The sequence below is a fragment of the Arcicella sp. genome, from assembly GCF_964672035.1.
In genome coordinates this window covers 1-42,784 of record NZ_CBABQS010000035.1, presented here as the reverse complement: position 1 = coordinate 42,784, position 42,784 = coordinate 1, and the positions used below count along the sequence as shown (strand labels likewise).

Here is a 42,784-nt window from a genome sequence, read left to right as displayed (position 1 = left end):
ACTAAGTTGCAGAATATATCGTTAAAACGTCATATCATTATTAAAAATTTAAAATTTTCAAGGCAATGAAATTCAACACCAGCACATTGACACAGTTTTTATCACGGAATTTTTATATAAATCCAAGGTTGATAGCTCCCCAAAAACGCTTTTATGCTGACTTGGGAATGAACTCATTGGAGTTTTTGGAGGTAGTAGTTTATTTAGAAAATACGTACGGAATCACATTACCAGATAATGAAATCGACAAAGTTCAGACCATTAGACAATTATCTGAATTGATGGAAATAAATTTGGAAATGGTAAATGCATAAGTAAGATTTTATTGTGGTTAAAGGGGTTAAGGCTTGGACGATTTCGTTCAAGCCTTTTTTATTTTTCCACTGTAACCTGCATCGTAATACTAACTTTAAAAGATAATGCCTATCTGAGTTTCAACGGAAGTCGTCGTTCAAAACGACGACTTCCATAAAATACGCATCAAATCTTTAAAATTGGTATAAATATATGCCAAAGAGGGTTTGTAGGCGTATTACTTTTTTCAGACTTTTTATCATGGATAATTTTAGTAAATTTAGGGAATAATTATATTTTGCTTTTAAATCCTTTATTCCCATGTATAAAACTGTCATTTTACTCAGAATTTTACTAATCTGTGCTGTCTTTAACAGTGCTTTTGGGCAAGTGAAAAAGAAGCCTCTGGTAGTATTTGTTACGGGCGACCACGAATACAGTGGCGAAGAAACACTACCATTAATTGCCGCAGAATTAGAGAAAAATTATGGCTTAAACACCAAAGTTTTGAAGGCTTTTCCCAACCAAAATGCGGAGAAAAATATCCCAGGTTTAGAAATCTTAGAGAAAGCCGACTTGGTTATTTTCTATTTGCGCTGGCGACAATTACCGCCCGAACAACTCGAATTTATTGATAAATACTTAAAATCGGGAAAACCCGTGATGGGATTCCGAACATCAACCCACGCCTTCAATTTTCCCAAAGGACATGAATCTGAAAAATGGAATGCCTTTGGTGAATTTGCCCTCAATGCGCCTCCGGGTTGGGGAAAAGCGGGTCACACCCATTACGGACATAAAAGTACCACTGACGTTTCTGTCATTGAGACCGCCAAAAAACATCCCATTCTCCAAGGAATTAATCCGAACTTTCATGTGAGTTCGTGGCTTTATCATGTGCTACCCGACTATCCAACCAAAGGTTCAGAATGGCTATTGATGGGAAAATCGGTAAATCCCGATAAAGCAGCCATTGAAAACCCCGTCGCTTGGACGGGAACAAATTCATTCGGAGCAAAAATATTTATGACCACTTTAGGGCATCCAGAAGATTTTCAAGTAGAAGATTTTCAGCACCTTATTTTCAATGCCATTTTATGGGAATTAGGCAAAAAAGTACCTACCAAATGGAAAGGAAAAATAGCCCTTGACGTACCGTATAGAGGCATGGTTAAGTAAATACGAAACTTACTATAAAATAGAATTATACCACAGATGTAACAGATTTACACGGATTATTTCTTAATATTTATCTGCGTAAATCTGTAAAATCCGTGGTCTAATTTGGCTTCGGCAATTTTTCTAATTTAGAATCAAAACCAAAAAACTCATGAAATTTCCTTATAAATTTTTATTACTATTAGTCTTACTATTCGTGGTAATTACGGCCTTTCAGCTAATTCAGCCTAAAGTTTTACCAATTAAAAAAGGTGCGCATATTGCCTTAATCGGTGGAAATTTAGGTTCAAGAATGATGAATTACGGGCATTTTGAAACTGAAATGCACCTTCGTTATCCTGAAAATAACCTCTTCATTCGCAATATGTGCGATGGTGGTGATACGCCCGGTTTTCGACCTCATGCCAGTAGAAACTTGCCTTGGGCATTTCCGGGAGCAGAAAAATTTCAGACTGAATATGCCAATTATTCCAATAGCGAGGGTCATTTTGAAACGCCCGACCAATGGCTTACCAGACTAAAATCGGATGTAATTATTAGCTTTTTTGGGTATAGCGAATCATTCCAAGGAATCGCTGGATTAGCAAATTATAAGGCTGAGTTGCAGGCTTTTATCAAACATACAAAAAGTCAAAAATATAATGGAAATAAAGCGCCACAATTGGCAATTGTTTCGCCCATTGCCTTTGAAGATTTGTCTGGCATTTACGATTTACCGAATGGAAAAAAGGAAAATGAAAATATTTTGCTTTACACAAACGCTATGCGGGAAATTGCTCAAAAAAACGAAATATTATTTGTAGATGCTTTTACACCCTCAAAACAATGGTACGCTTCCACGAAAGAACCCCTCACGATTGATGGCTCGCAACTGAATGAAGCGGGTTATAAAAAGTTGGCTCTTTTATTATCTGACGTAGTTTTTGGTAAAAAATCTCCCCAAGAAACAAACAGAAATTTGGTTCATGAGGCAGTAATTGAAAAAAACTGGATATGGCATAATGATTATAAAATTCCGAATGGGGTACATGCTTATGGTCGTCGTTATAATCCATTTGGCTCCGATAATTATCCTGCTGAAATACAAAAGATTCGAGAAATGACCGCCATTCGAGATACTGCCATTTGGTTAGCGGCATCAAAAGGAGAAAAAATGGACGTGACAACGGCTGATAAAAGAACCATAGTATTACCACCCGTTACCACCAATTTTAATCCTGCCCAAAATGGTAGTTTATCCTATCTTTATGGGCAAGAAGCACTCGACAAACTCAAAGTTCCAGCGGGTTATAAAATTGAACTTTTTGCCTCGGAAAGTAAATTTACTGACTTAGCAAATCCCGTTCAGATGACTTTTGATAATAAAGGCAGGCTTTGGGTCGCTACCATGCCAAGTTATCCACATTATAAGCCTGGTGATGCCAAACCCAACGATAAAATTTTGATTTTGGAAGATACCAATCACGACGGCAAAGCGGATAAACAGACTGTTTTTGCCGATGGTTTGCACTTGCCATTAGGATTTGAAATCGCTCCCGAGGGCGTTTATATTTCACAAGGAACAAACTTAAAATTATACACCGATACCAATGGTGATGATAAAGCCGATAAAAAAGAAATTATCTTGAGTGGTTATGACGACCACGATACGCACCACAATAGTCACGCTTTTTGTGCCGACCCATCGGGCGCAATTTATTCGGGCGAAGGGGTATTTTTACACACAAATATTGAAACGTCTTACGGAACTATTCGAGCAACCAATGGCGGTTTTTATAGATATAGTCCACAATTACACAAGTTGGAACGGACCGCTCAATTATCCATTCCAAATCCATGGGGCATTGCTTTTGACCATTGGGGACAAGCATTTTTTGCCGAAACCTCAAGTCCTGATGTGCGATGGATGATACCCGGAACCGTTTTGCCAAGATACGGCGAAATGACTCATAAAGGAGTTCAACTTATCGAAAAAGAACAAATGGTGCGACCAACCTCTGGTTTAGAATTTCTTTGGAGTCGTCATTTTCCCGACGAAGTGCAGGGCGATATGCTCATCAATAATACCATTGGATTTTTAGGGACAAAGCAACACGCTGTCACGGACGATGGAACGGGTTATAAAACCAAATTCCGACAAGATTTGGTGGTTAGTGAAGATCGAAATTTCCGCCCCGTGGATATGGAAATTGCTCCCGATGGCTCGCTTTATATCGTAGATTGGCACAACATTTTGATTGGGCACATGCAACATAATGCCCGTGACCCCTTGCGTGACCACGTCCACGGACGCATTTACCGAGTTACTTACCCATCAAGACCTTTAGTAACACCCGCCAAAATTGATGGAGCAAGCGTAGAAACACTCTTGGATAATTTAAAACTGCCCGAATATCGTACTCGCTACCGCACTCGTCGTGAATTGCGAGGAAGAAATGCGGCGGAGGTTTTACCCAAAATCACGAAATGGGTAGCGGATTTAGACAAAAATGATTCCAAATACGAGCATCATGTATTGGAAGCTTTATGGGCAACTTGGGGTTTGAATAAAGTTGACCAAACTTTATTGCGTCAAATGCTCAAAGCCAAAGATTACCACGCAAGAGCCGCTGCGGTGGAAGTTTTACGCTTTACGGGACATCAAGTAAAAGACCAAGCGGCATTGTTGATGCATGCCGCTAAGGACGAAAATAGCCGAGTTCGCTTAGATGCCATCGTGGCTGCTTCGTGGATTGGCAAAGAAAAAGGCTTGCCTATTTTGGCAGAGGCAAAGAAAAAAACCTTAGACGATTGGATGGTTCATGCTCACGAAACTGCCGTTGCTCATCTCAGTGGCAAATCAGTCAGAAAGGAAAAAGAAGAAGCCATTGTATCCGTACTGAAAGGTCAGGAACTTGAACTTTATAAAATGGGAAAAACAATTTATGCTAAAGAAGGCTACTGCATGACTTGCCATCAAGCCGATGGCGGAGGACTTTCAGCTTCGGGTTTTCCACCCATTGTGGGCAATAAATGGATATTGGGCAATGAAGAAAGGTTGATTAAAATTGTGTTGAGAGGACTGCTTGGTCCCATAGAAATAAATGGCAAAAAATATGCTGGACAAGTACCCATGACTCCATTCGGTGGACTCCTCAAAGACAAAGAAGTTGCCGCAGTACTGACCTATGTAAGAAATTCATTTGGCAACAAAGCCTCAGCCATTACTCCCGAAAAAGTAAAAGCCGTAAGAGCCTCCACCGCTAACCAAAAAGACATTTATACTTCCGAAAAAATATTATCGGAACATCCTTTGGAGAGGTGAGATTATTGGAGAAATGAAGTATGATTATCATTTAATTTCCTTTGCTGTTGGCTACGAGAAAGATTATGAGGTATATATTAGAGAAGGAATAGGATTTTATAATGATAACATAAAACAAAAAAGAGTGTAATTTGCTAAAAATCAGCTAATTACACTCTTTTTGTTTGATCAATAGTTGCCACCCGAGTACCGGGGACGGGAATCGAACCCGTACGAACTTACGTTCACAGGATTTTAAGTCCTGCGTGTCTACCAGTTCCACCACCCTGGCATGATTCCGAGATTTCTCTCTTCCTCTTAAACTTAAAAAGCACCTTGCGGTGCCTAAAATAAGCTGAGCGAAAGACCGGGTTCGAACCGGCGACCTCAACCTTGGCAAGGTTGCGCTCTACCAGCTGAGCTACTTTCGCATAATGTTCTGGTGAATCGTGATGCAAAATTAGTCTTTTCAGATTTTGTATGCAAATATTTAATGAAAAAAATATAATTAAATTATGTAACTATACTCATAATTGTCTGATTTTCTAAGGTTTACGATAACAAATAGACTGATGAAAATATTCCATATAAATGAGTAGAGATAGGATTTAAAGGGGTTTTAGAATAGTTTTGTATTAATTTTGTTTATAATCCAATGAAAAAGAATCTAATTACAGTCATTATTTTACTATTTGCCATCAGCATTGGTCATGCTCAACATTACGAACATTTTACGTCATGGAATAGAATAGCCCTACAAAAAAAAATAAACGAACATTGGGAAATTATAGGCGATGTTCATTGGCGACGACAAAGTAATTTCACCTCGCCAAGCATTAATCCGCTGGCTTTGAAGCTAATGGAAGGAGTAAGAATTACGACCACTTATCGAATCAAATATCTGGCCTTTTCTTTTGCTCCTTTTTTTATGCACAGCTCCCAACTTTATAGTAAAAATCTTGATTTAACTAAGCCCGATAGACTTGAGTTTAGACCCACTTTTTTTACAGAATGGACAAAAACATTGAGCTCCAAATGGAGTATTCGTTCACGATTAGGATACGAATATCGCATATTTAAACGTATTGATGATGTATGGGGAGATGAACAGGCACGATTAAGACTTCGATTGCAATTACGATATGCTTGGGATAGTCAAAACACAATTATTGTTAGTGAAGAACCCCTTTACAACATTCCACCTAATATGCCAGCAAATTCTTTCAATCAAAATCAATTGTATTTTGCTTACAATCATGCTTTTTCACCGCATTTTTCAACTGAGATTGGCTACATTTGGAATCATCGACAAAGAGCGTCGTTAATAGAATTTGATGAAGAGAATGTTTTACAAACACATTTTATTTTTAGATTATAAAATCTAAGCTAAAAAAGGCCTCACATTCATCATGCGAAGCTTTTTTTAGCTTAGAGTTCATAACTTTATTCAATTACAACTCTCTTGGAAGTTCCATCTTCACCCTGCGTAACGGTGACAAATACGGTTCCTTTTACGTTTTTCTTCAAATCCACCTGTCCCATAAAGTCTCCTTGAAAATCTTTAAATTTCTGTGAACCAACTTCTTTCCCGTTGATATCCGTAACGACTACGTTTACATCACCTTTTTCTGGAGCATGAAATTTAAGATTCAATTTATTGTCGAAAGGTTTGTTTGGATAGATTTTAAGGGCTTTTACCGTTTTTGATTCGTTCATAAAATCAAAATCTTTCATATCAATGTTAAAATTTCTCTTGAATTCTTCAACTCGTGGCTCAATAGAACTGAATATCTCTTTATGGTCAAAATCTTTAAAATTTCGCTTCATATCATCACCGAAATCTTTAAAGAAGATGGTCAAATCATCGTCGCCATCGCCATCCAAATCTTTCTCAATTCGTTTGCCATCTTTATAAATTTCCACTTTTTGTCTCTTTTTCCCTTGTGGAGAATTTAAAGATAATCTGCGGTCTGAATTATCATTTAAGTTTAAATGTCTATCTTCATTTCTATCAATTTTAATCTTAAATTGCTTGCGTTCGCCATCGCCCGAAGCCGTCCAAAGTGAGTCTGTAACTCTGCTAATGAGTTTTTCTTTCTCACTATCACTCATCCCTTCAACGTTATAAGATTTATCGAAAACCTCTTTTTTGCCTTTTTCCGAAGACTCAATATGGATGGTCATTCTACCATCTTTGTCTTCGATATTTTGAGAAATACTTTTTTGTGCCATTGCCGACATTCCTAAAGTCAGCATTAAGGCGGTTGTGATGATATTTTTCATTGGGTATATTGATTTTTATATTTAATTCGATATAATGATTACAAACTTAATAAAACCGCTCAATATCAAAACTTTACCTTCTGTTAAAAGATGTTAAAGCGAATACAGCGAACAAGTTTTACGTTAATTTTGCTAACGAAATAAAGAAACAGAAAATTTTAAAATGTTGCACGAAAGGTTTTATTTTTGGGATTTTAGGGATTAGGTTGATGGACATTTCGTCAAAATACTAATCTCTAAAACCCAACCCCTAATCCCTAATGATAAAATGACTAAGCGTAAAATACAATATATCATTGCCCTAATGGCTTTTGCGTTGTTGGGGTTAATAGCCTTCCAGATGTACTGGTTGGGCTTTACGGTGCGTTCTAAAAATGACCAATTTGGCAGCGATGTGCGTGATGCGATGCAACAAGTTGTCAGAAAGTTATCGCAACAGGAGATGTATTATTTTATGCAACGAAAAATCACTTCCGACGAAAATCAAAAGCAATTATTGGCCATTGCAAAACCCTTGGAACAAGAAGCAAAAATCAATCAGAAAAAAACGCAACCAATTGTACATAATAATCCATCATTAGCGATGAATTTGGACAAAATGAAGGAGCGCCAATTTCCTTCCGATATTTTAGTTTCTAAGGGTGTTGAAATTATGCCAAATGGTGAAATTAGAGAACATCAAGAATTTTCGATTGACTTAAAAGATGAAGATTATATCAGTTTAATGAACGGTCAGAAGCAAATTGATGATATTTTTGGAGAAGCTATCCAACGGCTTAATGCCATGAATCAAGATTCAGCAAATAAAATTAAACCTCTGGTTACAAAGAAGACAAAAACGAAGAAACCTCATATTGAGCGCAAAATTCAATACGCCGAAACCGACCAAAAAGTGAAAAATAAAACGGAAATGGCGAAAGAGGTTTTTAATGATTTAATGTTTACAAAGCGAAGCATTTACGACAGAATCAATTACCAAATTTTGGATTCATTGTTGCGATACGAAATCAAGATGAAAGGAATTGAAATTCCGTTTGAATACGGAATTAACAGTTTAGAAAATCCTCGTTATCTGCATTATGCCTCATCAATGAATTATAAGATGATGGGTCTGAAAAACGATAAAGATACGTATTCCGTTAATCTTTTCCCGAACGATTACAGTAATTCCGAGAGTTATTTACGAGTATATTTTCCGAACCAAGACCGCTATATTATTCGTAATATCTGGATGATGTACGCCACTTCCCTCCTACTAATTTTGGTGGTTTTGGGTTGCTTTTACGTGGCGGTAAACACTATTGTGAAACAAAAACAATTGGCCGATATCAAAAACGATTTCATCAATAATATGACGCATGAGTTTAAAACGCCAATTTCAACGATTTCATTGGCCACGCAAATGCTTGGCGATGAAGCCGTTACGGCCAGTCCTTCGATGTTCAAACGTTATTTAGGAATTATTCGAGATGAAAATAAACGCCTCGGTTCGCAGGTGGAAAAAGTGCTACAAACTGCCCAAATGGAACGTGGAGAAGTTCAGTTGAAATTGGGAACGGTGAATGTGCATCATATTATTGAACAAGTTTTGGAGAATATCAGTCCACAAATTGAGTTACGTCAGGGAATTATTGAGATGGATTTACAGGCAGAAAACCCTGAAATTCAGGCCGATGAAGTACATTTGACTAATATTATTTTCAATCTTTTGGACAATGCCAATAAATATTCTCCCGAAAAACCAATCATCAAAATCATGACAGAAGACACCGAAAAGGGACTTTCTATCAAAGTAATTGACCAAGGAATCGGCATGACGAAGGAATCAATCAAGCAAATTTTCGAGAAATTCTACCGTGTGCCTACGGGTAATGTCCACGACGTAAAAGGCTTTGGCTTGGGATTGAGTTATGTAAAAAAGATGGTAGAAGAACATCACGGAAAAATCAATGTGCAGAGTAAATTAGGCGAAGGGAGTGAGTTTGAGGTGGTATTACCTTAGTATTTTTAGATTATCCATGCAATTTGTCCTAAAAAATACTAAATTGCATGGATAATTAAAGAAACCATGATTGAAAGAAGTCAAAAAACTCAAATAGAAAAACTCATTAAACATTTCCCTGCCGTAGGAATTGTGGGGGCGAGACAAGTAGGAAAGACTACTTTGGTCAAAAACTTAGAGCCTGTTTTGGATAAACCTTGCGTTTATTTTGACCTCGAATCTCCCAAAGTGATGGCTCAACTGAGAGAGAATCCAGAATGGTTTTTGTCTCAATATCAAGACAAAACCGTTATCATTGACGAAGTGCAATTGATGCTTGAATTATTTCCGATGCTTCGTTCTCTGATTGATGATAATCGTGTGGCGGGTCGGTTCATTTTATTGGGTTCAGCTTCTCCTACTTTTTTAGCAAATAGTGCTGAAACTTTAGCAGGTAGAATTGCTTATTTAGAGTTACCACCCTTACAATTTTCGGAGGTAATTTCACCAGCCATTGACCTTAAAAAACATTGGTTCAGAGGTGGTTTTCCAGATGCTTTATTAGCCCCTAACGATGATATTTGGGCTTTGTGGCAAGAGAATTTTATCAAAACTTATGTCACGAGAGATTTGGTAAATCTCGGACTGACGGGTAATCCGACGTTACTTTATAATCTCTTGCAAATGCTTACGGGAATTCATGGTTCGACCTTGACTTACAGCGACTTAGCAAATTCATTGAATGTAAATGTGAAAATAATCACCCAAACGATTGACGTTTTAGAGCAAGCATTTTTGATTCGCAGATTACAACCTTGGTTCGTAAATATTAGTAAAAGAGTCATTAAAAGTCCTAAAATCTATTATCGTGATTCGGGAAATTTGCATTACTTATCCAACGTTTTTGATTATGATTCTTTGTTGAGAAATAAACTCATCGGACACTCGTGGGAAGGATATGCAATTGAGCAAATTTGTAACGCCTTGCATAGTTCCATAAAACCCTATTTTTACAGAACTTCCAACGGAGCTGAAACGGATTTAGTATTGGTGAATGGCATTACGCCAATGGTAGCGATTGAGATAAAATTATCTTCTACTAATTCATTGACAAAAGGTTCAACCGAAGCAATCAACGACTTGAAAACGGAACATAATTTTATCATAACTACTGAAGGCGGAAACTATTTCACTCGTCCAGAATGGAAAGTATGTAACTTAAAAGAAATTATGATGAATTTAGCCGATTTAGGACTTTTAAATAAAATTTAAAAATCAAACCAAATTTAACAAAATGACCAAGATTCTACTCGCCGAAGACGACCCAAATTTGGGAACATTATTACAGGAATATCTGACCATTAAAGGCTATGAAACCACTTTGGCAAAAGATGGTGACGAAGCACTCACGAAGTTTGTCCAACAACCTTACGACCTGTGTATTTTTGATGTAATGATGCCTAAAAAAGATGGTTTCACGCTCGCAAAAGAAGTGCGAATGTCGGATAAAGATACGCCTATCATCTTCTTGACGGCAAAATCTATGAAAGAGGATACGCTACAAGGTTTCAAATTGGGAGCGGATGATTATATGACAAAACCGTTTTCGATGGAAGAATTATTGGCCCGTTTGCAGGCAGTCTTGCGTAGAAGTCAAAAAGTTGAAGAACAAAATGAAAAGGTTACAAGCTTCAATATTAAAGATTTTATTTTTGATTCTGAGAAACAAACGCTCATTTTGAACGGTGAACCCCAAAAACTCACCGTCAAAGAATCAGAATTATTAAAACTCCTTTGCGAAAATATTGGCAAACCCGTAAGCCGCAGTATTGCCTTAAAAATGGTGTGGGGAGACGATACTTATTTCAACGCCCGAAGCATGGATGTTTACATTACAAAATTGCGTAAATTTTTGAAAGAAGATTCTGGTATTCAGATAGTTAATGTGCATGGGGAGGGTTTTAAATTGGTAGTTTGAAAGAATACCTGAATTTGGATTCGTTGAATTAAGAGATTAATTGGATTGATTAAAATCCAGCAATCCTATAATCTGAAACGGTGCGATGTTTAACAATCCAAATTCAGACGGGGTTGTCCCAACATTTTTTATCATAATTCCACGAAATTTTTGAATCAAAAACTGAACCTTGAAAATTAAATTCTTTGAATCCATTTTTCTACTACCTTTGTTACACAATCACAAAAAGGGGTGCCTCATAAAAACAGGCTGAGATTATACCCATTGAACCTGATGCGGGGTAATTCCGTCGAAGGGAATTTTGTTCAATCGCAAAATTAATGGATTTTTGTATGTTAAATCTGACTGGATTTGACTCCTTTGCCTGTCTTGAACTCAAATTCAAGCATGAAAACTTTACGTTTATTCCTGATTTTTTTACTCATCGCTCATTGCTCATTGCTCAAAGCTCAATTTTCTATCACTGGAAAAATTACCGATACCGAAACTGGTAAACCACTTGTTTCTGCAAACGTAACTTTAGAAAATTCTTCGAGAGGAACTGCAACCAATCAACAAGGAAATTATACTTTAAAAAATCTCAAAAAAGGTAGTTATATTCTAAAAATTAGCTACTTGGGATTTACTAAAATCTTAAAAGCGATTGATTTACAAAAAAACGAAACCTTTGATTTTTCACTTCAAAAATCAACTTTCGAGGCTGATGAAGTCGTTGTGAGTGCCACTCGTGCCAATGCCAATTCTGCAATGGCTTACTCGAATATTGGCAAAGAATATCTCCAAAAACAAAATTTAGGGCAAGATATTCCGCAATTGTTAAATTTTACACCGTCGTTGGTAACAACTTCTGATGCAGGTGCTGGTGTGGGTTACACAGGAATCCGCATACGTGGCACGGACGCAACTCGTATCAATGTGACCATCAATGGCATTCCCATCAATGACTCGGAAGACCAAGGTGTTTATTGGGTAAATATGCCCGATATGGCGAGTTCAACCAATTCGGTACAAATTCAGCGTGGCGTGGGTACTTCTACCAACGGAGCGGGTGCTTTTGGAGCAACGGTAAATCTTTCGACTAACGAATTCAGAAAAGACCCTTACGCAGAAATCAATAACTCGATTGGCTCTTTCAAAACTCGCAAAAGCACCGTTATGGTCGGTTCTGGTTTATTGAACGGAAAATTTACGATTGATGCTCGTTTATCTAAATTGGTTTCTGATGGTTATATCGACCGTGCTTCTTCCGATTTGAAATCATTTTATCTTTCGGGAGCGTATTTTGGCAAAAAATCTTTTGTTCGTTTGAATATATTTTCGGGCAAAGAAAAAACGTATCAATCTTGGTATGGTTTATCGGAAGACCAATTATTAACCAACCGCACCGCCAATTATTATACTTATCCAAACCAAACGGATAATTATCAGCAAGACCATTATCAGTTGCTTTCTTCGCACATTTTATCATCAAATTGGACGTTTAATTTTAACCTACATTACACCAAAGGTTCGGGATATTACGAAGAATATAAGAAAAATAGCGACTTTTCAGCTTATGGATTGCCTAACATTATTGCGGGAAAGGATACCATTACCACAACTGATAATATCCGCAGAAAATGGTTGGATAATGATTTTTACGGAACAACTTTCTCTTTAAGTTATCAAGGTAATCATAAACTTTCAGCCAATTTTGGCGGTGGTTGGAATGAATATGATGGTAAACATTTTGGGGAAATAATCTGGGCAAAATACGCTCAGAATGCTCCTTTAGGTTATCGTTGGTATGAGAATAATGCAAAAAAGACCGATTTTAATTTGTACGGAAAAATATATTATCAATTATCTGATAAATTGAATGCCTTTGCCGATTTACAAGTTAGAATGGTTAATTACAACATCAACGGAATTGCCGATAGAAGACAAGATGTTACCTTAAAAACAAATTACAGTTTCTTCAACCCAAAATTAGGTTTAACCTATCAAGTAACTGACAATTCAACGATTTATGGTTCATACAGCGTCGGCAATAAAGAACCTTCTCGTCAGGATTTTGTGGACAATGCGCCAAAATTCCCTTTGGCCGAAACTTTGAATGACTTTGAAGTAGGCTATAAAACTCAAAAATCAAATGTCGCTTTTTCTGTAAATGGCTACATGATGAACTATAAAAATCAGTTGGTGCTTACGGGCAGAATCAACAGTGTAGGCGATGCAATTCGTACCAATGTGGCTGATAGCTACCGCATGGGAATAGAATTTGAAGCGAGCGTAAAAATTGCCAAAGAACTAAAAATCAACGCAAATCTTACTTTATCAAACAATAAAATTAAGAATTTCACAGAGACTGTTCCCAATTATGACGGCGATGCCGATGGTATAAATCAATTTGCGGAAACCAATATTGCCTTCTCTCCGAGTACAATTATGGGTTCTCAAATTTTATACACACCCCTTAAAAATTTAGAATTGGGCTTTTTGTCAAAATTCGTAGGAAAACAGTATTTGGATAATACTTCCAACGAAAAACGTAAATTGAATTCCTACTTTACCAACGATTTGAGAGCAATTTACACCGTAAAGGGAAAATTATTGAAAGAAGTAAACTTTAGTCTTTTGGTCAATAACCTTTTCAACACTTTGTACGAATCTAATGGCTATTCTTACAGCTACGTGTATGATAAACAAGTAGTTACGGAAAATTATTATTATCCACAAGCTGGTACCAATGTCATGTTTGGGGTGAATTTGAAGTTTTAAAAACAATTTTTTATTGATCGCTATACTTTGGGTGTAGCCATCAATAAATCATGCATTAAATTTACCTAACTCGTTTAATACAACCTGTGAAATCTTTATGATTTTGCAGGTTTTTTTATGAAAGACGCAACCAAAATTCTGTTTTTTGGGTATTTACCTAAGAATCTTAATATTGTATAATTCTAAGAATTTTAAATTTTAATACTTATTATTTATATCAATTCTAAATTACAGATTTTCATTAAAAATTACTCCGATCCGAAGACAAAAATAATCGTTCCTGTTGTAATTTTGTTGTCCGATTAAATGATATGAGTTTAGGACTTTCTAATGACGTAATCATTTAATTTTCAACTACTTAACAAAACTTTTCAACAAAGCGTTTTGTTAATATTGAATAGGACTCGTAAGGAACCATGCAAAATACATTTAAAGCGTTTAGTTTATCACACAAATCTGCCCCTCTGGCGGTACGTGAACAGGTAGCCCTGACTGAAAACGAAGTAAAAGATTTTTCGATTAAAATTAAGGACTTATTTGGCATTAAAGAGTGCTTGGTGGTTTCTACTTGCAATCGAACGGAGATTTATTACGCTTCCGAAGGTGATTTTACCAGTAATTTAATTAAAACACTTTTAGCCCAAAAAGGTATTATTGATACGGATTCGTATTTTGTACATTTCCAACAATTTAATGTTCAGGAGGAAGCCGTAAAACATCTTTTTCGAGTAGCAACAGGTTTAGATTCAAAAGTGGTTGGCGATTTACAAATTCCTAATCAGATTAAACAATCTTACCAAATTGCGGCAGATTTGAACATGGCGGGTCCATTCCTTCACCGTTTAATGCACACCATTTTCTTCTCGAATAAAAGAGTAGCCCAAGAAACTTCTTTCCGTGATGGTGCTGCTTCAACTTCGTATGCGGCAGTGGCTTTGACGGAAGGATTAACCCAAAATATCAACAATCCTAAAGTGTTGATTTTGGGTTTAGGAGAAATCGGAATTGATGTTTGTAAGAATATAGCAGACAAAGAATTTGCCGAAATTACAGTCATGAATCGTAGCCGTGAAAAAGCCGAAAAAATTGCTGCGGGACGAAATTTCAGAGTTGCTGATTTCTCAGATTTAACCCGAGAAATAAAACGTTCGGATGTAATTATCTCTTCGGTAATGATTGACAAACCATTGATTACCAAAGAATTAATTGAAAACATTGGCATTTTAACGTACAAATATTTTATTGATTTATCCGTTCCCAGAAGTGTTGAAGACAACGTTGAAGACATTGCGGGAGCCTTGGTTTATAACATTGATTCCCTCCGTGAACGTGCCGACGAAGCTCTACGCATACGTATGGCAGCCATTCCACAAGTTGAACAAATTATTGAAGAAACCATTGTAGGATTTAATGATTGGTCGAGAGAAATGGTGGTTTCGCCAACCATAAATAAATTAAAAAATGCCTTAGAACAAATTAGAAAAGAGGAAATTGCGAGACATTTGAAAAATCTTTCAGCCGAAGAATCTGAACGCATTGAAAAAATTACGATGGGCATTGTTCAAAAAATCATGAAATCGCCTGTGCTTAATCTCAAAGCGGCTTGCAAACGGGGTGATGCCAACCAATTGGTAGAAGTAATCAACGAATTATTCGATTTAGAAAAACAGAATGTTGGCTATATCCATTGATAAATCCAACCCCAAAAAAGGGAGTAAATATCAGATTATTTGATATTTACTCCCTTTTTTTTAATTAATTTCAAAAGAATGGCATCGTTTTAAACGATGCCATTCTTAAAATAATAATACAATAATACACTCTCCTACCCTCTTGTCAATTCAAATACCGTAATTTCTGGAGGCATTCCCACTCTACCAGGATAGCCAATGTAGCCGTATCCACGATTTACGTACAATTTTTGGTCGCCTTCTTCGTATAATCCTCCCCACTGTTTATAGGCATATTGCGCAGGAGACCACGTTTTTCCGCCAACGGTTATCCCAAATTGCGTTCCATGCGTGTGTCCCGAAAACATTACATCAATGTCTTTATATTTTGTGTTTACTTCCTTGTCCCAATGCGTTGGATCATGCGAAAGAAGGAGTTTCACCGGTGCTTCTTCAGTGCCTTGATAGGCTTTATGAAGATTTCCGTAGGTATGAAAACGTCCTTGTCCGCTGATATTTTGTACGCCAATAATCGCTAACTTCTCACCCCCTTGCTCAATAAAACGATTTTCATCCATCAATAAATCATAACCTAATACTTTATGAGCGGAAATTACGTCTTTGAGGTTTTGCTGTTTGCCTTTTAGGTTGCCTTCCCAGTTCACATAATCGGCATAATCGTGGTTTCCGAGCGTACTAAAAACGCCTAAGGGAGCTTTTATTTTATTGAAAATATCAATGTATTCGTTTACTTCGGTTGCCAAATTATTCACTAAATCACCCGTAAAAAACACCATATCAGGCTTTTCTTTCATCAACATTTCTACGCCACCTTTTACCGCCACTTTATTGAAAAACGAACCTGAATGAATATCCGAAATTTGCGCAATGGTCATGCCTTCAAAAGCTTTTGGTAGGTTTTTCAAGGCTAATTTCACTCTTCGGATTCTGTAATCGTGAGCTCCAGAAATGATTCCCCAAGTGAAAGCAACGGCTGGAACTGCTCCTGCTACTATGGCAGTTTTCATCAAAAATTCAGAACGAGTAATGTTTCCAGAACCGCCAATGGGAGCGCTTGAGGTAACGGTATGTCCCGTAAATTTTGAAGAAATCCATTGAATTAATCGGATTAAATCATCAATTAATAGAAACAAAACCACAAAAATTTTGGAAATATAATTGATAAACACCCCTACCATAATGATTGTACGCAGGTTTTTACCTAATAAATCTGGATTAACGAAATTGTAAACCCACATACCCGTAATTGTAAAGGCAGTTACGCCCCAGAAAATATACTTTGTAATATTTTGGGCATTTTGCGAAAGGTTCTGAGTAGAAACTTTTACCGCTTGCCAAACGTACCAATCTATCAATAAAAATACGATGGTGACAATGGGAATAATAATTAACTTGTTCATTGAATGAGTATATTGTTGGTTATCTTAACAAAACTCAAATACGACAAGGGAGGTTCAATGATGGAGATTTTTGTGATGAATGGCGGATGATAATTGAAAATGGAAAATTGATAATTAACAGTATAAGATATTGAAAACCCAAAAGAGGCTTGCACCACATCGTTCAAGCCTCCTTTGGGTTTTGAGCGTAATTTAAGAAACAAAATCTCCTAATTTCCTTTCTAAAAAAACCGAAATCTTGATAAATTCTGGTAGTGTAGGAACTGCTTTACCATTTTCAATTTTCGATAAATGAGATTGGGAAATGCCCGTTAGTTGGGCGAAAAAATACTGTTTGTGTCCTTGCTCTTCACGTGTTTTTTTGACAATAGAACCTTTGAACTCCATAGTGTTAGAATGTTTAAAGTTTGAAAGAAAATAAGTGTTAAGAAATTAGTGGAAGCTTACTAACTCAAATACACGGACGAAATACGGAATTATGCGTAAGTGCGGTAAGTGCGGTAAGTGCGGTAAATGCGGTAAATATAATAGACATACTTTAAAAAAACAAGTGAATAGCTTCGTATTTTAAAGTAAAGCAAATTATTCTGTACGGAATATAGATTTATAGATTTTTCTTTGAAATAAGATAAGAACCGTAAACCTTTACAAAAGTTAAGCCCCAATCTAAGTTTGGACGACCAGATGGGGCTTAAAGGTCAAATTTCTAACAATTAAACCCAATGCAAAGGTAATGAAAAAAACATTACAACGTTTGGGCATAGTGACAGTGGGACTGTCACTATGCCTGTGGTCTTGTAAAGAGCAAGATGGATTAGTAAAGCCAAATGAGGCAACTGCCTCCGTTGCCCCCAGAATCAAGGAAAAAATTGATTTTTCTGTGGTGGAGGGCAGATTGAAGTTTGAGACAATGGAGGATTTTAATTCAGCTATTGGAAAATCCATTAGTGAGCAAGAAATGAAAAATTGGGAATCCGTAGTTGGATTCAAGTCTTTAAATGAGACTTTTAAAGAATTTCTAAATACGGACTCAAAAGGCGTAATTACTGAAGAATACGATGATGTGGTAATAATTGTAATTGATGATAAAGGCAAAAAAGGCTTTGATAGAGCATTATCAATGCCTGCTTTAGCTACTTTAGTTAATCAAAATGGGCTTGTTCAAGTCGCTGATAAAGTCTTAAAGTTTTCTGATATCGAAGTCAAAATTACAGATGTAAAATACAAAGATGAATTAGCATTAGATTTTAAGGGTAGCCATGTTGTAGTTAATAAAGTTATACAGGTTGAGAAAGAATTAAAAACTGAAAAATCTTCAAAAGTTGCAGATTATACCTACGAAGTATATAATTGGTGGCATTATCCTGGTGTTCCTTCTTCAGCGTCCGATAGACGAATTAGAACTCGTTTATTAGCAACACTTTACAACAATGGGCAAAATTATATCTGGGATGTTGGAGTACAACTACTTCATGAACGGTGTGATTTTTGGGGTTGGGCTGCGTGTAACATTGATGGATGGAAATGGGGACCAGGGTATGTGACAATAGTACCATCTGGACTTGATAGTAAAGTTACTTCAAACAATATCCTACCGTATGGTTCACTCACTTGGACGAGCGGTACGTATCCTGGAACTGCCGATTATTTTAGACATTGTCAAGGTGTTGCTTATCCTACCATACCAGATAGCTATTTTAAACTTGGTATGAAAGCGAGTTTCCGCCCTGGTATAATAACTGCTCAAACCTACGGAGACCAAGATATAACTTTCCTATCATACGATGTAGATTTGTAAGTAATATTGAAATCAACAAAGTCTTGTGAACTCATAATTTATAGTTCACAAGGCTATTTTTCTAAACATACATTAAAATGTTTGACAAAAAAAAAGAAACATCATTGCTACAAGGTTTATGGTTATTCTTTTGGGCAAGCCTATCTATTAGTTGTGATAATACCCTCAATAATTTTGAAATAAATACAGTGGCTAAGCCTTTAATTGTTCTGAATGCCCGCTTAGTAGCTCGACAAACACCAAGAGTTTATGTTGGAAAAATTTGGGGTGCTACTGCACAATTTCCAGTAGAAACATTTTATCGTAATGCAGACGTTGAACTTTTTGCAGATGAAAAATCAGTTGGGAAACTATTTTTAAAGGATACACTGTATATAAATCCAAATTATACTATCAAATCAAGTGTAAAGTATTCAATAAAAGTTACTGTTCCCAATATAGGATTCGTAGAATCTGAACCTGTACTTATTCCGCCTGACGGACTTTTAATAAGTGCTACTTATGATACTAAAATTACCGTAGAATCAACGGGAAATACCGTAAGAAATCCATGTCTTGTAACTGCCGTTTTCAAAAAATTAAGTGATGTTGCCGCTTATAGTGTTGATTTGATAGGATATAACGATGAAGGTCAATTAATTTGTGGGTATAATAATTTAGAAATTGGCGGAAGAACAATTGTCAAATCGCCTTGTTTTTTTGAGACAGAGACACCTTACATTGATTTGTTGGGAAATATTGGCTCGTTTAAATTTGGCAAACAGGCTTTTGTGAGTAAATGTATAGATACCCCTGAAAAAGAAGTAAAATTAATGGCTGATTTAAATTCCTACGGCTTCACAGTTCCAAGTCTCGACCCCATTAAACGATTTGAAATTCCAAATCCTATCAATAAAATTATTGTAAGTGTAGTTACTATCTCCAAAGAAGAATTAGAATTAGCAAAATCAATTCAATTAGTCGAAGGCTTTACGTCTGCTTTATCAGAGCCTTATCCTACTTATAGCAATATAAAGGGCGGTCTTGGTATTGTAACTGGTTATAATGTTTCCTACAAAATTCTGTATATCAAATAAATTTTACCTTTCTAAATCTTCTTAAAAATGCTACGTATTATCTATATTCTTGCTTTTTTATCTCTCCCAGTATTTTCTTTTGCTCAAAAAGTAACCCTGTATGGGCGTGTAACGGATGAAGACAATGACGAATCATTAATTAATGCTAATGTTTTTTTAGTAAATGAAAATAAAGGCGTTCAAACAAATCAATATGGATATTTTTCTATAACGTTTTATTCGGGTAAGCACGAAATAAAATGTTCTTATTCAGGCTATAAACCCTTCATACTAAAAAAAGATTTTTTAAAAGATAGTATTTTCACTATTGCCTTAGAATCAATTCAATTGAATGAAGTTATCGTAAAAAATGAAAGTATAAAAGACGATAAACCTGTAGGTTTTACCAATGTACCAATCCAACAACTCAAAAAAATTCCAATGGTTTTGGGAGAGGCAGATTTATTAAAAGCCTTAACTATGACCCCAGGCATTTCGGCAGGGCAGGAAGGAAGTGCGGGTTTAAATGTAAGAGGAAGTAATCCCGATCAAAATTTAGTATTATTAGATGAAGCAACAGTTTATAATACTTCACACGCCTTTGGCTACCTCTCAGTTTTCAATCCTGATGCTATCAAAAATATTGATGTTTATAAAGGGGCATTTCCTTCTCGTTTTGGTGGTCGCTTAGCATCAGTATTGGATATAACGATGAAAGAAGGAAACAATCAAGCATCAAGAGCAGAATTATCATTAGGTATATTAAGTTCAAGATTTTTGAAGGAAGGTCCCATTGGAGATAAAACCTCATATTTGGTTGCAGGGCGATTGATGAATACCCTATTACTTCAGTTACCCACGCACATAAAAACCCTTACTGGTGGAAGTGTAGATGGCGTTCCGAGTTTATGGTTTTATGATATTAACGCAAAAATCAATCACAAATTTGATGATAATAGTCAGCTATTTTTTAGTATTTACTCTAACTATGATTATTATAAAAACGTTACTCAGGCATCGGGAAACTCAAATAACGTGGGGTTGAATTGGGGAAGTATTACATCTTCATTACGTTATAATAAAATTTTTAGCAATAAATTATTTGGTAAGGCAAGTGTTGTATATAGTAATTTCAAATATCAACTTGCCAGCGAAAGTACCTATACAAAGATTAATGAAAAAATCACTAATTCTTATGATTTGACTAACACCATTCGAGACATTGGCATAAAAACATCGTTAGAATACGCTCATTCTCCATCATTTACGCAAAGAATTGGTTTGGAACATACCTTTCATTTAATTGCTCCTGGGCAATTAGAAATCACGAAGGATAATGTAAAACAAGATGTTTCCATTAACCAAAACGTCAGGATATTTTCACAAGAAAGTGCCTTGTTTCTTGAAAATGAAATAGCCCCTTTATCTTTTTTGAAATTGAATATTGGTGGTCGAGTTTCGAGTTTATCCGTTAATAATACAACTTATACAAACTTTGAGCCACGGTTAGCAACAAAAATTACCCTTAATTCCAAACACGGTTTAAAATTCGGTTATGCCCAAATGCAACAATATTTGCATCAATTAACCTCAAACGGAATTGGTATTCCAAATGATATTTGGGTAACAGCTACCGAGAAAGTGCCACCATCAAGAGCTATACAAATTGATGCAGGTTATTATTTATCATTTGGAAAAGATAGTCAATGGGAGTTATCCGTAGAAACGTATCGGAAAAAATTCACACAACTCATTGATTACCAGCAAGGTTCGGATGTAGTTACGGAGTTTAATGCAAACTGGCAGGATATTATCGTAAAAAATGTGCAGGGACTTGCCTACGGTGCGGAGTTTATGCTACAAAAAAAATATGGAAAATTAAATGGTTGGTTGTCATACACTAATGCCGTGAGCCAACGCCAAAGCCCCGAGATTAATAAAGGGGAATGGTATTATGCCCGATACGACAGACGGCATAATGTTGCGGTTGTTTTGAACTACCAATTAACCCCAAAATGGTCTTTTACGAGTAGTTTTGTGTATCAAACGGGCTATCCTGTAACTTTGCCAGAAGCAGCCTATAAAGACAGCGACGGTTATGTGAGGTTGTATTATTCAGGCAGAAATAATTTTAGAATCTCAGATTTTCACCGTTTGGATATTGGAGCAACGTATAATTTTAAAACAAAAAAGCGACAAAGAGATGCCGCTTGGAATTTGGGGATTTATAACGTCTATAATCGTAAAAACCCTAATTATTTGGAAATAGACGGGTTTTATAATTCAAGTCAATTGAGTATAAAACAACAAAGTTTATTGCCAATTTTACCTTATTTTTCGTATCAAGTAAAATTCTAAAAAATGCCTTCTGAAATTGCTCAGAGGGCATTTTTATTTCCTCTTCATTTCCCGCTCAATACTCTCTTTATACGGATGAAAATCAACTTGCAAGGTATGTCTCGGCGATTCTTTGTATCGTTTTGCCATGGCCTGTTTATCTGCTTGGATAGATTTCAGCATTTCGTCTTTGCTTGGCAATCTGGTTTCTCCTTTCAAAATTTTGGCAATCCATTTGCTTTGTACTTCCGCTAAAGGCATAATTGCGCCCAAAGGTTGAATCAACGCCAAGAAAAAGAGTCCTTGAAAATCGGGATGGACTACTTTTTTATACAACCTAAAATCATTGGTTTTCGAAACATTAAAGGATTGGTCTTTCAAGAACGGAAATGTTACTTTATAACCCGTGGCATAAACAATCATGTCAAAATCTTGTTCCGTTCCGTCTTCAAAAACAACGGTTTTTCCTCTGAATTCCTTGATATTGGGTTTGAATTTTACTAAACCTCTGCCTGATAAATTCAATAAATCTTGTGAAAGAGTTGGGTGTTCGCTCAACAAAGGACGTTTGGGTTTCGGAACGCCAAAATCTTCTTGTTTTCCTCGGGCCAAACGAAGCGCTGAACTTAAAAATAATCGCTGAATGACCATTGGTAATTTTGAAGTAAGTGAACTCGCTAAACTATCAAAGGGAATACTCCAAAGCCAATTCGGAACAATATTTGCACCACTACGGGTTGAAATTACAACCTTTCCCGAGTAGGTACGAGCCGCTTCACAGGCAATATCCACGGCAGAATTACCAATACCCACCACCAAAATATCTTTATCTTTCAGCTGTTCAACTTCCTTATAAAAATGTGAATGCAAGATTTCTCCCGTAAAATTTCCCTTAAAAGCAGGTTCTGGAAAACGGGGATTCCAATGGTGACCATTCGCTACAATTACGTTGTCGTATATATATGAGCCGTTATCCGTTTCAACGGTATAAGTACCTTCGTTATTATGGGTTACCGATTTCACTTCGGTATTGAATTGAATGTCTTCACGAATGCCAAAATGATTGACATAATCATCAAAATAGTTGATAATATGACTGTGATGGGGAAACATCGGATATTCTGCGGGCATTGGAAAATCAGAATACGCCATGATTAATCGGTTGGTATTGATATGCAAAGACCGATACGCCGACGACATACCATTATCATTATTAAACCGCCAATTTCCTCCTATTTGAGAGCCTTTTTCAAAGCAATCAAAGCTAATTCCATTTTCTTTAAGTGTCTTTGCAGCGGCAATTCCAGATGAACCTGCACCAATGAGGCAAACTGTTTTTTTTACGTTCATAAGGTTAAAGTCTTAGCTTGTGAAATACTTAATAAAATTAAATTATTATCATTTGTCAATTAGTGTATATGCATATAACTTTGAGGTAATAAATAGCTAATCACAGTTTAATGTTTGGTTTTTTGTGGCGGCTTAGAGCCAGACAAAAAAGTTTAAACTGAAAAGAAGTTTGTAAACTCCTAATACTTTTTAATCGTTTTAAAATCTTTTAATCATTGTGGCGGCTTTGGTTTTCGGATACAGATTCAGCATTAGGAGTTTATTTTTATTCTTTCGTTCCAATTAATTCTTGCCCTTGTACCGCTACTTTTATTCCCGCTACTTTTCCATCCAAACGAGTAAAAATAATCACAGCCCCAAAGCTACTTTCTTCAAATTCATCATCTTTTTTACGGATTAATTTTGTCGGTGGATAGCCTAATGCTTCTCCGAGCAACTCTCCGTCTTTGAAAAATATTTTCATTTTTTCGACCATCGGATTGTCCACCATTTTATAGTTTCCAAAATACTCTTTGAATTCAGTTGAATCGGCAACTACCGCTTTGTTGATGGCTACATTTGTTGATACATTCACCGTTTTTGCAAAAGAAGAAACGGCAAAAAATGAAGCAAGAATAGTGATAAAAAGTATTTTTTTCATTTGATTTTTGTTAGATTATTTTGATAAAAAATTTAATATTGCAAAGATTCAGCAAAGTTAAAACTAAATTATTTTAGCATGAAATATGTCCTTAAAAAATACCGTGGACTTATTTGATAAATACTAAAAAAACCTTTTCTAATTAGATTTGAAAAGGCTTTTTTAAAGACTATTTGAGTTTTAAAATTGACGTTTATTGAAACACACGAATATAATCCACCACTAAATGCTGAGGCAAAACCGTAGTACCATCAGGTTTTCCCGGCCAATCACCCCCAACGGCTAAATTGATAATGAAAAAATATTCTTCCTGAAACTCACTGAGGCCAGCGGGCGTGGTGTCAATTATATGAAATTGTACATCGTCCAAATACCAAACGATTTTCTTGGCATCCCATACAATCGAGAACACATGAAACTCATCATTGAAGGCTCCCGAAGCCAGTTTTGTATTGCCCCCATATTGAGCGTGTTGTCCATTATTATCCCAATGTGCCGTTCCGTAAGTAGTTTTATCGCTTCCGTTGCCTAAACTTCCCCCAACCATTTCCATAATATCAATTTCGCCACATTTTGGCCAACTTACGGTCGTGATATTTTTTCCTAACATCCACAAAGCAGGCCAGATTCCTTGTCCTTTCGGTAGTGCCGCCCGAATATCAACTCTGCCATATTTGAGGTTGAATTTGTTTTGCGTAGTTAATCTTGAAGAAGTATAAATTTGATTTCCCGCCGATTCATTTTTGGCTTGAATGATTAAATAACCATCTTTAACGCTGGCATTTTCTTTTTTATAATACTCCAATTCATTATTTCCCCAACCGTTATTATTACCAATTTCAAAATTCCAATTGGCTTCATTTAAACTTGTTCCGTCAAACTCATCCGCCCAAACCGATTTTAAATTTGCGTAAGATGTTGGGGTAGTATATCCTTTGGCAGGTATAATTGAAACGGGTGTTTTAACTGGATTATCATTATCATCATCTGAATTTGCTACGTAGCCAATGGGTTGTTCGCAGGCATCATAAGATACTGCTTTATTACCTTTTCCATCACCGTCGGCATCTTGGTACCACGTTTTTTTCACGCAAGGTTCTTCACCTTTACTACAAGAAATAGTTAACACTGTGAGTAAAAATAAGCCAATGAGTAAATTAAGAGCAATACGCATATTTTTCATGTTATTTTTGGATAAAAGTTTTGTTGATAAGAAACCGTTGTATAGAAATGTTTATAAAATATCGTTATTTTAACATTTTATCTAAAGATTCTTTAATTCTTTCGGTTTCACTTGGTCTTGGGGCGTTATCATCCACTACATTTCCATTAGTATCGATCAAAATATATCTTGGAATTGAACTGATATTAAACTTCGTGGGAATCTCCGAACCAGCAGGATTTGGCAGCACAAAACTATGACCATCGGGCAAAGCAAAATTCTTATTTGCCGAAGCCCAAGCATCTTTATCCTCATCCAGTGAGATATATACAAAATTTACTCCCTTTGCAGCGTATTCCTCTCTCAAAGCCTGTGAAGAAGGCATTTCACCTTTGCAGGGTCCGCACCAACTCGCCCAAAAATCAATGTAAGTTACTTTGCTTTTAGTAGTAACATCCTTAAAATCAACCACTTTACTACTCGCATCCGCCAAAGAAGTGGGCGTTAAAGCAACGGCTTGGACTGTTGAGACATTATTCGTTAAAGCCGTTTCAGTTGGCTTTTTTGAGGTACATTTTGAGAAAAGGATTATTGAAGTAAGAGCGAATAGGAAAAGGTATTTTTTCATGATTTTTGATTTGGGATGATTTTGAGTTTAAAATTACTGATAAATCAAAACATATTCTAAAAAAATTTATAAATTGTTATGCAAGCATACTATTTTTATTTACTTTCGTGTTCTAATTTGAAAATTAAAAAACTCATTCTCAAAATGAACGTAGCATATATTTATGATGCCGTCCGCACACCAAGAGGTCGTGGAAAATCGGATGGTTCGCTCCACGACATTCAACCTGTGTCGTTGGCTCAACAAGTTTTGGAACAACTCCGTGACCGTAACCATCTGGATACCAGTTTAATAGATGATGTAATTATGGGTTGCGTTACGCCCATTGGTGAACAAGGGGCAGATATTGCTCGTACGGCTGTGATTGGTGCTGGTTACGACCAACGGGTTGCGGGTGTGCAAGTAAACCGTTTTTGTTCGTCTGGTTTAGAGGCGGTAAATATGGCGGCAGCATACGTTATGTCAGGTCAGCAAGAATTGATGATTGCGGGTGGAATTGAGTCGATGTCACGGGTAGCGATGGGGTCGGATGGTGGTGCCATGATGATGAATCCGCAATTGATTGCGGCTCATAAATTCGTTCCACAAGGAATTTCTGCCGATTTGATTGCCACAAAATATGGCTATACTCGTGAAATGGTAGATTCGTATGCCGTTGAATCGCAAAGAAGAGCGGGTTTAGCTCAAAAAGCTAATCGTTTTGAGAAATCTATGTTTGCCGTAAAAGATGACATTGGTATTGATGTTTTGACATACGATGAAGGTATGAGACCCGAAACGACCGTTGAATCATTGTCAAGATTAAAGCCTTCTTTCGAGATGATGGGACAAATGGGTTTGGATAATTTGGCTTTGATGAAATACCCAGAATTCAACGAAATTCGTCACGTACATCATGCCGGAAATTCATCACAAATTGTGGACGGCTCCGCTGGCATTTTGATTGGAAGCAAAGAAATGGGCGAAAAATTGGGCTTGAAACCAAGAGCAAAAATCACGGCTTTTGGGGTTTGCGGCTCAGAACCAACGATTATGTTAACTGGACCAGTACCCGCAACGCAAAAGGTTTTGAAGCGTAACGGTATGAATATCAACGACATAGATTTATTTGAAATCAACGAAGCCTTTGCGGCAGTACCAATGTTGTTCATGGATATTTTGGGCGTTGACCCTTCAAAAGTAAACGTAAACGGCGGGGCAATTGCCCTCGGACATCCGCTTGGAGCAACGGGTGCAATTATCCTGATGACGCTTTTGGACGAATTGGAAAGAACAGGAAAATCAACGGGATTAGCCAGTTTGTGCATCGGTGGCGGAATGGGAATTGCTACGGTGATTGAAAGGGTGTAATTTTCGGTGAACGGCACACGGTAAACGGTTCACCGAAAACTTCGCCGAGAACCTTTTACCATTTACCGTTCACCGTGTACAGAAATTTAAACAAAGAAAAATGTGAAAGCTGAATCTTTTGAGGACTTGGAGGTTTGGAAGGAAGGCATGCGATTGAATGTAGAGGTATATAATTTACTGAAAGAATGTAGAGATTATGTACTTCGAGACCAGATGCAAAGAGCAGCCGTTTCTGTTCCTTCTAGTATTGCAGAAGGTTTCGAACGACAAACTAATAAAGAATTCGCTCAATTTCTTTACATCGCCAGAGGGTCAGCAGCCGAATTAAGAACTCAGATCTATTTAGCTATTCAGTTAAATGTTATTGATAAAAAAGTGGGTATGGAATTAGTCAATAAAACAAAGAAGATTGCTTCAATGCTCTACAGGTTAATTCAAGCTCGAAAGACAAGTACATTTTAATACACAAACAATGTGGTTTTCTCCCCGTTTACCGTTCACCATGAACCGTTTACCAAAATGAAAACCGTTTACCTTTATTTAAAATGATTTCATATAATATAAAAAATAACGTAGCTATCCTCAGCATCAATGTGGCGAATCAGCCGATGAATGTTTTGAATAGCGAATCAATTACTGCTTTGGGCGAGGCTTTGGAAAAAGCATATACTGACACTGAAGTAAAAGGAATTATCATCACCTCAGAACGTCCAGAATTTATTGCTGGGGCAGATTTGAGGATGATTTTAGAAAATAATGGCAAAGCTCCTGCCGAATTATTGAAACTTTCGATGGGCTTAAATAACCTTTTCCGCAAAATGGAAACCAACGGAAAACCCGTAGTTGCCGCCATGAATGGAACGGCTTTGGGCGGCGGTTATGAAGTCTGTTTGGCCTGTCATTATCGGGTGGCGCTGAATGCTCCAAAGTCCGTAATTGGTTTGCCAGAAGTAACCATTGGCTTGTTGCCAGGTGGCGGCGGAACGCAACGTTTGCCCCGCATGATTGGGATGGAAATGGCGGCTCCGATGTTATTGGAAGGTAAAAAAATCTCTCCAAAAGAAGCATTCGGCATGGGAATGGTGGACGCTTTGGCAGAAACTCCCGAAGAAATGATGGAAAAAGCGTTTGCATTTATCAACACAAATCCAAATGCTATTCAGCCTTGGGATGAGGTGAATAAGAAAACGGGGAAAATTCAAGCAAGAGAAAATTTCAAAGTTCCAGGCGGTAATATTCTGACTCCCAAAGGATTACAATTAATGATGGGTGGAACAGCCATGATCATGGGGAAATCGCAGGGAAATTATCCTGCACCTATCGAAATCATGTCGTGTGTGTATGAAGGGCTTTTGGTAAATATTGATAGAGCTTTGGTGATTGAAGCTCGCCATTTTGTAAAAGTTGCGAATTCGTCTGTTGCCAAAAACTTGATTCGTACTATGTTTTTCGGTTTGAATGAAGTGAATAAAGGTGTTGGTCGTCCGAAAGGAATTGATAAAACGGATGTCAAAAAATTAGGCATTTTGGGTGCGGGCATGATGGGTGCGGGTATTGCTTACGTATCGGCAATGGCGGGAATTCAAGTTGTCTTGAAAGACGTTTCGATGGAAGCCGCCGAGAAAGGAAAAGCCTATTCAAAAGCAATTTTAGACAAAGCGATTTCGAGAGGAAAAATGGATTCTTTGAAAGCAGAAGGCATTTTGAACTTGATTACCCCAACGGATAATTACGCCGAAATCGAAGGGGCAGATTTAATCATCGAAGCCGTTTTTGAAAATTGGGAATTGAAAGCCACCGTAACCAAAGATTCTGAGCCATTATTGGCAGCAGGAGGGGTTTTTGGCTCAAATACCTCTACTTTACCGATTTCAAAATTGGCGAATGCTTCCGCAAAACCAGCAAATTTTATCGGAATTCACTTCTTCTCGCCCGTTGATAAAATGCAATTGGTTGAAATAATTATGGGTAAAGAAACCTCTGATTATGCTTTGAGCTTAGCAATGGATTACGTGAAAAAAATCCGCAAAACGCCAATTGTGGTGAATGATTCGAGAGGATTTTATACCTCACGAGTGTTCGGAACTTATACTTCGGAAGGCATCGAATTATTGAAAGATGGTGTAAATCCGGTAGTTATTGAGAACATCGCCAAGCAAATCGGAATGCCCGTTGGGCCTTTGGCAGTTTCGGATGAAGTGGCTTTAGATTTAGCGTATAAAATTTCTGGAAGTGCAGTCAAAGACGGTCTTTTATCCGAAAATGATTCGACTTATCAAGTCAGCAAAAAGTTTACCGAAATGGGACGTTTGGGCAAAAAAGCCAAAGCAGGTTTCTACGAATATCCAGAAGGCGGTAAAAAATATTTGTGGGAAGGTTTAGCAGAAATGTTCCCTGTAAAAGCCGAACAAATCTCAACGGACGATATCAAAACGAGATTATTATATCGTCAGGTTTTAGAAACGGTAAAATGCGTAGAAGAAGGCGTAATTCGCACCAATTTAGATGCAGATTTAGGTTCAATTTTCGCATGGGGATTTCCTCCATACTTAGGCGGAACGCTCTCATTTGTGGATACAGTCGGCATAAAAACCTTCGTTTCAGAATGTGATAGATTGGCTGCCACGTATGGAGAACGATTTAAACCAACGGCAAAATTGCGAGAAATGGCGGAAGCTGGGATTGGGTTTTATGAGTAGAGGTTGAAAGTAAAAGGCGAGTCGTGAGGCTCGCCTTTTTTTTGTGGGGATATATACGGATTTGTATATATGCAAGATTGTATATATGTACTCACATCTGGCTTGAATCATAGATTTTGAGTAAATTAGAAGGTAAGTTCGTGAGGCTTGCCTTTTTTGTGAAATTATGCAAACAATAGATAATATACCTCTTAAAAATTTTGATGGATTATTTGAGATAATACACTTATTTGAAGATACAAATAAAATAACTTGTAAGTTGCTTAATGCCAAGCCTTTGGGTTTTTATAGTAGAGTTGTTATTAGAAAAATAGAAAAGAATAATGATTTTAGAATTGTTTTAACCATTTCTAAAACGACAAATAGTGTTCGTTTTTGGGGAATGGAAACTGAAAAAATAGAATATCTTATAATAGAGATTAAGGGAAATCATTTTAAAATAGAAAATGCCTTTATATGCAATATCGAAGAGTCGTTTGGTACTAACTTTAAAAATGCAAAAGTAACGGCACAATTTAACGAACTTATTAAAATTCAAAATAATGTAGATTTTCATTTTCAGCGCTTAATAATACCATGTGAAAAAGATATATTCTTTCCTTTTTATTTTGAAGATGCAAGAGGATACAAGACAGAGGAAAAAGTGATAATGGGTTTAATTCCTCTTTTAATTGATTCTCAAAATTTTGAAACATTCAAGCATATTAAAGAAATATCTTCAATAAAAAGGAGTTATTTGATAATTGATTCAATCAATGAAATGACACTTGAAGTCTTCCAAAATTATGTTTACTCCATTTTAATTGGATTTGGATATATAACAGGTTGTTTTCTTCAGAATCTCGGCTTCTACTTTTCTTATGATAAATATAAAAAATTGCAAGGAATTCAAATTCAAGGTAAGCGGAAATCGGTTTACACATTTCTATCTCCTATTTATAAAAATCCTTATGGTGTATTCCAAAACAAGGATTATCACGACAAATATTGTAATATTATTAGGGGAGTTAAATCATCTGAAATATCAAAATTATGTCATTTAATTAATTCTTCACAAGATTTTATGGTGATAATTCTTCTGATATTAGAATCTTGTGCAGTAACACAAATTATACAACCTGCAGGGTTTGCAGTGGCATTAGAAGGCTTTTCTGCATTTATAAAGAAAGAGCTTGAAAAGGAAACAGAAAAAAAATCCCCTAAACTTTCATCAAAAATTTTAGGGGATTTGAAAAAGATTTTGAAAGATAATGAAGAAGAATTAGGAGAAGCATTTGCCCTTTTTTATAAAAAAATAGAACAAATCAATCAACCTACAAATAAAGATACTCTTCTAAAACCATTTGAATATCTTAAAATTCCCATCAGCGATACCGATAAAGAGACAATTGCTCATAGAAATGATTTATTGCATGGGAGATACGATTTAAAAAGTACATTTGAAAGCGAAAGTAATCAAAATTATAGATTTTTAATTTCCACAAGGCTTTATACTTTGTTATCTGCATTGATTATGAAATATATTGGATTTGATAACATGATTATAAATTATCCAAAAAAGTACGAGTATTTGCTTAATATTACCTCAGATGAAGAACCATTTAGACAAATATAGATTTCCCAACCCCATGAAAAAAACACTACTAACCCTCCTAACAACTGCCCTGATTTTCAGTATAAAAGCTCAACAACTTTCGGTTGAGCAAATTATGCAGGATCCAAAATTTACCATTGGCGCTTTGCCTTCAAATATCTTTTGGGCGGAAGATTCTAAGACCATTTATTTTAACTGGAATCCAGATAAAAACAAGGCTGATTCGCTCTATGGAGCTTCATTGGCTGAGAAAAAACCGTTTAAAATTGCTCCGCAGGTGCGTCGAGCATTACCTTCAAATAATGGAAATTATTCTACTGATTTTGGCAGAAAAATTTATTCCAAAAATGGTGATTTATTCTTGATGGATTGCCGAACGATGGCGATTCGGCAAATTACAAATACCGTTGAATCGGAGTCTAATCCAAGCTTTAATGGTAAAGATGATAAAATCGTTTTCACGAAGGGCAACAACCTTTTTAGCTTCAATATCAGCAATGGAGAAATTGACCAATTGACCAATTTTCAGTTGGGAACTAAGAAAGCTGAGCCTAAGTTGAGCGAGCAGGAAAAATGGCAAAAACAAGACCAATTAAGTCTATTCGGCATTTTAAAAGAACGTTCCGATAAGAAAAAAGAAGGCGATAAAATCCAAAAAGCGGATTTACCAAAACGTGCCAAAGAGATTTTTGTGGAGGATAAAAACGTTTTAGAACCACAATTGAGTCCCGATGAAAAATATATCACTTATCGTTTGACAAAATCGGCAACGGGAGCCAAATCGGCTTTTGTGCCAAGTTATGTAACCGAATCTGGTTTTACCGAGGATTTACCCGCCCGCACGAAAGTGGGAGCCGCCCAAACATCGTATGAATTTTGGGTTTATGACATCAAAAAAGATACTGCTTTGCAGGTTTTAACGAAAACAATTGAAGGAATTTTCGACGAGCCTGATTATTTGAAAGATTACGTAAAAAAATCACTTGTCGTTAAAAAAGATACCGCCAAAAAGAAACCTGAACCCAGAAAAGTAATTTTCAGTAACGTTATTTGGTCAGAAGATGGGAAATATTGCGTTTTAGTCGTAAAAAGTCAGGACAATAAAGACCGTTGGATTATGCGTCTCGACCCTGCTACGCAACAATTACAAACCATTGACCGTCAGCGTGATGAAGCTTGGATTGGTGGACCTGGCATTGGTGCTGGGGGAAATGCAGGAACGATGGGTTTTTTGGCCGATAATCAAACGCTTTACTTTCAGTCGGAAGCTGATGGATATTCGCATCTTTATGCCGTGAATTTATTAACTTCCGTTCGCAAGCAACTCACAAAAGGAAAATTTGAAGTTCAATCGGTGCAATTATCTCGTGATAAACAAAATTTTTATCTCACCACAAATGAGGTGAATCCTGGAGAGCAGCATTTTTATCGCATGGTAGCAACGGGTGGCGTTCGGACTCGTTTGACGAAAATGACGGGTTCCAATCAAGTGGTTTTATCGCCAGACGAAACAAAATTGGTCTACTTAAACTCCTTTTCAAATCGCCCTTGGGAAGTATTTTTACAGGAGAATGAAGTGAATAATGCTCCTTCGCAAATCACAAAATCGCAGAGTCGTCAATTTAAAGAATACAAATGGCGTGAACCCGAAATTGTCACTTTCAAAGCCGAAGATGGTCAGGATGTTTACGCTCGTTTATACGAATCCAAAACTGGTGAGCAAGGCAAAAAACCAGCCGTGATTTTCGTTCATGGAGCGGGTTATTTACAAAATGTTCACAAGTGGTGGAGTCAGTATTTCAGAGAATATATGTTCCATAATATGTTGGTGGATAATGGTTATACCGTGCTGGATATTGATTACCGTGGTTCGGCGGGTTATGGGCGAGATTGGCGGACTGGAATTTACCGTTTTATGGGTGGAAAAGACCTTTCTGACCACGTGGATGCTGCTAAATACTTAGTTGAACAACAGGGAATTGACTACAAGAAAATTGGTATTTACGGTGGTTCGTACGGAGGATTTATTACTTTGATGGCGATGTTTACCAAACCCGATGTTTTTGCGGTGGGTGCAGCTTTACGTCCCGTAACGGATTGGGCGGCTTACAATCATCCTTATACCGCTAATATTTTGAATGAACCACAAGCGGATTCAATTGCTTATCAGCGAAGTTCTCCCATTTATCACGCTGAGGGTTTGAAGGGAAATCTATTAATTTGTCACGGAATGGTGGATGTCAATGTGCATTATCAAGATGCCGTTCGACTTTCGCAACGACTCATTGAACTCAGAAAGGAACACTGGGAGTTAGCATCTTATCCCATGGAAGACCACGGTTTTGTAGAACCAACGTCTTGGATGGATGAATATAAGCGGATTTTTAAATTGTTTGAGACGACTTTGAAGCAGTAGATTGTAAAACAAAATAGATTGTATGAAGCATCTACTTCATACAATCTATTCTTGCCATTTAGATTTTCGATATTGGTTTGTAATAAAATTTATGATAAAATTGTACGCAGTAGATAGAAAATTGTTGCTGATAATAATATAGTTACTGGCAGCGTAAGTACCCAAGCCATCACAATATTTTTAATTGTTCCACCTTGTAAATTCTTGATTCCTTTTGAAGCAACCATTGAACCGGCAATACCCGAAGATAATACGTGCGTAGTTGAAACAGGCCACTTATAAGCCGTTGATAAACCAATCGTAATTGCGGCAACTAATTCTGCCGCACCACCTTGGGCATAAGTAAGATGTTGTTTTCCGATTTTCTCCCCGACTGTTACAACGATACGTTTCCAGCCAATCATTGTTCCTAAACCTAATGACACGGCAATCATCCACATTACCCACTGTGGCGCAAAGTCAGTTAAGGATGATAATCCATTATTAGAATTTCCGAAAGTAAAGAAAGGTGCTTTTTTACCAGAGGTTGCATTTTTTAAGGCGTTTTTGTCATCTGCACTTAAAGTAACAGCATCACTTTCCATTAATTTTTTTGAATACTTATTGATATTCAAAACGTCTTTCCGTATTTCTAATTTCGTCTCAACGGTTAAATTTTTGGCATTAAGCGTTTTATTACCAAAAATCACACTGAGGCTTTTCGCTCCTTTCAAAACAGTTGCATAACTCTCTTTTTCAGTTGAAGAAAGCTTGTTCGTGTCAATTTTAGCAATTATTATCTGAACTATCGATACTTCTTTTTTTAATTTAAAAGGGTCAACGTCTGTATTTATCGCAAAAAAATGTGGTAAAAAAGCAATTAGGACCAACATTACCAAGCCTATACCTTTTTGTCCATCATTGCGCCCATGGAAAAAACTTACCAAGGTACAAGTCATGACTAATAAACCTCGAATCCATAGCGGAGGCGGTGTATCTTTTTTGGGTTCTTTAAAAATATCTTTATTACTGATTGATTTTCTTAAAATATACATAAACACAATAGCTACTGCAAAACCAAATAGTGGCGATAATAAAAGTGCTTGACCAATTTCAACAGCTTTGTCCCAGTTTACCGTTGACATCCCTTTATTATTTTCTGGCAATAATGCGTATCCTATTCCAATACCAATAATTGAACCAATTAGTGTGTGAGAGGATGAGGCTGGAATACCAAAATACCAAGTTGCCAAGTTCCAAATGATGGCAGAAATCAACATTGAGAATGCCAAAGCCATGGCATGGTAAACATTGGGGTCAATGAGCAGTTCCGTGGGCAACAATCCAATAATTGACATAGTTACTCCTACTCCACCAGTAAGTAATCCTAAGAAATTCATCATTCCAGACCAAACTACTGCTTGTGTAGGTTTCAACGTGTTTGTATAAATAACAGTTGCAACTGCATTGGCTGTGTCATGAAACCCATTCACGAATTCAAAAGCACACGCTAAAAATAAACAAAGAAATAGAAGAATAAACAGAGATGTTTCGAGTCCGAACATTGTGGTTTTGGTTTGAAAATTTGAAAATGAATTTATGTAATACATTGAAAATAAGCATCTAAGATTTACCATTAGTCTTTTTCAAAGTATTACAATTTCAAATCGGAGTTATTCATATTGGTATTTAGTCATAAAGGTAGGTCGCTTGTGTTTCTCTAATGTTAAGGAATTGTTAAATTTGGTTTTTCTTAAAACATATAGAGATTAAGCAGAAATAAAAAAAAGCCCTCCAAATCATATTAAAAGGGCATTTTTGCTTGGCATTTTGTATTTATTTTTCTACAAAATATTATGTAACTTTTAATAAATGTACGGTTACAGACTCGTTATCAATCTATCAAAATCTTCTTCTTTATCAAACACTCCTCTTCTTTTATTTTGATTCATTTCCAACATTTTAATAAAATATTCGGGTGGATAAAAACCTTTTAATCGCCCCAAAACCTTCCCATTATAATCTAAAAATAAGGTTGTTGGCAATTGTGTTACTTTATATTTTTCCCCAATTTCTAATCCATCAGTATCATCGGCATCAACTTTATACGCAAAATATTTCAAACTAATAATCGAAGCAATCAACTCATCTGAATAGGTTTCTCGTTCCATTTTCTTACAAGGTCCACACCAAGAGGCCGAAAAATCTAAGATAATTGGTTTTTTCAAGCGTTTGGCTTCCTGCAATAAATCCTGATAACTTCCTGTAAAAAATGAGGCTGAAATAATATCTTGGGCTTCTATCTTTGCGGAAATCAATAAAAAGGCTATGATTAACAATTTCTTTATCATATCATATTTGATGAGGTAGTATTAGAAATAGCGTATTTCAATAATCAAGCCAAAAATTTTCTATTTGCAATTTTAACCCTATAAAATACTGATTATCAGAATTTTAACCGCAAAAAAAGTCCTAAGAAATTTTCTTAGGACTTTTTTTGCAGAAAAATTAAAAGTCTTAAAGAATTACTCCTAATGCTTTCAACGTTTCAATACTTCTATAATTACCAGTTGATAAGTTTTTATCTTTTTGGAATTGTAAAATAGCAGCCTTAGTTCTTACGCCAATGATGTCATCAATTGGACCTGGATCATATCCTTTGGCTTTCAATGCTTTCTGGATTTGAATAATCATGGCAGTAGTCAAGTTTTGGTCACAAAGAACTTCCGTCCACTCAGCATACGAATTACCCGATGTTTGAGCAGTAGTCGTATAAGAACCATATTCAGCAGGAATAGTTGTTTCAGTAGTTTTTGCCGCAGCTTTAACAACAGTCTTAGTAATCGTTTTGTATTCCGCAGGAATTTCAACTTCACGAGTCGCAGCAGCACTACCTACAACCTGACGAGTACGTGTTCCGTATTGTGCAGGTGTTTCGATTACTTTAGTCGTTGCCGGAGAAATTAATACTTGTTTAGAACGAATTGCATATTGCGCCGGTACTACGATTTCACGAGTGGCAGCAGCAGTAGCTACCACTTGCTTCGTAATCGTTTGATAGCAACTTCCACCAACAGCTAATTTACCAGTACCCGTTGTAGTTGCAACAGCACTGCTCTCACTTGGAGTTGCACATGGTGTAGTAACATCTAATAAACGAACTGTTGCAGGAGAAACCACTACTTGCTTAGTGCGAGTTGCGTATTGAGCCGCAATTGGTTGCTCTTTCACTTCAGCATCTTTCACTAATACTTGTTTCGTAATCGTAGCATATTCAGCAGGAATAGCAGTTTCACGAGAAGAAGCAGCTTTTGCTAATATTGTTCTTGTAATCGTTTTGTATTCAGCAGGAACTTCTTTTTCCGTAACACGAGCAGCTTGGTCAACAACTTCACGAGTGATGGTCTCATATTGAGCAGCAATCGCAGTTGAAGTAGCAAACATAGCATTTACGTTAGTTCCAGTAGCAGTAGGCGCAACAATAACTTGTTTAGTAAATGTGGCATATTCAGCAGGAATTACAACTTCACGAGTTGATGCTGGAGTAGCTAAAACTTGCTTAGTAATCGTTTGATACTGAGCAGGTGTTGTTACTTCTTTTGTTCCAGCAGGAACTTTCAATACTTGTTTTGTGATTGTTTTATATTCAGCAGGAACAGTTACTAAACAAAGAATACGGCAATCTTCTGGATTAGCAGACAAACATCCTGGGTCAGCTTTACCTCTTTCGTATTTAGTATATTCGTCACGAATTTTAATTTTTTCTGTGACAGTTTCATACACTGGTAGCGTTGTTACTAAAGCAGTTGATGCTTCTTTCAATAAGATTTGCTCAGTTACCGTTTTGTAAGTGGCAGGAACAACTTCTAAGCGTTTAGAGACCTCTTTCACCAAAATTTGCTCGGACATTGATTTATAACCAAATTGTTGAGCCGCTAAAACAGTTGAAGCATCTTTTATCAAACGCTGCTCAGTTACTCTTTTGAAAGTACCTGGAATAACCGTCAATACTTTTGAGGCTTCTTTTACTAACACTTGCTCAGAAGCAGTTTTGTATTCAGCAGGGATAGTCTCCACCCGTGAGTATGCAGGTTTCACCATGTATTGCTCAGTTTCTGTTTTGTAAACCGCAGGAATAACTGTATAAGTTTTCGATGCTGGTTTAGAAACATACTGCTCAGTTTCTGATTTCAATACTGCTGGCACAACTTCTTGTTTTTTACAAGGACTTCCTGTTACAACTGCTCCGTCCATTCCGATGAATGATTTACGAGCATTGTCCCAAGAACCTGCTAAGAAAGAACCTGTTGGACAACCACCCACGAAGATATTTTCGGTAATTGTTTTGTAAGTTGCAGGAATTACTTCCAAACGCTTAGAAGCCTCTTTCACTAAATAACTTTCTGTTTCTGTTTTGTAAACTGCAGGAACAACTGTTACTGTTTTACCAGCTTCTTTTACCAATACTTGCTCTGAAACCGTCTTGTAAGTCGCAGGAATTACTTCCAAACGCTTAGAAGCCTCTTTCACGAGGATTGATTGGGTTTCCGTACCCATTGCCGCAGGTACAACCGCAAGGGTCTTTCCAGCTTCTTTGGCTATGTACTGCTCAGTTTTAGTGGTAAACTGTGCAGGCTTCAAACATTTCGCATAACACTTACCGTTTACGGCGTTAGGCGGTAGGTCATTTTGGGCAATTGCCACAGTACTGACCAAACTGAAGGTTACTGCTGTATAAAGCAGTGAAAAGTTGAGTTTCTTCATGTTGTTGTTAGAAAAAATAAATCAGGTGTTAATGGGGATTTGATTTAATGGACAAATATATACGGGGTTTTGGTAAAATGCAAAGCAATCAATATCTATGTATATATCGCATATATTCACTTTGTCTTAGAACGAATAAAACGAAATAAAGTAACCAATATCACATATAATACTTAATGTTTATAGCTCCATTTTATGGCGGGAAGCTTTGTAAGGAATACACTATTGCAGAGTGTAGAGAGCGGAAATGATAATTCTTGCGTAAATTTGCAGATGTTTTACAAGCATTGCAAATTTTTTATTAAAAATGAAATGCTTTTCTACATATTTTTTTCAAATTGTTTTAATAATTATCATTTGTTAATAATTTAGCAAATTACACTTATTTTTTGTTAATATTTATCAATTCCCATAGTGTTACATAATGACTTTTTATTCATGTTTCCTTGTCAAATTTTATATATTTATAAATGAAAATATCAGAAGCAATTTTTATACAGAGTAATACGGATTATCTAAAATGTCCGAAGCCTGATAAACCAGAATATGCCTTCATTGGAAGGTCTAACGTAGGGAAATCTTCGTTGATAAATTCTATTGTTCAAAAAAAGAATTTAGCGAAAACTTCGCAGACGCCTGGAAAAACGCAATTAATCAACCATTTTGAAATTGATAAAAAATGGTATTTAGTCGATTTACCCGGCTATGGTTATGCAAAAGTTAGTAAAACTGACCGTGAAAAATTTGAAACGATGATTCACGAATATCTCGAAAATCGGGAGAATTTATTGTACACTTTTGTACTGGTAGATGTCAGACACGAACCTCAAAAACTGGATATTGAGTTTATCAATACATTGGGAGAAAGAGGAATTCCTTTTTGTATTGTTTTCACAAAAGCCGACAAATTATCGAAAACAGCGGTGGATAGAAACGTGGAATTATACCAACAGAAAATATTAGAAACGTGGGAAGAAATGCCGCAATTTTTTGTAACATCTTCCGTTAATGGAAGCGGTCGTGAAGAGATTTTACACACGATTTCGGATTTAAATAAAGAGTTTTAGGAAAGTGATGCGTTTCGAGAGGTAGGAATTTATTAAAATCTCTCATTTTCTTTGTAAAGATTTAACCAGTATTTTTGTAAAAATAATCATCAAATAAAATAATCAACTTGGCGTAAGTATTTTAGCTGAAATTCACTTGAAAACTTATGACTAACGAATAATAAAACAAATGGAATTATTAAAAGAAGTTGCGAATATCTCAGGACAAAGCGGTTTGTATAGAATTTTGAAACCTACTCGCACGGGTGTAATCGTGGAAAGTTTAGACGGTAAGAAAGCTCGTTCAGTGGTAGGTGCAAATGCTCGTGTATCAGTTTTGAAGGATATTTCGGTGTATATGGCGAATCATCAAGATAATGCCATTCCGTTGGGAGATATTTTTATGGCAATCAAAGAAAAACACGGCGATAAAGTAGAAATGGATGTAAAAAATTCAACGGATGCCGACCTTTTCGATTTCTTGGATTCAGTAGCACCTGATTTTGACCGTGAGAAAGTTTATTCATCTGACGTTAAAAAGATGATAAATTGGTTTAATATTCTTTCGGCAAATATGCCCGAGGCTTTTGTGAAAACGGCTGAACCAGAAGTTGAAAAAACCGAAGAAGCGTAATTAGTTAATAATTAACAGAAAATAGATAATAGTTAAAATTTTGTTGATTCATCAAAAGGTTCTATGGAATTAATATTTCACAGAATCTTTTTATTTTGTAGCCAAAGTTGTAATTTTCAACTATTAAATATAAACTATTCATCATTAATTATATGAAAGCTGTACTTTGCAAAACCTATGGGCCTCCAGAAACACTTGTCGTTGAGGACGTTAATTCTCCGAATGCTTCCCCTGGAAAGGTCGTAATCAGCATAAAAGCCTGTGGCGTAAATTTCCCTGATACGTTAATTATTCAAGGAAAATACCAAATAAAACCACCGATGCCTTTTTCGCCAGGTGGAGAGGTTTCTGGCATTATCAAGGAAGTTGGCGAAGGCGTAACGCACTTGAAAGTAGGCGATAAAGTGTTTTCATTGACCAGTTTTGGCGGTTTTGCCGAAGAAGTTGAAGCCGATGCAAAAACGACATTATTAATGCCCGAAGGACTGGATTTTATCACGGCTTCGTCGGTAATGTACACATACGGCACATCCTATCATGCTTTAAAAAACCGAGCTGAATTGAAAGCGGGCGAAACCCTTTTGGTGTTGGGCGCTGCGGGTGGCGTTGGTCTGGCAGCCGTTGAATTAGGAAAAATCATGGGAGCAAAAGTAATTGCGGCAGCTTCAACGGATGAAAAACTGGCACTTTGCAAAAAATATGGTGCCGATGAAATTATTAATTATTCAACTGAAAATTTAAAAGACCGCATCAAGGAAATCACGGGCGGAAAGGGTGTGGATGTGGTTTACGACCCCGTTGGTGGTCAATATTCCGAACCTGCTTTTCGTTCAATTTCTTGGAAAGGTCGTTATTTAGTCGTTGGTTTTGCAGCGGGCGATATTCCAAGTTTACCTTTAAATTTACCGCTTTTGAAAGGTGCATCCATTGTGGGTGTATTTTGGGGAGCATTTGCCACAAACGAACCGAAAGAGAGTTTTCAAAATTTTAAGGAATTATTAGACTTCATTACCAAAGGAAATTTAAAACCGCATGTACACGCCCAATATTCACTCGAACAAGTATCCGATGCTTTATACGAAATGCTGAATCGGAAGGTGATGGGAAAAGTGGTGATTGTTAATTGACAATGGATAATTGACAGTAGATAATTATTAATGGTTAATTTGTAATTTACAACTGCCAATTGTTCATTATCAATTGTCAACTGTCAATTTATTCACCGTAATTCCCTCTTCTCATCTTTCAAAGCATACAAAAACACGACTTTTTTCTTGGATACATTTTCAATAAACGGTTTTAGAATTTGTTCGGCCGATTTTTTAGTTTGTTCCAAAATACCCATATCCTTGGCGTTTTGTGCAATCTGACTTTCCGCTTTTTGAAAGGCATTATCCACTAACTTTGCTTCATCCAAAAAGGCATATTCTGTACTATAAACCTTTGATTTTGAATGGTCTATCTTATAACTACATATTTCTGGATCGGGTAAATGAACGACCAAAATACTATCTTTTTCACTAATATCGCCCAATCTAATTTTGGTTAAATCCAAACATCCCGTGGCTTCTCCCGAAACGATTAAAAGCACTTTTGCATCGGGCAATAAATCCTTTTTAATCTTGCTTTCTACCACATCTCGAAAATTGTATTTTACTAATTCCAACTTCCCCATTGAAGAAATTTGTTGTAACAAAACATTATGTGAAACCTCCACTTCTCCGCTACTAAAAGGATTTTTAAAATCTTTCACTTTTTCCCAAGCATAGATGGCAAGGGCAATCACTAAAAAAAGAGGAATTAAACGAATGAGTCTGCGAAGCATGGATTTGTGTTTTTGTTTGAGAACAAGCGTGGATTGACATAAGTTTGGTTATCTCACAAATACCTAAAATCCAAAGGATTAGCATACAAAAACTCATAGCCAGTCTGTGAAATCAACTTTTGTGAACTAATTATTTTAAACGGTATCTCTTCAGAAGGTTCTTCAAAAATGGGTTTCTCAAAGCCTAATTCTTCACAATTTTTAAAATAAATTTCCTTCCGAATCGGATGTATAGGCGAAACTACGTTAAATGTTTCATGCCAAAAACCTTTCTCTAATATCAGGGTAATTATTTGAATTACATCTTGCTGGTGAACATAATTCACGGGAATTCCTCCCGTATTAATCGTCTTTCCGGCAAAGTATTTTGCGGGTATTCTTTCACCGCCCATCAATCCTCCACAACGCAGAATCGTAACGTTTTTGGAAAGGATTTTTAGTAAATTTTCGACCTTAATTAACGCATGATTTTCTAAAACTTCATCCTGTTCCGTTACTTCACGATTCAAGTCTGGATAAACGGAAGTGGAGGAAGTATAAATAATGGATTTGATGCTGGATGAAGGCAAATATCCCATCAAAGATTGGATTTGCTGTACGTGAAAATCTTCTCCGTATTTGCCCGCTCGTGGAGGAATGCAGATGATTAAAATTTCGG

At 36.5% G+C, this 42,784-nt stretch carries 32 protein-coding genes, 2 tRNA genes and 1 riboswitch; of the genes, 20 read left to right on the top strand and 14 right to left on the bottom strand.

Translation table 11 applies throughout. From position 1 onward, the window contains the following. Positions 1-65: 65 nt before the first annotated feature. The 3 genes from AC1W31_RS11335 to AC1W31_RS11325 all read left to right on the top strand — a co-directional run bounded on the left by AC1W31_RS11335 (position 66) and on the right by AC1W31_RS11325 (position 4,777). Positions 66-314 (top strand): acyl carrier protein, encoded by a 249-nt coding sequence (locus AC1W31_RS11335; protein ID WP_481734559.1) that lies wholly within the window; start codon positions 66-68, stop codon positions 312-314. Between the two features lie 301 nt (positions 315-615). Then, entirely contained in the window at positions 616-1,473 is an 858-nt protein-coding gene (locus AC1W31_RS11330) for a ThuA domain-containing protein (protein WP_481734558.1), read from the top strand. A gap of 151 nt (positions 1,474-1,624) precedes the next feature. Next, positions 1,625-4,777 carry a PVC-type heme-binding CxxCH protein gene (locus AC1W31_RS11325; protein WP_481734557.1) on the top strand — a complete coding sequence of 1,051 codons (3,153 nt, stop codon included), beginning with the start codon at positions 1,625-1,627 and terminating at the stop codon, positions 4,775-4,777. Between the two features lie 187 nt (positions 4,778-4,964). Here the strand turns inward: AC1W31_RS11325 and AC1W31_RS11320 are convergent. Together AC1W31_RS11320 and AC1W31_RS11315 are read right to left on the bottom strand one after the other, a co-directional pair. After that, positions 4,965-5,048, bottom strand: a tRNA-Leu gene (locus AC1W31_RS11320). Between the two features lie 66 nt (positions 5,049-5,114). Beyond that, positions 5,115-5,187, bottom strand: a tRNA-Gly gene (locus AC1W31_RS11315). A gap of 224 nt (positions 5,188-5,411) precedes the next feature. Here AC1W31_RS11315 and AC1W31_RS11310 point away from each other — a divergent pair. After that, entirely contained in the window at positions 5,412-6,134 is a 723-nt protein-coding gene (locus tag AC1W31_RS11310) for a DUF2490 domain-containing protein (RefSeq protein ID WP_481734556.1), read from the top strand. Positions 6,135-6,199: 65 nt separating this feature from the next. Here the strand turns inward: AC1W31_RS11310 and AC1W31_RS11305 are convergent, their stop codons facing one another. Next, positions 6,200-7,039: a T9SS type A sorting domain-containing protein gene (locus AC1W31_RS11305; RefSeq protein ID WP_481734555.1), complete on the bottom strand. Its 840-nt coding sequence runs from the start codon at positions 7,037-7,039 to the stop codon at positions 6,200-6,202. A gap of 268 nt (positions 7,040-7,307) precedes the next feature. On the opposite strand from AC1W31_RS11305, the gene AC1W31_RS11300 reads away from it, so the two are divergent. The 5 genes from AC1W31_RS11300 to hemA all read left to right on the top strand — a co-directional run bounded on the left by AC1W31_RS11300 (position 7,308) and on the right by hemA (position 15,449). Next, on the top strand, positions 7,308-9,041 hold the full coding sequence (locus tag AC1W31_RS11300) for a sensor histidine kinase (RefSeq protein WP_481734554.1): 1,734 nt from the start codon (positions 7,308-7,310) through the stop codon (positions 9,039-9,041). A 66-nt stretch (positions 9,042-9,107) separates the two neighbouring features. Then, positions 9,108-10,292 carry an ATP-binding protein gene (locus AC1W31_RS11295; protein ID WP_481734553.1) on the top strand — a complete coding sequence of 395 codons (1,185 nt, stop codon included), beginning with the start codon at positions 9,108-9,110 and terminating at the stop codon, positions 10,290-10,292. Positions 10,293-10,314: 22 nt separating this feature from the next. Continuing rightward, complete coding sequence (locus tag AC1W31_RS11290; protein ID WP_481734552.1) at positions 10,315-10,998, top strand: response regulator transcription factor; 684 nt, start codon at positions 10,315-10,317, stop codon at positions 10,996-10,998. A 217-nt stretch (positions 10,999-11,215) separates the two neighbouring features. Continuing rightward, positions 11,216-11,314, top strand: a riboswitch (TPP riboswitch). A gap of 71 nt (positions 11,315-11,385) precedes the next feature. Then, positions 11,386-13,758: a TonB-dependent receptor gene (locus AC1W31_RS11285; protein ID WP_481734551.1), complete on the top strand. Its 2,373-nt coding sequence runs from the start codon at positions 11,386-11,388 to the stop codon at positions 13,756-13,758. A 416-nt stretch (positions 13,759-14,174) separates the two neighbouring features. Continuing rightward, positions 14,175-15,449: a glutamyl-tRNA reductase gene (hemA, locus tag AC1W31_RS11280; protein WP_481734550.1), complete on the top strand. Its 1,275-nt coding sequence runs from the start codon at positions 14,175-14,177 to the stop codon at positions 15,447-15,449. Positions 15,450-15,583: 134 nt separating this feature from the next. On the opposite strand, the gene AC1W31_RS11275 is transcribed toward hemA, so the two are convergent. Both AC1W31_RS11275 and AC1W31_RS11270 read right to left on the bottom strand, forming a co-directional pair. Then, a complete protein-coding gene (locus AC1W31_RS11275; protein WP_481734549.1) occupies positions 15,584-16,849 on the bottom strand; it encodes a metallophosphoesterase in 1,266 nt (421 codons plus the stop codon). 192 nt (positions 16,850-17,041) lie between these two features. Beyond that, positions 17,042-17,236, bottom strand: a complete 195-nt coding sequence (locus AC1W31_RS11270) for a helix-turn-helix domain-containing protein (RefSeq protein WP_481734548.1) — start codon at positions 17,234-17,236, stop codon at positions 17,042-17,044. A gap of 346 nt (positions 17,237-17,582) precedes the next feature. Between AC1W31_RS11270 and AC1W31_RS11265 the strand changes: the two genes are divergently transcribed. The 3 genes from AC1W31_RS11265 (at position 17,583) to AC1W31_RS11255 (ending at position 22,060) form a co-directional block, all read left to right on the top strand. Further along, on the top strand, positions 17,583-18,647 hold the full coding sequence (locus AC1W31_RS11265; protein WP_481734547.1) for a hypothetical protein: 1,065 nt from the start codon (positions 17,583-17,585) through the stop codon (positions 18,645-18,647). 77 nt (positions 18,648-18,724) lie between these two features. Next, positions 18,725-19,723, top strand: coding sequence for a DUF4249 family protein (locus AC1W31_RS11260; RefSeq protein WP_481734546.1), 999 nt, complete (start codon positions 18,725-18,727; stop codon positions 19,721-19,723). Positions 19,724-19,750: 27 nt separating this feature from the next. Then, complete coding sequence (locus AC1W31_RS11255) at positions 19,751-22,060, top strand: TonB-dependent receptor (protein WP_481734545.1); 2,310 nt, start codon at positions 19,751-19,753, stop codon at positions 22,058-22,060. Between the two features lie 33 nt (positions 22,061-22,093). On the opposite strand, the gene AC1W31_RS11250 is transcribed toward AC1W31_RS11255, so the two are convergent. The 4 genes from AC1W31_RS11250 to AC1W31_RS11235 all read right to left on the bottom strand — a co-directional run bounded on the left by AC1W31_RS11250 (position 22,094) and on the right by AC1W31_RS11235 (position 25,819). Further along, complete coding sequence (locus tag AC1W31_RS11250; protein ID WP_481734544.1) at positions 22,094-23,389, bottom strand: flavin-containing monooxygenase; 1,296 nt, start codon at positions 23,387-23,389, stop codon at positions 22,094-22,096. A 265-nt stretch (positions 23,390-23,654) separates the two neighbouring features. Then, positions 23,655-24,029, bottom strand: a complete 375-nt coding sequence (locus AC1W31_RS11245; protein WP_481734543.1) for a DUF3471 domain-containing protein — start codon at positions 24,027-24,029, stop codon at positions 23,655-23,657. A 193-nt stretch (positions 24,030-24,222) separates the two neighbouring features. Continuing rightward, entirely contained in the window at positions 24,223-25,212 is a 990-nt protein-coding gene (locus AC1W31_RS11240; protein ID WP_481734542.1) for a glycoside hydrolase family 16 protein, read from the bottom strand. Positions 25,213-25,276: 64 nt separating this feature from the next. Then, the gene (locus AC1W31_RS11235; RefSeq protein WP_481734541.1) at positions 25,277-25,819 is read right to left on the bottom strand and encodes a TlpA family protein disulfide reductase; all 543 of its coding nucleotides are present in this window, start codon (positions 25,817-25,819) and stop codon (positions 25,277-25,279) included. 144 nt (positions 25,820-25,963) lie between these two features. Between AC1W31_RS11235 and AC1W31_RS11230 the strand changes: the two genes are divergently transcribed. The 5 genes from AC1W31_RS11230 to AC1W31_RS11210 all read left to right on the top strand — a co-directional run bounded on the left by AC1W31_RS11230 (position 25,964) and on the right by AC1W31_RS11210 (position 33,878). Then, positions 25,964-27,169 carry an acetyl-CoA C-acetyltransferase gene (locus AC1W31_RS11230; protein WP_481734540.1) on the top strand — a complete coding sequence of 402 codons (1,206 nt, stop codon included), beginning with the start codon at positions 25,964-25,966 and terminating at the stop codon, positions 27,167-27,169. Between the two features lie 102 nt (positions 27,170-27,271). Further along, positions 27,272-27,631, top strand: coding sequence for a four helix bundle protein (locus AC1W31_RS11225; protein WP_481734539.1), 360 nt, complete (start codon positions 27,272-27,274; stop codon positions 27,629-27,631). Between the two features lie 83 nt (positions 27,632-27,714). Then, positions 27,715-29,868, top strand: a complete 2,154-nt coding sequence (locus AC1W31_RS11220) for a 3-hydroxyacyl-CoA dehydrogenase NAD-binding domain-containing protein (protein ID WP_481734538.1) — start codon at positions 27,715-27,717, stop codon at positions 29,866-29,868. A 166-nt stretch (positions 29,869-30,034) separates the two neighbouring features. After that, complete coding sequence (locus AC1W31_RS11215; RefSeq protein ID WP_481734537.1) at positions 30,035-31,483, top strand: hypothetical protein; 1,449 nt, start codon at positions 30,035-30,037, stop codon at positions 31,481-31,483. 13 nt (positions 31,484-31,496) lie between these two features. Beyond that, the gene (locus tag AC1W31_RS11210) at positions 31,497-33,878 is read left to right on the top strand and encodes a S9 family peptidase (RefSeq protein ID WP_481734536.1); all 2,382 of its coding nucleotides are present in this window, start codon (positions 31,497-31,499) and stop codon (positions 33,876-33,878) included. An 89-nt stretch (positions 33,879-33,967) separates the two neighbouring features. On the opposite strand, the gene AC1W31_RS11205 is transcribed toward AC1W31_RS11210, so the two are convergent. From AC1W31_RS11205 to AC1W31_RS11195, 3 genes are all read right to left on the bottom strand, one after another. After that, entirely contained in the window at positions 33,968-35,422 is a 1,455-nt protein-coding gene (locus tag AC1W31_RS11205; RefSeq protein WP_481734535.1) for an inorganic phosphate transporter, read from the bottom strand. Positions 35,423-35,737: 315 nt separating this feature from the next. Next, positions 35,738-36,208, bottom strand: coding sequence for a thioredoxin family protein (locus tag AC1W31_RS11200; protein WP_481734534.1), 471 nt, complete (start codon positions 36,206-36,208; stop codon positions 35,738-35,740). A 166-nt stretch (positions 36,209-36,374) separates the two neighbouring features. Next, positions 36,375-38,621 (bottom strand): peptidoglycan-binding domain-containing protein, encoded by a 2,247-nt coding sequence (locus AC1W31_RS11195; RefSeq protein ID WP_481734533.1) that lies wholly within the window; start codon positions 38,619-38,621, stop codon positions 36,375-36,377. A gap of 470 nt (positions 38,622-39,091) precedes the next feature. On the opposite strand from AC1W31_RS11195, the gene yihA reads away from it, so the two are divergent. The 3 genes from yihA to AC1W31_RS11180 all read left to right on the top strand — a co-directional run bounded on the left by yihA (position 39,092) and on the right by AC1W31_RS11180 (position 41,428). Beyond that, a complete protein-coding gene (gene yihA / locus AC1W31_RS11190) occupies positions 39,092-39,688 on the top strand; it encodes a ribosome biogenesis GTP-binding protein YihA/YsxC (protein WP_481734532.1) in 597 nt (198 codons plus the stop codon). A 169-nt stretch (positions 39,689-39,857) separates the two neighbouring features. Then, the gene (locus AC1W31_RS11185; RefSeq protein ID WP_481734531.1) at positions 39,858-40,301 is read left to right on the top strand and encodes a DUF5606 family protein; all 444 of its coding nucleotides are present in this window, start codon (positions 39,858-39,860) and stop codon (positions 40,299-40,301) included. A gap of 152 nt (positions 40,302-40,453) precedes the next feature. Beyond that, a complete protein-coding gene (locus AC1W31_RS11180; RefSeq protein ID WP_481734530.1) occupies positions 40,454-41,428 on the top strand; it encodes an NADPH:quinone oxidoreductase family protein in 975 nt (324 codons plus the stop codon). A gap of 92 nt (positions 41,429-41,520) precedes the next feature. Here AC1W31_RS11180 and AC1W31_RS11175 read toward each other — a convergent pair whose 3' ends face one another. Next, complete coding sequence (locus tag AC1W31_RS11175) at positions 41,521-42,126, bottom strand: DUF4230 domain-containing protein (RefSeq protein WP_481734529.1); 606 nt, start codon at positions 42,124-42,126, stop codon at positions 41,521-41,523. A 53-nt stretch (positions 42,127-42,179) separates the two neighbouring features. Next, the coding region (locus AC1W31_RS11170) for a Rossmann-fold NAD(P)-binding domain-containing protein (RefSeq protein WP_481734528.1) at positions 42,180-42,784 on the bottom strand (605 nt) is incomplete at its 5' end.

What these genes read in the sequence shown, in the direction of transcription:
- hemA (WP_481734550.1), top strand. Translation starts at nt 14,175, where the DNA reads ATGCAAAATACATTTAAAGCGTTTAGTTTATCACACAAATCTGCCCCT.
- AC1W31_RS11235 (WP_481734541.1), bottom strand. Translation starts at nt 25,819, where the DNA reads ATGAAAAAATACCTTTTCCTATTCGCTCTTACTTCAATAATCCTTTTC.
- AC1W31_RS11290 (WP_481734552.1), top strand. Translation starts at nt 10,315, where the DNA reads ATGACCAAGATTCTACTCGCCGAAGACGACCCAAATTTGGGAACATTA.
- AC1W31_RS11205 (WP_481734535.1), bottom strand. Translation starts at nt 35,422, where the DNA reads ATGTTCGGACTCGAAACATCTCTGTTTATTCTTCTATTTCTTTGTTTA.
- AC1W31_RS11195 (WP_481734533.1), bottom strand. Translation starts at nt 38,621, where the DNA reads ATGAAGAAACTCAACTTTTCACTGCTTTATACAGCAGTAACCTTCAGT.
- AC1W31_RS11175 (WP_481734529.1), bottom strand. Translation starts at nt 42,126, where the DNA reads ATGCTTCGCAGACTCATTCGTTTAATTCCTCTTTTTTTAGTGATTGCC.
- AC1W31_RS11250 (WP_481734544.1), bottom strand. Translation starts at nt 23,389, where the DNA reads ATGAACGTAAAAAAAACAGTTTGCCTCATTGGTGCAGGTTCATCTGGA.
- AC1W31_RS11220 (WP_481734538.1), top strand. Translation starts at nt 27,715, where the DNA reads ATGATTTCATATAATATAAAAAATAACGTAGCTATCCTCAGCATCAAT.
- AC1W31_RS11200 (WP_481734534.1), bottom strand. Translation starts at nt 36,208, where the DNA reads ATGATAAAGAAATTGTTAATCATAGCCTTTTTATTGATTTCCGCAAAG.
- AC1W31_RS11265 (WP_481734547.1), top strand. Translation starts at nt 17,583, where the DNA reads ATGAAAAAAACATTACAACGTTTGGGCATAGTGACAGTGGGACTGTCA.
- AC1W31_RS11285 (WP_481734551.1), top strand. Translation starts at nt 11,386, where the DNA reads ATGAAAACTTTACGTTTATTCCTGATTTTTTTACTCATCGCTCATTGC.
- AC1W31_RS11185 (WP_481734531.1), top strand. Translation starts at nt 39,858, where the DNA reads ATGGAATTATTAAAAGAAGTTGCGAATATCTCAGGACAAAGCGGTTTG.
- AC1W31_RS11245 (WP_481734543.1), bottom strand. Translation starts at nt 24,029, where the DNA reads ATGAAAAAAATACTTTTTATCACTATTCTTGCTTCATTTTTTGCCGTT.
- AC1W31_RS11180 (WP_481734530.1), top strand. Translation starts at nt 40,454, where the DNA reads ATGAAAGCTGTACTTTGCAAAACCTATGGGCCTCCAGAAACACTTGTC.
- AC1W31_RS11275 (WP_481734549.1), bottom strand. Translation starts at nt 16,849, where the DNA reads ATGAACAAGTTAATTATTATTCCCATTGTCACCATCGTATTTTTATTG.
- AC1W31_RS11270 (WP_481734548.1), bottom strand. Translation starts at nt 17,236, where the DNA reads ATGGAGTTCAAAGGTTCTATTGTCAAAAAAACACGTGAAGAGCAAGGA.
- AC1W31_RS11240 (WP_481734542.1), bottom strand. Translation starts at nt 25,212, where the DNA reads ATGAAAAATATGCGTATTGCTCTTAATTTACTCATTGGCTTATTTTTA.
- AC1W31_RS11300 (WP_481734554.1), top strand. Translation starts at nt 7,308, where the DNA reads ATGACTAAGCGTAAAATACAATATATCATTGCCCTAATGGCTTTTGCG.
- yihA (WP_481734532.1), top strand. Translation starts at nt 39,092, where the DNA reads ATGAAAATATCAGAAGCAATTTTTATACAGAGTAATACGGATTATCTA.
- AC1W31_RS11255 (WP_481734545.1), top strand. Translation starts at nt 19,751, where the DNA reads ATGCTACGTATTATCTATATTCTTGCTTTTTTATCTCTCCCAGTATTT.
- AC1W31_RS11260 (WP_481734546.1), top strand. Translation starts at nt 18,725, where the DNA reads ATGTTTGACAAAAAAAAAGAAACATCATTGCTACAAGGTTTATGGTTA.
- AC1W31_RS11310 (WP_481734556.1), top strand. Translation starts at nt 5,412, where the DNA reads ATGAAAAAGAATCTAATTACAGTCATTATTTTACTATTTGCCATCAGC.
- AC1W31_RS11210 (WP_481734536.1), top strand. Translation starts at nt 31,497, where the DNA reads ATGAAAAAAACACTACTAACCCTCCTAACAACTGCCCTGATTTTCAGT.
- AC1W31_RS11305 (WP_481734555.1), bottom strand. Translation starts at nt 7,039, where the DNA reads ATGAAAAATATCATCACAACCGCCTTAATGCTGACTTTAGGAATGTCG.
- AC1W31_RS11215 (WP_481734537.1), top strand. Translation starts at nt 30,035, where the DNA reads ATGCAAACAATAGATAATATACCTCTTAAAAATTTTGATGGATTATTT.
- AC1W31_RS11325 (WP_481734557.1), top strand. Translation starts at nt 1,625, where the DNA reads ATGAAATTTCCTTATAAATTTTTATTACTATTAGTCTTACTATTCGTG.
- AC1W31_RS11330 (WP_481734558.1), top strand. Translation starts at nt 616, where the DNA reads ATGTATAAAACTGTCATTTTACTCAGAATTTTACTAATCTGTGCTGTC.
- AC1W31_RS11295 (WP_481734553.1), top strand. Translation starts at nt 9,108, where the DNA reads ATGATTGAAAGAAGTCAAAAAACTCAAATAGAAAAACTCATTAAACAT.
- AC1W31_RS11335 (WP_481734559.1), top strand. Translation starts at nt 66, where the DNA reads ATGAAATTCAACACCAGCACATTGACACAGTTTTTATCACGGAATTTT.
- AC1W31_RS11230 (WP_481734540.1), top strand. Translation starts at nt 25,964, where the DNA reads ATGAACGTAGCATATATTTATGATGCCGTCCGCACACCAAGAGGTCGT.